The sequence below is a fragment of the Rhodococcus sp. NPDC078407 genome (assembly GCF_044542515.1).
Classification (GTDB): Bacteria; Actinomycetota; Actinomycetes; order Mycobacteriales; family Mycobacteriaceae; genus Rhodococcoides.
The window spans coordinates 173015-230685 of sequence record NZ_JBITUQ010000001.1 but is presented as its reverse complement, the minus strand read 5'-3'; the positions used below and the strand labels follow the sequence as shown (position 1 = coordinate 230685).

Here is a 57671-nt window from a genome sequence, read left to right as displayed (position 1 = left end):
GGCGAAGCGGCCGCGTGGACGGTGACCCGCGCGCTCGTTCGATCGACCGCCCGGCTCGACTACGCCGCCGTGCAAGCCGATGTGGACGCGGGAACACCGCATCCGTCCATCGCAGCGCTGGCCGAGTTCGGAGCCCAGCGCGCAGCTGCCGCCAGACGGCGCGGAGCCATCGACATCACCTTGCCCGAGCAGGAAGTGGTGCCCGACGGGCAGGGCTGGCGCGTCGTTCTACAACCTCGCACGGCCGCGGACGGGTGGAACGCCGAGGTGTCTCTGTTGACGGGGATGTGCGCGGCCCGGATCATGCTCGACGCCGGAATCGGCATCGTCCGTACTCTTCCGCCCGCTCCGAGCGACGCCGTCGAAGCGTTGCAGGAGACCGCCGCCGCGCTGGGAATCGATTGGCCCGCAGGCGCATCGGCCGGTGCGGTACTGGCCGAACTGCCTGCCGATGCACCGTCCACTCTAGCCATGATGAGTCGGGCCACCGGCTTGCTACGTGGTGCGGACTACTTCGCTTTCGATCGCGCCACCGACACTGCCGACAGTGACGCGGTGGTGGAACATTCGGGAATCGGTGCACCGTACGCACATGTGACAGCACCACTGCGGCGATTGTCGGATCGCTTCGCCACCGAGGTGTGCTTGGCGGTCGTGGCAGGATCGCCGGTGCCGGAGTGGGCGGCACAGGCCTTACCGGAACTCCCGGCCATCATGCGAGGCTCCGACTCCGCGGCGTCGAAAGTCGATCGCGCCTGCGTCGACCTCACCGAGGCACACGTCTTGAACGGTCGCGTGGGCGAGACGTTCGACGCCGTCGTTCTTCGTGGTGCCGACGGCAAGCGCGATGCCGAGGTGCTCGTGTCGGATCCCATCGTCATCGGCAAGTGCGACGGAGAACCTCCTGCGGGGGAGTCGGTGACGGTCCGGTTGGCCCAGGCCGACACCGACTCCCGCAAAGTTTCCTTCGACTATTCGCCCGTCACGTCCTGAAGCGGTCGGTTGCCTCGACGAGGTGATGCACGATCCCTGGCTCGGCCGCAGAATGGCCCGCGTCGTCGACTATCACCAGATCGGCGTCGGCCCATGCCTTGTGGAGCGCCCACGCGCTCGTGGCCGGGCACACCACGTCGTAACGACCCTGCACGATGACGCCGGGAATGCCATCGAGAAGGTGGGCGTCGCGCAGCAGCTGATTCTCTTCGAGAAAGCAGTTGTTGCGGAAGTAGTGGTTCTCGATGCCGGCGAAGGCCAGGGCAAACCGTGCATCCGAATTGCTCTGCACTGCATCAGCTTTCGGCAGCAGATAACTCGTTGCCGCCTCCCAGGTGGACCATGCCACCGCAGCGCGCGTCGCGGCTTCGTGGTCGTCGGACATCAATTGCCGGTGATACGCCTCGACGAGATCGCCGTCGCGCTCGCCCTCCGGGATGGGTTCGAGGAACTTCTCCCAGAGATCGGGGAAGATGTGGCCGGCACCGCCGCCGTAGTACCAGTCGATCTCCGACGGGCGTACGAGGAAGATTCCTCGCAGGATCAGCCCGCGTACGCGGTCGCGATGCCGCTGGGCGTAAGCAAGCGACAACGTGGAGCCCCATGAACCGCCGAACACCAACCAGGTGTCGACACCCAGGTGCCCGCGCAGCTTCTCCATGTCCGAGATCAATCGGTCGGTGGTGTTGACCGAAAGGTCGCCGCCGTCGGCGATGTGCGGAGTCGATTGTCCGCATCCTCGCTGATCGAACAGCACGATCCGGTACGCCTGCGGGTCGAAGTACCGCCGCTGCAACGGATTCGTGGCACCACCAGGGCCGCCGTGCACGAACACGATCGGCGCTCCGTCCGGGTTCCCGGAGACCTCCCAGTAGATGTGTTGCCCGTCGCCGACGTCGAGGTGCCCGGACTCGAACGGTTCGATCTCGGGGTACAGGGTCCGCATGTCAGAAGCCCACCAGGCCGGACGCGAGATCCGGGATGTCGAGTGCTTGAATTGCCTCGTCTCGCACGTTGGAGCACGTGTCCGTCGTGATCTCGTCGACGATCGCCCGGTTCTGCACCACCTGCAGGTTGATCACGCCGCTCTGTGCGGCCCAGGTCTGCACCAGAATGTTCAGCCCGCCGCGGCCGATGGTGGGCCCCTGTACACGCCAATTGGACAGCTGCGCCTCCAGATCGGTGCACAACTGCTGCTTCTGGGCATCGGTGATCACGGCCTCCGCGGGCGTCGCAGTGATCGTGGTGGTCGGTGCGATCGTCGTCGTGGCAGACGACGAGCCGGTGGTGGTCGTGTCAGTGCTGCATGCGCCCACCAGCGTCAGGAGCGCAGCCGCGCTCGCCACCGCGACTGCGCTTCTGCGTGCGTGCAAGATCGATCCACGTCTGATTGTCATGGCCCGAGTGTGCCATCAGACCCGAGAGATTCAGTAGCTGTGTTCGGGTCCGGGGAAGACGCCCGAGCGCACCTCGGACATGTACGTGGTGGCCGCAGTGCGTAGAGAATCGCCCACGTCGGCGAACTTCTTGACGAACTTGGCGGTCTTGCCGTTGGTGTATCCGGCCATGTCCTGCCACACCAGAACCTGCGCGTCGCATTCGTTGCCCGCGCCGATACCGACCGTCGGAATGGTCAACTTGCGCGTCACCTGGCCGGCGATGTCGGCGGGGACCATCTCCATGACGACGGCGAAGGCACCCGCCTCCTGGACCGCGATGGCGTCGGCGACCAGCTGTTCGGACGCGTCACCGCGCCCTTGGACGCGGAATCCGCCGAGAGTGTTGACGCTTTGCGGGGTGAAGCCCACGTGGGCCATCACGGGGATGCCCGCGGCAGTGATCGCGGCGATCTGACCGGCCACGCGCTCGCCGCCTTCGAGCTTGACCGCTCCCGCGAGCCCTTCTTTCATGAACCGAACGGCGGTTTCGAGGGCCTGCTGCGGCGAGGCCTCGTACGTGCCGAAGGGGAGGTCTGCAACCACGAGAGCGTGCGGTGCGCCGCGGACCACTCCGCGCACCAGCGGAAGGAGCTCGTCGACGGTGATCGGCACGGTGGTGTCGTAGCCGTAGACGACGTTTGCTGCCGAATCACCGACGAGGAGAACGGGTACGCCGGCTTCTTCGAAGATGCGTGCACTCGAGTAGTCGTAGGCGGTGAGCATTCCCCAGCGCTCACCGTCGGCCTTCATCTGCAGCAGGTGGTGGGTGCGGGTCTTGCGGGTCAGAGCGGTGGCAGGTGCTTCCTGGGAAGAACCGCCGTACACAGCAGTTTCGGACATCTTTGTCCCTTTCTGGTCCTCGAGGCCCGCTCGGCGGGTCCCCGGGATGGGGTGTGATGACGTGGTCGAGTATGCCACTGCGCGCGAGCAGCGGAAGCGCTACCGGCAGTGCAATTCGTCACACCTGTTCGCGTGTGGAGTGGTCCCGCCAGCCATTGGTGATCGGCATCCGTCGGTCGCGCCCGAACGCACGCGAGGTGACCTTGGTGCCGATCGGATACTGACGCCGCTTGTACTCCGACGCGTCGACCTTGCGCAGAATGTCCGCCACCACCGCCGCGTCGAACCCGGCCGCCACGATGTCCGCGAAGCCTTGATCGTGGTCGACGTAGCGAAACACGATGGCGTCGAGTTCGTCGTAGTCGGGCAAGGAGTCGGTATCGAGCTGACCCGGGCGGAGCTCGGCGGACGGCGGTTTGTCGATGCTCGACTCGGGGATCGGAGGGATGTCCCCACGGTCGGCAGCGGATTTGTTTCGCCACCGCGCCAGATCCCATACGAGCGACTTCGGCACGTCCTTGATCGGCGCGAAGCCGCCGACCGCGTCGCCGTAGATGGTCGAATAGCCCACGGCCAGTTCCGATTTGTTGCCGGTGGCCAGAACCAGATGGCCGAAGGTGTTCGACAGCGCCATCAACACCATGCCTCGGCAGCGCGCCTGAATGTTCTCCTCGGCCAGGCCGGTCAAGTGCAGCTGGTCGACATAGCAGGCGACCATCTCGGCGATGGACTCGACGCGGAAGTGAACACCGGTGCGCGACGCCAATTCCTCTGCGTCGGTGCGGGAGTGATCCGACGAGTACTCCGACGGCATCGCCACTGCATGCACCGCATCGCTACCGAGAGCGTCGACGGCGATGGCGGCGACCAGAGCCGAATCGATACCACCCGACAATCCCAGTGCTACCGAACGAAAACCGTTCTTGTGCACATAATCTCGCAATCCGGTCACCAGTGCACCCCAGACTTGCTCCTCTGCGCAGGCAACGTCGGCAAGAAAGGTCTCCGCTCGCTGCCAGCCGGAGACCGCGACGTCGGGCAGAGTCGTCCGATCGATGCTCCACCCGGGTACCGTCGCGGCGTCCGGCCGCGGATCAATGGGCGCATCGACATCGACGATCAGCAGATGCTCGACGAATTGCGGGGCGCGCCCCCACGTGGAACCGTCGGGGCCGATGACGAAGCTCGCCCCGTCGAACACCAGCTCATCCTGTCCGCCCACCACGTTGACGTATGCGAAAGGAACGCCGATCTCGGCGGCGCGGCGGGCGGCGATGGAGCGCCGTACCTCGTTCTTGCCCTGCTCGAAGGGGCTGGCATTGAGGCAGAGCAGCATGTCGACTCCCGCTTCTCCGTAGGCAGGCACTGGGCCGCCGGGCTGCCAAATGTCCTCGCAGACAACGATGCCGAGCCTCAGATCGTTGACCGCCACGATGCTCAGCCGCGATCCGGGAGCGAAATAACGGGCCTCGTCGAACACTCGGTAGGTGGGCAGGGAGTGCTTGTCGTAGCGAGCTGCCACCCGTCCGTCGACGATCACCGCGGCGCTGTTGCGCGAGCCTTCGGCGTCGCGATCGAGGTAGCCGACCACCACGATGCGGTCGCCGCACCCGGCGGCATCGAGCGCACTGGCCAACCCGGTGAGGGCCGCGGCGGAGGCGGCCGCAAAAGACGGCCGGAGAGCCAGATCCTCGACGGGGTATCCCGTCAGGGCCATCTCGGGGAACACCACCACGTTGGCACCGTCGTGGGCGGCGCGAACCGTCCACTCGACGATCGCCGCGGAGTTCCCCGCGAGGTCGCCGACGACGGAGTTGATCTGGGCCAGGGCGAGTCGAAGGGCCTGCACTGCGTACACGCTAGTGCCCCGATGCCGTCCCCGCCGGGCAGCGAGAACAGGGGTCGGCGCGCGAAACCTGGCACGATCGTGGCCATGAGAACGCGCACCAGGAGCACGGTCGTGGCACTGTCCGCAGTCGCCGTGTTGCTCGCAGGCTGTTCCGGCCCCGAGCCCACTGCCGTACCGGAGCCCACTGCCGTACCGGAGTCCTCCGCTGGACCGGAGGCATCGGCTTCGGTTGCCGGTCCAGTTCCCGCGGGCCTGGAAGCGTTCTACGAGCAGGCTCTGCAATGGGAGTCCTGCGACCGGTACAACACCGACGGCAGCGAGCTGGGAAGTGCCGTCGAATGCGCGATGGTGACCGTGCCGTTGGATTACGCCGATCCCACCGGCACCACGATCGAGATCGCCATCTCGCGGACGAAGGCGACGGGCGAGAAGATCGGATCGATCCTGATGAACCCGGGCGGCCCCGGCTCCTCGGGGCTGTATCTGGCCACCCAGGCCGACGGCACTGCCATTGCCGACCGCTTCGATCGCATCGGATTCGATCCGCGCGGAATCGGGGCCTCCGAACCGGAAGTGCGCTGTCTGACGTCCGAGGGAGTCGACGAGGAGCGCCGCGAACCGGATGTCGACGTCAGCCCCGAGGGCATCGCGGCCACCGAGGCCGAACATCGCGACTACGCCGCGCAGTGCGTCGACCGCACCGGGGCGGACGTGCTCGAGCACGTGGGCACGCGGGAGGTCGTCCGTGACATGGACGTCGTCCGGGCGGTGCTGGGCGACGAGAAACTCACCTACGTCGGGTATTCCTACGGCACCCGCATCGGCACCGCGTACGCCGAGCAGTTTCCGTCGAACGTGCGGGCGATGGTGCTCGACGGTGCGCTCGATCCCGACCAATCACCCGTCGACGAGGCCGTTGCGCAAGGCGCGGCGTTCCAGAACGCGTTCGATCAGTTCGCCGCCGACTGTGCCCAGACCGACACCTGCCCGCTCGGCACCGATCCGGCAGACGCCGTCGCGCAGTTCCGATCGCTGGTGGACCCGTTGATCGACCAGCCCGCCGAGACCACCGATCCACGCGGACTCAGCTACGACGACGCGATCACCGGGGCCCAGCAGGCTCTGTACTCACAACAGCTGTGGCGTCTGCTGCGGGCGGGGTTGAACGAACTGCGCGAAGGGCGGGGGGACACCCTGCTCCGCCTCGCCGACACCTACTCCGGGCGGCTGGAGGACGGGAGCTACACCAACATCGACGACGCGTTCAATGCCGTCCGATGTGTCGACGGACCGCCGACCACGGATCGAGCAGAGGCCGATGAGGCCGACGCCCGGTTCCGCGCGGCTGCGCCGTATCTGGACGACGGCCGTGCCACGGGCAACGCGCCGCTGGATCTGTGCGCATTCTGGCCGGTGCCGAACACGAGCGATCCGCATGTCGTCGACGTCGAGGGGCTGCCGACGCTCGTGGTGGTGTCGACCACCAACGATCCCGCGACTCCGTATCAGGCCGGAGTGGAACTGGCCGCGCAGTTGCGCGGTGACCTGGTGACCTACGACGGCACCCAGCACACCGTGGTTTTCTCGGGCGTGGACTGCATCGACGGTCCGGTGGTGGATTACCTCGTCGATCTGGTGCCGCCGGGTGACGGATTGCGGTGCTGACCTGCTACCTCACATGCTGCATCGTGGGCAGAGAGTTTCACGAAGTGAGACCGAATTCACGATGTAACACAGATTTAACTCCGTTTGCTTACTCTCGCGTTCATGGATCGTCAAAAGGAATTCGTGCTCCGGACCCTCGAAGAGCGCGACATTCGTTTCGTCCGCCTCTGGTTCACCGACGTTCTCGGGTACCTGAAATCGGTGGCCATCGCCCCCGCGGAGCTCGAAGGGGCCTTCGACGAGGGAATCGGCTTCGACGGTAGTGCCATCGAAGGGTTCGCTCGTGTCTCCGAGGCAGACACCGTCGCCAAGCCGGATCCCTCGACGTTCCAGATCCTGCCGTGGTCCACCAGCAAGGGCCACCAACATTCGGCGCGGATGTTCTGCGACATCGCGATGCCCGACGGCTCGCCGTCCTGGGCCGACTCCCGCCATGTTCTGCGTCGACAGTTGAGCAAGGCCGCAGACCTCGGGTTCAGCTGCTACGTGCACCCCGAGATCGAGTTCTTCCTGCTCAAAGATGCTCCGCAGGACGGCTCGCCGCCGACCCCTGCCGACAACGGCGGCTACTTCGACCAGGCCGTGCACGACTCGGCCCCGAACTTCCGCAGGCACGCCATCGACGCCCTCGAGTCGATGGGTATCTCAGTGGAGTTCAGCCACCACGAGGCCGCGCCCGGGCAGCAGGAGATCGACCTGCGCTACGCCGACGCGCTGTCGATGGCCGACAACATCATGACTTTCCGCTACGTGGTCAAGGAGGTCGCCATCGAAGAGGGCGTCCGAGCGACCTTCATGCCCAAACCGTTCAGCGATCAGGCCGGCTCGGCGATGCACACGCACATGAGCCTGTTCGAGGGCGACGCCAACGCCTTCCACAACCCCGACGACCCGATGCAGCTCTCGGAGACCGGCAAGTCGTTCATCGCAGGCATCCTCGAGCACGCCAACGAGATCAGTGCCGTGACCAACCAGTGGGTCAATTCCTACAAGCGCCTCGTCCGCGGCGGCGAAGCACCGACCGCCGCATCGTGGGGACCGGCCAATCGGTCGGCACTGATCCGCGTGCCGATGTACACCCCGAACAAGGCCTCCTCGCGGCGCGTCGAGATTCGCAGTCCTGATTCTGCCTGCAACCCGTACCTGGCATTCGCGGTGCTGTTGGCGGCCGGTCTTCGCGGAATCGAGAAGGGCTACACCCTGCCGCCCGAGGCCGAGGAAGACGTATGGGCACTGACCTCGGCGGAGCGTCGCGCCATGGGTTACAAGGAATTGCCGGGCAACCTCGATCAGGCGTTGAACGCGATGGAGGGTTCCGAACTGGTCGCAGAAGCGCTGGGCGAGCACGTCTTCGACTTCTTCCTGCGTAACAAGCGTCGCGAGTGGGAGGAATACCGCAGCCACGTCACGCCGTACGAGCTGAGGGCCTACCTGGGTCTTTGACAGCGCGGCCGTGTCATGGACTACGTTCTAGTCGATCCCGAATGTAGGTTCGATGCCGGCGTGGGCACCCTCGCGTCGCATTACTGACGACGAGGTATATCTGTGGCACCCCGAGGTGGATTTTAGATGGTGCGTCCTCCCACTTCCCGGTCCGTCGTTCCCGGACCCGGCCGTCTCGGTCTCGTCGAGGAAACCGCGCCGTCCGATCTGCGCACCCTGGGCTGGACGGGCGAAGAGAGTCTCGAGCTGCTCTGGTCGCTGTCCCGCGCGCCCAACGCCGATCTCGCGCTGCGCACTCTGGTGCGTCTGTACGAGATGCTCGGCAGTGGCTGGGCCGAGTTCGACACCGCACTTCGTAACGACAAGGGATTTCGCGGGCGTCTTCTCGGGCTCGTCGGCGCGTCGAGTGCGCTCGCCGACCACCTCGTTGCCGACGACAGCACCTGGCGTCTGTTGTTGACCAAGGATGGTCGGGCCAGCGGCATCTCGGCGAAAATCGAGCTCCCGAGCAAAGCGACCCTGGTCGCCGAACTGCTCGAGGTCGTCGGGGCCGAACCCGAGACCGGACCCAATGCCGCACCCGACCTCTATCGGGCGTCGATCACCGGTCCGCCCGCGGTGATCGCACTGCGCAAGAAGTATCGAGACCAGATCATGGTGTTGGCGGCCGACGACCTCGCCGCCACCGTCGAGAACGAACCCGTCCTGCCGTACACGGCGGTCGGATCGCACCTGTCGGACATGGCCGACGCTGCGCTCACAGCCGCACTGGCCGTCGCCGTGGCCACCGTGTGTCCCGACACGCCGTGCCCAACGCGTCTGGCCGTCGTCGCAATGGGCAAATGCGGTGCCCGCGAACTCAATTACGTTTCGGACGTCGACGTCGTGTTCGTTGCCGAGCCCGCCGATGCGCAGGCCAGCCGGATCGCCGGTGAGATGATGCGCATCGGATCGTCGGCGTTCTTCGAGGTGGATGCCGCCCTGCGCCCCGAGGGCAAGCGCGGCGAGTTGGTGCGCACGCTGGAATCCCATGTGGCGTACTACAAGCGGTGGGCCAAGACCTGGGAGTTCCAGGCGCTGCTCAAAGCGCGCCCCATGACCGGTGACATCGCACTCGGCAACGATTACGTGGATGCGGTCAACCCGATGGTGTGGTTGGCCAGTCAACGCGAGGACTTCGTGCCCGAGGTGCGCGCAATGCGGCGTCGGGTCGAAGAGATGGTGCCGTCCGAGCTTCGCGAACGCGAGATCAAGCTCGGCCGCGGCAGTCTGCGAGACGTCGAATTCGCCGTCCAGCTCCTGCAGTTGGTGCACGGTCGTACCGACGAGTCGCTGCGCGTGCTCGGCACCACCGACGCACTGACCGCGCTCACCTACGGCGGGTACGTCGGACGCGACGACGCCGCGAATCTGACTGCGTCCTACGAGTTTCTCCGGCTGATCGAGCACCGCCTGCAGATGCAGAGGATGCGTCGAACACACACCCTGCCCCCGCCGGACGACGAGGAGGCGCTGCGGTGGCTGGCGCGCTCCGCGCACATGCGCCCCGACGGCAACCGCGACGCACTCGGCGTCCTCAACGCCGAGATCAAGCGCAATGCCCAACGCATCAGGCGATTGCACGCGAAGCTCTTCTACCGGCCGTTGCTCGATTCGGTGGTCAAATTCGATTCGGAGACAGTGCGTTTGACGCCCGACGCGGCGACGCGTCAGCTCGCGGCGCTCGGCTACGCAACCCCGCAGAACGCACTGGGGCATCTGCGGGCACTGGTGGGGTCGGGCACCCGGCGCGGGCAGATTCAGGCCGTGCTGCTGCCGACCCTGCTCGAATGGCTGGCCGACACTCCCGACCCGGATGCGGGACTGCTCAATTACCGACGGCTTTCGGAGTCGGCGGGGGAGCAGACGTGGTTCCTGCGTGTACTGCGTGACGAAGGCGCGGTGGCGCAGCGGCTCATGATCGTGCTCGGCTCCTCGGCCTATGTGCCGGATCTGCTGATCAAGGCCCCCGAGGTCATTCGATTGTTCGCCGACGGACCCACCGGCCCTCGACTTCTCGACGCCGAACCGGAGGAGACGTATCGCGCCATCCTGTCGTCGTCGGCTCGCTACGAGGACCCGGTTCGGGCGATCAACGCCGCCAGGGCGTTGCGACGACACGAATTGGCACGGGTTGCTTCGGCGGACATTCTCGGCATGCTGGACGTGCCTCAGGTGTGCCGAGCGCTGTCGTCGGTCTGGGCCGCGGTCATCAACGCTGCTCTCGCGGCCGCTGTGCGTGCCAGCGAGAAGGAGCGCGGCGAACCGGCCCCGGCAACGCTGGCCGTCATCGGCATGGGACGTCTGGGCGGCGGCGAGCTCGGCTACGGCAGCGACGCGGACGTGTTGTTCGTGTGCGAGCCGGTGGACGGCGTCGACGAGACCGTTGCGGTCAAGTGGGCCAACACCATTGCCGACCGCATTCGCACACTGCTCGGCGCGCCCAGCACCGACCCGCCCCTCGAGGTCGACACCGGACTGCGTCCCGAAGGCCGCAGCGGCCCGGTGGTGCGCACTCTGTCGTCCTACGCCGCGTACTACGCGCAGTGGGCGCAGGCGTGGGAGGTGCAGGCCCTGCTGCGGGCGCACCAGGTTGCCGGGGACCAGGACCTCGGCATCCGATTCCTGTTGATGGCCGACAAGGTGCGGTACCCCGAGGGTGGAGTGTCCGCCGACGCCGTCCGTGAGATCAGGCGCATCAAGGCGCGCATCGATTCCGAACGGTTGCCCAAGGGAGCCGATCCTGCGACACACACGAAACTCGGGCGCGGGGGACTGGCGGACATCGAGTGGACCGTCCAGCTCATTCAGCTGCGGTACGCGCACAAGGTTCTTTCGCTGCACAACACCTCGACCCTGCAATCGTTGGATGCGATCGGCGCGGCCGAACTCATGAGCGAGACCGACATCGAGTTGCTCCGTGAGGCGTGGATCCTCGCCACCAAGGCCCGCAACGCATTGGTCCTGGTGCGCGGCAAACCTACCGACCAGCTCCCTGCACCGGGGGCAGTCCTGTCCGCCGTGGCTCAGGTAGCGGGCTGGGAGGACGGCGATGCCGGTGCGTTCCTGGACAACTACCTGCGTGTGACGCGTCGGGCAAAGGCAGTGGTGGAGCGCACGTTCGGCGGAAACTAGCTACCGTCGCTCGCTAGTCATCGGCCACGGTGACGAAGCCCTGCTCGACCATCCAGTCGCGAGCGACTTCTGCAGGCTCGCGGCCGTCGATATCCACCTGCCGATTGAGCTCGGTGATCTCGTCGTTGGTCAACGCCGCGGAGATCGGGGCAGTGACTTCGGCAATCTCCGGGTACTGCTCGGCAATCGGCGTGCGCATCACGACCGTTGCGTTGTAGCGGGGAAAGAAGCTCTTGTCATCGTCGATCACAACCAGATCGAGACCTTTGATTCGGCCGTCGGTGGTGAACACCTCACCGAATGTGCACTGCGAACCATCGGCGGTCGCTTGATAGATGATGCCGCCCTGCAACACTTGTCGCGGAACGGCATTGGGGTCGAAGCCGTAGGCGGCGGCCATACCCGGAAACCCGTCCTGTCGTGAATTGAACTCTGTCTCCACGCAGGTCTGCGCCGCGGCCGGATCGGTCTCGGCGAGCGCGGCATAGTCCGACAGCGTCTCGATGCCGGTCGCGGCTGCTGTTGCCCGATTCATGGCGAGCGCGTACGTGTTGTCCATAGGTGCAGGGTTGACCCAGGTGAGTCCGTTGGCCGCGTCCTGGTCGCGCAGGGCCTCGAACTGCCCGGTGGCATCCGTAATGGCGGTTTCGTTTCCCAAGAAGTTGATCCACGCTGTACCCGTGTATTCGTAGGTGACGTCCACCTGCCCGGAGACCATGGCTTGGCGGGTGCTGTTGGACCCCGAAATGTTGGTGAGGTCTCGGACATCGGCTCCGGCCGCCACCAGCCCGAATTCGAGTATGTAACCCAGGATCACCTGCTCGGTGAATTCCTTCGATCCGACAATCAGTTGTGCGCCGTCGAGCCCCGGCACGGGCTGGATACTGCCGGGCTCGACGGACAGCGGCACCGCACTGCCCGACTGCAGACCGCAACTCGTCAGTACCGTCATCACGACGCTGCACAGGGCTATCGACCCGCGTGTCGATCGCCGCGTATGAGGGTTTCTCACGGGTTGGTGCACGTTACGGCTAGTCCGCGCCGGCGGTGACGAAGCCTTTGTCGACCATCCAGTCTCGCGCGACATCGGCCGGTTCACGGCCGTCGACGTCGACCTGCTTGTTCAGCTCGGTTATCTCGGCGTTGGTCAGAGCGGCGGAGATAGGTGCGGTGATCTCGGCGATCTGCGGGTACTGCTCGGCGACCGACGAGCGGATGACGACGGTGGCGTTGTACCGCGGAAAGAAGCTCTTGTCGTCCTCGAGCACAACAAGATTCAAGCCCTTGATGCGGCCGTCGGTGGTGAATACCTCACCGAACTTGCACTGCGAACCGTCGGCAGTTGCCTGATAGATGATTCCGGTCTGCAGAATCTGGCGGGGTACGGCGTTCGGATCGAAACCGTAGGTTGCCGCCAGGCCGGGAAATCCGTCCTGTCGGGAGTTGAATTCGGTCTCGACGCACAACGCCGACGCGGCCGGATCGCGCGCCACGAGTGCTGCGTAATCCGAGAGTGTCTTCACCCCGGTCTGTTCGGCAGTCGTCTGGTTCATCGCGAGGGCATACGTGTTGTCCATCGGCGCAGGATTGACCCACGTCAATCCGTTGGCGACGTCCGCGTCGCGGACCGCGTCGAACTGCTCCGCTGCGTCCGTGATGGGACTTTCGTTACCGAGATAGTTGATCCAGCCGGTTCCGGTGTATTCGTAGGTGACGTCAACTTGACCCGCGACCATAGCTTGGCGGGTGCTGTTCGAGCCCGAGATGTTCGTAAGGTCGCGAACGTCGGCACCGGCAGCGGAGAGCGCGAACTCGAGGATGTAGCCCAACACGATCTGCTCGGTGAAGTCCTTGGATCCTACGGTCAGTTCGGCTCCCTCGAGACCTGGCATCACCTCGATGCTTCCGGGTTCTACGGACAGCGGCACGGCACCACCGGACTGCAGACCGCAGCCCGTCACTGCGATCGTGGTGATCGCGCAGAGTGCCACCAATTGTCTTGTCGAGCGCCGCATCAGCGGAGTCCTTTCGGTCCGAGATAGGCCTCGGCTAGTGCTCCGAGCCAGTCGACGAACAACGCGAGAGCGACGGCGAGAACGCCTCCCACGACGAGGATCAGTGGCTGATAGAGCTTGTACCCGGTGTCGATCAGAACCCCGAGTCCGCCCGCTCCCACGAGGAAGCTCAGAGTGGCCGTACCGACGGCGAGCACCAGCGATGTGCGCAGACCGGCCAACATGTACGGCACCGCCAGCGGAAACTCGATGCGCCACAGGATGCCGCTGCTGGACATGCCCTGTCCGCGTGCAGCGTCGATGTAACTGGGATCGACCTGTTGGAAGCCGAGCATCGTGTTTCGGAGCACGGGAAGCAGTGAGTAGAACGCGATGGGCAACACGCCGATCCAAAAACCGGTTTTGCCCGTTGCCAGGAAGAGCAACACCAACAGGCCGACCGCCGGCGCAGCTTGCCCGATGTTGGCGATACCGATGAATACCGGTGCGAGCTTTCGGTAGCCGTTGCGTGTCAACAGAATTCCCAGTGGCACAGCTATGACGAGCACCAGCGCGGTGACGACGATCGTGATGACGACGTGCTCGGACAGCCGTTGGAACAACGTGCTCGCGTTCAGCGTCTCCTTCTGCGTGGCACTCAAGTCGCGGGTGAACGTGTAGGCCAGCAGAACGACGACGACCAACAAGATGATCGCGGGTTGCACCAGCAAGCGAATACGCTCGGCGCGCTTGGCCGCCTGTTGAGCCGTTCGCGCGGTACCGTCGTCGGCCGACGCGTCGACGGCCGGGGTCTCCGCGGATGCACTCACGACGCAGTTCCTGTGGGTACGTCGTCGCGAGCCCCGTCCTGGTCCTGATCTTGCGCACTGTCGTCGTCATGGTCGTGTGCATGCTGCGAACGAATGGTCTTGATGGTGTCGATCAACGCTTCGATGGTGATGGTTCCGGCGTACTCGCCACGCTTACCGGTGACCGTCGCGGTGGCGTTGCCCTCTGCGAGTAGAGCTTCCAACGCATCCTGCAGCGTGGACTGCGTCGACACCATTTCGCCCATCGGCACGCCGACGTCGCGCAAGCTCTTCGCGCCGGTGAGGTGGCGACGATCGGTCCACCGAATCGGTCGCCTACGCGCGTCGAGGATGATTCCCCATGCTTCCGGGTCTCGTCCGAGAGCCGTGTTCATCGACTCGACCGACTCGTCCTCGCCCATGACCGGCACATCGGACAGTTCGATGTCTCGTACCCGCATCAGAGTCAACTGCTTCAGCGCTGCACCGGAGCCGACGAATCCGGCGACGGTCTCGTCGGCTGGATTCGCCAGAACCGCCTCGGGGGTATCGAATTGAAGAATTCGGGATTGGTTGCCCAGCACGGCGATTCGGTCACCTAGCTTGACGGCTTCGTCGAAGTCGTGTGTGACGAACACGATCGTCTTGCCCAACTCGGCTTGCAGACGCATCAATTCGTCCTGCAGCAGACCGCGGGTGATCGGGTCGACGGCACCGAAGGGTTCGTCCATGAGCAGTACCGGGGGATCGGCAGCGAGCGCGCGTGCAACACCGACCCGTTGCTGCTGGCCGCCGGACAGCTGACGCGGATATCGCTCGCGGTACAACGATGGATCGAGCCCGACGAGGTCCAACATTTCGTCGGTGCGGTCCGATATCCTCGACTTCTTCCAGCCGATCAGACCTGGAACCATGCCGACGTTCTCGGCAATCGTCATGTGTGGGAACAGACCTGCTTGCTGAATCGAGTAGCCGATGGTGCGGCGCAGCTCGTTCGGGTTGATCGACAGTGCGTCTGCACCGCCGATGGTGATGCGGCCCGACGTCGGCTCTATCAGCCGGTTGATCATGCGCATGGTCGTGGTTTTGCCGCAACCCGAAGGCCCGACCAGCACGACGACCTCGCCTGCGGGGATCGTCATGGACACGTTGTCCACGGCGGCGTCCTTTTGGCCCGGGTAGCTCTTGGTCACGTTCTCCAAGACGATTTCTACGCCGGATACGGTTGTTTTCTCACTCACGGATACCCCTCGAGGTGGTCAGTTTGCCGATCACGACGTAGATCCCATCGAGGATCAACGCCAGCAGGACGATGAGGATCGTGCCGGTCAGTGCCTGTGGGACGGCAGTCGGGCTGCCCACTCGGGCCAGCCCGGAGAACAAAAGGTTTCCCAGTCCAGGGCCTTTGGCATACGCAGCAATGGCCAGGATGCCCATGGCCAACTGCGTGCTGACGCGCATTCCGGTCAGGATCGAGGGCCAGGCGAGAGGAATTTCGATACGCCGCAACACAAGAATGCGGCTCATTCCGATTCCGCGGGCGGCATCGGTGACCGCCGGATTGACGGAATCGAGGCCGACCACCGTGTTTCGGATGATCGGGAGCAGCGAGTAGAGGACCAGAGCGGTCACTGTCGGTCGAACGCCGAGTCCCAGGATAGGAATGAGTAGACCCAACAGAGCGAAGGACGGAATTGTCAGGACGGTGCTCGCCAAGGCTGTCGCGACGGCTGATCCGGCGGGACTGCGATACACCAGAATTCCGATGGCGACGCCTATGACGGTCGCGATTATCACGCATTGCACGACGGCCGACACATGCAGATAGGAGTCGATCGCCAACTGCCTCCGCCGCCCGACGATGAATTCCCACAGTGCATCCATGCAGTTATCGTCCTCTGTTCGCCCTCAGCAGATACAAGTCTTTACCCCGCGTATCAACTATCAAACGCCGATCGGATCGAATTCTGTTGCGATTTGCCGTAATCGGCACGGAATGGAAACAATCCAAGACGCGAAAACGCCCGGCCGAGAATTCGGCCGGGCGTTTTCAGTGTGGAATCCGACGACTCACACGTCGTAGTACAGCGAGAACTCGTACGGGTGCGGACGCAGGTTGACCGGAGCGATCTCCTGCTCACGCTTGAGCGAGATCCACGTCTCGATCAGGTCGGTGGTGAACACGCCACCCTCGGTGAGGTAATCGTGATCGGCCTCGAGACGGTCGATGACCGCGTTGAGCGAGGTGGGTGCCTGAGGAATGTTCTTGGCTTCCTCGGGCGGCAACTCGTAGAGGTCCTTGTCGACCGGAGCCATCGGCTCGATCTTGTTCTTGATTCCGTCCAGGCCCGCCATCATCTGAGCGGCGAAGTTGAGGTACGGGTTACCCGAGGAGTCCGGTGCGCGGAACTCGAGGCGCTTGGCCTTCGGGTTGTTGCCGGTGATCGGGATGCGGACTGCAGCGGAGCGGTTGCGCTGGCTGTACACCAAGTTGATGGGAGCTTCGTAGCCCGGCACCAGACGGTGGTACGAGTTGATCGTCGGGTTGGTGAACGCCAACAGCGACGGGGCGTGATGCAGGATGCCGCCGATGTAGTGACGCGCCAGATCGGACAGTCCCGCGTATCCGGCCTCGTCGTGGAAGAGGGGCTTACCGTCTTTCCACAGCGACTGGTGCACGTGCATGCCCGAGCCGTTGTCGCCGAAGAGCGGCTTGGGCATGAAGGTAGCCGACTTGCCGTTCTTCCAGGCGGTGTTCTTGACGATGTACTTGAACAGCTGCAGATCGTCGGCCGCGCGGAGCAGCGTGTTGAACTTGTAGTTGATCTCCTGCTGGCCGCCCGTGCCCACCTCGTGGTGTGCACGCTCGAGCTCGAAGCCGGCGTTCTGCAGGTTGGTGGAAATTTCGTCGCGAAGGTCGACGTAGTGGTCGTACGGCGCGACGGGGAAGTAGCCACCCTTGTAGCGGACCTTGTAGCCGAGGTTGGGGCCGCCGTCGGCCTCGGTCTCGGCTCCGGTGTTCCACCACCCGGAGGACGAGTCGAGCTCGTAGAACGCGCCGTTGGCCTGCGAATCGAAACGAACCGAATCGAAGATGTAGAACTCCGCCTCGGCACCGAAGAACGCGGTATCGGCGATGCCGGTGCTGGCCAGGTACTCCTCGGCCTTGCGGGCGACGTTGCGCGGATCGCGGCTGTAGGCCTCACGGGTGAACGGATCGTGGACGAAGAAGTCCATGTTCAGCGTCTTGGCGTTGCGGAACGGGTCGATCTGAGCGGTGGCGTAGTCCGGCAGCAGGATCATGTCGGACTCGTGGATCGACTGGAAGCCGCGGACGGAGGAACCGTCGAATGCGAGGCCGTCTTCCAGGGTATCGGCCGTGAACGCCTTGGCAGCGATGGAGAAGTGCTGCTGTGCACCCGGCAGATCGGTGAACCGGATGTCGACGTATTCGATTCCTTCATCTGCGATGAACTTGATGACCTCTTGGGCCGTGGAAAACGCCACGCTTTTGCTCCTTAGTTGAGTCCGTCGAACTGACGGTATGGACTCGGTGTTGCCCGCCCGTCAAGCTCGTGTTTCGCCCGTGTTACGCGTCGTGGTGCACGGTTGGCACGAACAACAGTACGTCCACCCGTTTTTCCGTGTGCCCGGCCGCGCCTATCCTGGGAATCATGGCACGAATGACAGGGTCCTGGTTGTCCGGACCGGCGGCCGCGAATCCCCGGCCGCCTCAGAACTTTCGCGGCGAACAACTGGGCCTGCCTCAGCAGGGCGTCGGAGCGCTGGCAGGTACAGGGCGCAGAGTCGTGGCGCTCATTCTGGATTGGGCCATGGCCACCGGAGTCGCGTCGCTGATACTCGGCGGATACACCACGAGCGGACTGATCTCGACGATTGTGCTCGCGGTGTGGTTCGTAGTGGGACTGGTGAGTGTCTCGCTGTTCTCGTTCACCCCGGGTCAGTTCATCGCCGGAGTCCAGGTAGCGCGGATCGATGCCAACGCCCGAGTCGGGTTCGTTCGGGCACTGGTTCGTCAACTGATACTGCTCTTCGTCGTACCTGCGGTGATCACGGACATGGACGGACGAGGGATGCACGACCGCGCAACAGGAACAGCCCTGCTGCGGTCCCGTTGACGGGGCACCGCACCAGGGCTGCCGGGTGGAGAGTGGGTCGGCTCTAGCGACGCTTCATGGTTCGCTGAACGCCCTTCATCTTCGCTCCGCCGGGAATAGGTCCCTTCGGCATGGCCGGACCGCCCTTCGTCCCCAGTGCGGACAGGCGTGACTCGATGGTGTCCATGCGCTTGCCGTCGATGTTCTTGGGCAACTTCGACAGGTACTTCTGCAGTCCCGACAGTGGGATCTGATTCTCGCCGTTTCCGACGATGATGTCGTAGATGGGGGTGTCGCCGACGAGGCGGGCAGTCTTTTTCTTCTCCTGCGCAAGCAACGTCTTCACGCGCTGCGGCGCGCCCTCGGCGACCAGGATGACTCCGGGCTTGCCGATCACCCGATGTACTGCGTCGAGGTGCGTGGTGCCGGCAATCGCATTGGTCACCCGCCACGAACCCTGCAGGTTGTCCAGGGCCCAAGCCGCTGCACCGGCCTGGCCGTCGGCCTTCTTGTACACCGATTTCTGAACCCGGCGGCCGAAGATGATGAAGGCGACCAACACGCCGAGCAACAAGCCGATGGGAAGCAAGAACCACTGAAAGCCGAAGGCCAGGCCGATGAGGAAGCCGACGAGCCCGAGCCCGACCACCGCCCCGATCATCAGCGGAAGGAGAGCTTTGTCGTCCTTGCGCTGCATCTGGAACGCCTGCCACAGCTGACTGCGCCGTTCCTTCGATGCCTTCTTGCGGGCTGCCTTCGCGGCTGCTTTTGCTTCCTTGCTGGGCTTTGCTGCTTTGCCAGCTTTACTGCCGTTCGCCATACCTCACAGGATACGTCCTGTGCCGACGCTCACTCGCACCGCTCCGCGTTGGTGGCGACGATCAGCGGGCAGCCAGACGCGCCATCAGGGAGCTGGCTTCCTGCGAGGCCTCGCCGCCCTCGGTGAGGTGGCTCATGCTCTCGGGCAGTTCGCGTCCGTGGTGCGCCATCGCTTGCGCGTAGAGACGTCCTGCGCGGTAGGACGAGCGGACCAACGGACCGGCCAACACTCCCGCGAACCCGACCTCGGTGGCGTAGTCGGAGTGATCGACGAACTCCTCCGGCTTGACCCACCGCTCGACCGGGTGGTGCCGCGGCGACGGCCGCAAGTACTGGGTGATGGTGAGGATGTCGCAGCCGGCCTCGTGCAGGTCGCGGATCGCTTCCTGAACTTCCTCGGGGGTCTCGCCCATTCCCAGAATGAGATTGGACTTGGTGACCAGGCCGTCGTCGCGGGCCGCAGTGATGACGTCCATCGACCGCTGGTACCGGAAGGCCGGACGGATGCGCTTGAAGATGCGCGGCACGGTCTCGACGTTGTGGGCAAGCACCTCAGGGCGGGAGGAGAAGACCTCGGCCAACTGGTCGGGCTTGGCGTTGAAGTCGGGGATCAGCAACTCGACGCCGGTGTTGGGGTTCAGCTTCTTGATGTACCGAACCGTTTCGGCGTACAGCCACGCGCCGCCGTCTTCGAGATCGTCGCGGGCGACTCCGGTGATGGTGGAGTAGCGCAGGCCCATGGCCTGCACGCTCTCCGCCACGCGGCGCGGCTCGTCTCGATCGAGATCCTCCGGCTTGCCGGTGTCGATCTGGCAGAAATCGCATCGACGGGTGCATTGCTCTCCGCCGATCAGGAAGGTCGCTTCGCGATCTTCCCAGCATTCGTAGATATTGGGGCAGCCGGCTTCCTCGCACACCGTGTGCAGACCTTCGCGTTTCACAAGACCTTTGAGCTCGGTGTATTCCGGGCCCATCTTGGCTTTGGTCTTGATCCAGTTGGGTTTGCGTTCGATGGGGGTCTCCGCGTTTCGGATCTCGAGGCGGAGCAGCTTGCGTCCTTCTGGGGCCACAGTCACAGATTCGATGCTACGCGCCGAACCGAACGGTGGTGAACTGCGGGTTGATCGGCGGATCGCCGGCTGCCGGATGTTGTAAGTCGTGGTCCCGAACCGGCATCGACCCGTCGAGCGCAGCGAGTATCGAGGAGGTGACGGCGGCAGTGACGTCACCGGTCGTCACGTCCCGGCCCAGTTCCAGCGACAGCGACGTCACACCGGCATCGGCGATGCCGCACGGCACGATCGCGTCGAAACCGGTCATGGCCGCATTGCAGTTCAGCGAGAAGCCGTGCAAGGTGACCCCGCGCTGTACACGGACCCCGATCGCGGCGATCTTGCGTTCGGGCAGCCATGCTCCGTCACGCGTCTGCGCCGCCAGCCAGACCCCGGAGCGACCGTCCACGCGTCCGCACGCGATGCCGTAGGAGGATACGACCGAAATCAGCGCCTCTTCGATTCGGCGAACGTATTTCACGACGTCGATGGGCTGCGCCAGCGCGATGATGGGATAGCCGACCAATTGACCGGGACCGTGCCAGGTGATCTTGCCGCCGCGGTCCACCTCGACGACGGGTGTACCGTCGCGCGGCATGTCTTCCTCCGACGTGCGGCGACCCGCGGTGTAGACCGACGGATGTTCGAGCAGCAGCAGCGTATCGGAGCCGACACCATCCGCCCGGGCACCGGCCAACTCGCGCTGCAGTGCCCACGCATCGGTGTACTCGACGGTGCCCAACTCCCGAACAACGACCGGTCCGGTGCTCGCGCGCGCCGAGACTCGGACCGACGAAGAGTTCGCGTCACTCATGATTCGGAACGGTACGCCGCGTCAGCTGCCCACAGCCACTCGCAGTGCCTCGCCCACAGTGTTGTGTTCGAAGGTGTAGCCCGCGTCCTCCAGCGCCTTGGGAATGGCGCGTGGGCCGGTGAGTATCGCTTCCTCCGCGAATTCGCCGATGACTGCCTTCAGGGCGAAGCCGGGGACCACCCACGGTGCCGGGCGGTGCACCGCACGCGACATCGCACTGTTGAACTGGGCGTTCGTCACCGGGGTCGGCCCCACCATGTTGACCGGTCCACGCAGGGAGTCGTTCTCGATTCCGTGGACGATGGCTCCGATTTCGTCCTCCAACGAAATCCAGGGAAAGTACTGACGCCCACTGCCGAGGCGCCCGCCGAGTGCGAACAGATACAGCGGGCGAAGCTTGCCCAGCATCCCGCCGCGCTGGGACAGCACCACACCGCTGCGCAGCATGATCGTGCGGACACCGGCATCCGACGCGGCGGACGTGGCGTTCTCCCAATCACGGCAGACCTCGGCCAGAAATCCTTCGCCGACCGGTCCGGTCTCGTCCACCACTCGATCACCGGTGTCACCGTAGAAGTTGACGCCACTGGCGTTGATCAACGTCGGAACACCCGCGTCGGCCGCGGCTCGCGCCAGTACCTCCGTGGGAGCGATACGGCTGTCGCGGACCAACTGCTTGTAGGCACCGGACCACCTCTTGTCGCCGATGCCGACACCGCAGAGGTTGACCACCGCGTCGGCACCGTCGAGCGTCGCCGCATCGATGCTCCCGCGCGACGGGTCCCACTGCGACTCGTCCGGTCCTGCCGGTGAGCGCCTGACCAGGCGCGTGACATCGTGATTTCGACCCCGCAATGCCGCGACGAGGGCTGTCCCGATCAATCCCGACGATCCTGCAATGACTACGCGCATGTGAACGAAAGCCTCCTTGACGCAGACCGGGGCACCATTCGCGAACGAATGATGCCCCGGATGCTCGGTTCGTGCCCCACTTGTCGAGACTCCGATGCGAATGTGTCGCGCTCATACGAGAATACGTGAGGCGCGCGACTCGCCGGTCGCCTACAGGCCGAGATCGGCCTCGAACGACGCCACTTCGAGACGCTGCTTGATCGTCGTCAGGAAGCGACCCGCGTCGGCCCCGTCCACCAGTCGGTGATCGTAGGTGAGCGGCAGGTAGCACATCGAGCGAACACCGATCGACTCGTTGCCCGAGTCGTCCTTGACGACGACCGGACGCTTGACGATCGCGCCCGTGCCCAGCATCGCCGCCTGCGGCGGAACCAGGATCGGGGTGTCGAACAACGCACCCTGGCTGCCGATGTTGGTGATGGTGAACGTGCCACCGGACAACTCGTCCGGCTTCAGTCCACCCGAACGGGCGCGAGTTGCGATGTCGTTGATCGCCCGAGCCAAACCTGCCAGCGACAGATCGCCTGCGTTGTGGATGACGGGAGAAAGCAGACCCTGCTCGGTGTCCACAGCGATACCGAGGTGGACATCGGCGTGGTACGTGATCTCCTTCGCGTCCTCGTTGATACTTGCGTTGACGTTGGGATGCGCCTTGAGCGCCTCCACGACAGCCTTCGCGAAGAACGGCAAGTACGTGAGGTTGACGCCTTCGTTCTCGGAGAACGTCGCCTTCGCCTTGGCACGCAGACCGGCGATCTTCGTGACATCGACCTCGAAGGTCTGCGTCAGCTGTGCAGAAGTCTGCAGCGACTCACGCGTCTTCTTCGCGGTGATCTGACGAATTCGGTTGATCTTCTGCGTGGTGCCGCGAAGATGCGCGAGTTCCGGGCGAACACCGGCCGTGGCGGGCTTTGCCGCAGCGGCGGGCGCAGCGGCGGACTCGGCCGCAGCGGGAGCGGCAGGGGCCTTCTTGGCCTCTGCTGCGGCGAGCACGTCCTGCTTACGGATACGTCCACCGACACCCGTGCCCTTGACCGACGACAGGTCGACGTCGTTGTCCGACGCCAACTTTCGGACCAGGGGAGTGACGTACGGGCTCGAATCGCCCGACGACGCCGGCTCCTTGGCGGGAGCAGCCTTGGGGGCCTCCTGCTTCGGTGCTTCTTGCTTCGGCTCGGCCTTCGGTGCTTCTTGCTTCGGCTCGGCCTTCGGAGCTTCCTGCTTGGGCTCTTCCTTCTTCGGGGCCTCGGGCTCCGGGGTGGCCTCGGGCTCGGGGGCCTTCTCGGCCGGCGAACCGGATCCGATGACGGCCAGCTGACCACCGACGGCCACGGTGTCGTCTTCCTCGGCCGAAATCTCCAGCAAGGTTCCGGCGACCGGAGACGGGATCTCGGTGTCGACCTTGTCGGTGGACACCTCGAGCAGCGGCTCGTCCACGGCAACTTCGTCGCCGACAGCCTTGAGCCAACGGGTCACGGTTCCCTCGGTGACGGACTCACCCAGTTCGGGCATCGTGACCGGCGTGCCGGATCCCGAGGAGTCGGACGATCCCGACGTGTCGGACGATGCACTTGCCGCGGGTGCCTCTTCCTCGGCCTGCGGCTCCGGCTCGGCTGCGGGAGTGGGCTCCTCGGCAGGCTCCTCGGGCGCAGCTTCCTCGGCGGGTGCCGACTCTTCGGCGGGCGCAGAATCCTCGGCCGGCGCGTCGGACGAGGAGTCCTCGTCAGCGTCACCGATCTGGGCAAGCTCGCCGCCGATCTCGACGGTGTCGTCTTCCTGGGCGACGATCTTGGTCAGAACACCGGCAGCAGGCGACGGGATCTCGGTATCGACCTTGTCCGTGGAGACTTCGAGCAATGGCTCGTCGACTTCGACGGTGTCGCCTTCTTGTTTGAGCCACCTCGTGACAGTTCCCTCGGTGACACTCTCACCGAGAGCTGGCATCTGGACGGAGAAGGCCATGTCTGTTGACTCCTCGACAGTTGTATGCGGGTGATGTGGTTCTTACGACTTGTGGTCGCAGACCATTGTGCTGGCGGAACAGGGTTCATGGACGAGAGTTGCGTGATTCGGTTCGACGGAGACGCCGGTGCACCGGATACCGATCGAGCGTGTTCGGCTCGATGCAGCGCCCACGTCGACACTCCCTCTCGGCAATTCACTCACTCACTTCACGAGCCTTGGTTCTCTATCAAGAGAGATGAACCCTCTACAGCCATCCTTCCATTGATAGCGCCTCGCCGTTCCCCTAGGGCACACAACACGCCTGGCAAACTGACGGGTAACAACATTTCCGGTTGCAACGCCGGTAATCCACAGCCGTACGAAAGGGATGTTCTCGTGGGATTGTTCGATCGACTCAAACGACGCGGCGGGACCGCCAAAGGGGGTCCGGAGGGGTCGGTCGCCCAGTACCTGGCCGATTGGACGGCCGCCCGCATCGGCGTGGAGGCCTACGTGGAGCCGAAAACGACCGTGACCCCGCTGACCGTGGTGCTCGTCGCGAACGACGGCGAATGGACCCGGCGACCACTCGATGAAAAATATGCACGAAAGATCGCACCCGACCTGAAGATTCCGGTGTACGACGTGCGCAAGACCGGTTATCCCCAACGAATGCGCGATCACGACGCGCGCAAGAAGATCCTCGACAAGCGCGAACAGCAGCAGCGCGACGAGTGATCGAAGTCCGTGCACACGAAAGTCGCGTGTGCACGGACTTCCGCGATCAGCCGTTCTCGACGATGTCCTCGAGGACTGCGAACATCGTCCGCACGGGAACTCCGGTGCCGCCCTTACCGGTGTAACCGAAAGGACCTCCCGTGTTGTACGCCGGGCCCGCGACATCGATGTGAGCCCATTCGACGCCGTCGGCGACGAATTCCTTCAGGAACAGGGCAGCGGCCAACATTCCGCCGGCCCGGCCGTTGGTGACGTTGGCGAGATCGGCCACCTTCGAGTCGAGCTCGCGTCGAATCTCCTTCGGTAGCGGCATGGCCCAGCCATTTTCACCGATCGCGCGCGAGATCGCAGCGACTCGGTCGCGAAAATCGTCGGTACCCATCACGCCGGGGGTCCTGTTTCCGAGCGCCACCACCTGAGCACCGGTGAGTGTGGCGGTGTCGATGAGGTAGTCCGGCTCGTCCTCGCAGGCACGCACGATCGCGTCGGCCAGTACGAGCCGGCCCTCTGCGTCGGTATTGATGACTTCGACGGTGATGCCGCCGTACTGGGTCAACACATCACCGGGACGCTGTGCGGTGCCCGACGGCATGTTCTCCGCCATGGGCACCGTTGCGATCACGTCGAGTGGCAACCCGACCTTCGCGGCGAGGATCACCGTCGCGATCACGGCAGCCGCACCGCCCATGTCCGAGGTCATGTTCTCCATGCCTGCAGCGGGTTTGATCGAGATACCGCCGGTGTCGAAGGTGATTCCCTTGCCCACCAAGGCAACCTTCTTGGCACCGCGCTTGCCGCCCGCGTGGGTCAGGCGAACCAGGCGCGGGAGCCGCGAAGATCCCTTGCCGACGCCGTGAATGCCGCCGTAGCCACCCTTTTCCAACGCCTTGTCGTCGAGAATCTCGACCTTCAGCCCTACCGCAGTGCCGAGCACCTTCGCGCGGTCCGCGAACTCCTCCGGATACAGGTGGCTCGGTGGGGTGTTGACGAAATCGCGTGCGACAGCGACAGATTCGGCAATCGCGACGGATCGTGCCAGCTCGTTCTTGGCATCTTTGGAGCGAGCGTCGCCGACGAGCAACTCGACGCGGGCGAGTGGAAGAGCATCGGATTTCGGTGCGGAGAGCGCGGACTTGAACTCGGTGAACTGGTACGCGCCGAGGAAGAACCCTTCGGCGGCCGCTCCCAGATCGAGTGCGGACAGCGTCGTCGCGACCGTGTCGCATCCCTTCAGCGAGCGTGCCGCGGTGCCGGCCGACTGCCGAATTCGTTCGCTGTCGATGTCGGCCGCGTTCCCCAAGCCCACTGCCAGGACGCTCGACACGTCGAGGCCGGACGGAGCGGGGACGCGAACCAGCTCGTCGGCTTTGCCGGTGGCACCGACGGATTCGAAAGCGTCGAGGAGTTCGGCGGCAATGGCGTCGTCGGAGATGTCGTCGGCGATGGCGAGCTCGAGGCCGTCGTCACTCGTACTCAGTGCGACGACGAGAACGTCGACTTTCTTGTCGAGCTTGCCCGCGAGGACCAGGTCGGGTCCGAGAGTGCGGGAAGGCGTCGAGGATGAAGGCACGTGGCTGCTCCTGTAGGGGTTGACGTGTAGGTAGCTCGATCCTAGTGACGACCCGTGGTGCAGCGGACCGTGGGACGAACTCGGTCCGCAGGGCCCGAACGAGCCCTGAAGTGAGCTAGCGTGACCGCCATGACCGACACCGACCTGATCGAAGGACCGCTGCACGCCGTACATACCGAATTGGGTGCGACCTTTGCACCTTTCGGCGGTTGGACCATGCCGGTGTCGTATGCCGGTGTGGTTGTCGAGCACACCGCCGTGCGGGAAACCGTGGGCCTGTTCGACGTCGGTCACCTGGGCAAAGCGTCGGTCACCGGGCCCGGCGCGGCTGCGTTCGTGAACTCCGTTCTGACCAACGACCTGGGCCGGATCGAGCCGGGTAAAGCGCAGTACACACTGTGTTGCACCGAATCCGGCGGGGTCGTCGACGACCTCATCGCGTACTACGTCTCCGAAGAAGACGTCTTCCTGATACCGAACGCAGCCAACACCGCAGCCGTCGTCGCAGCGATGGCCGAGCAGGCACCCGAGGGTGTGTCGGTGGTGAACCGACACCGGGAGTTCGGAGTGTTGGCCGTGCAGGGGCCCAAAGCGGCCGAGGTGCTACAGGAACTGGGCCTGCCGACCGATATGGATTACATGGCGTTCGAGGACGCTACTTGGGACTCGGTAGCTGTGCGGGTGTGCCGAACCGGGTACACCGGCGAACACGGATACGAACTGGTTCCAGCGGCGGCAGATGTGGACGCTCTCTTTCGTGCCCTGCTGGCCGCGGTGCGGTCTCGTGGGGGACAGGTGTGCGGACTGGGAGCGCGCGACACTCTGCGCACCGAAATGGGATACCCGCTGCACGGACACGAACTCTCACTGGACATCTCGCCGCTACAAGCTCGGTGCGGCTGGGCGATCGGGTGGAAGAAGGACACATTCTGGGGCAAGGAGGCGCTGACTGCAGAAAAGGCCGGCGGCCCGGCACGAACGCTGCGTGGTCTGAAGGCTCTCGACCGCGGTGTACTCCGCCCCGGCCTCACCGTTCGACTGTCCGGTGAAGACATCGGCACGACGACCTCCGGAACTTTCTCGCCGTCACTGAAGGTGGGTATCGCGCTGGCAATGCTCGACGCCGAGGCACCCCTGGCGGTGGGCGCCGAGGTCGAGGTCGACGTTCGTGGGCGAGCGCTGCGATGCGAAGTGGTCGCACCGCCGTTCGTTGCGGCGAAGACCAGATGACCGCGCGAGAGCTCGGTAGCGGTGACGATAGGATCTCCGGCATGACAGGTGTTTCCGAGTTCAGGTACGTGCAGCATCCCTCTCCCGCCACCCCCGCGGCGCGTGACGCGGTGCTCGCTGCACCCGGATTCGGAAAGCACTTCACCGATCACATGGTGTACATCGATTACACCGGTGAGGATGGATGGCACGACGCGACCATCGCGCCGTACGGTCCGATCGAACTCGACCCGGCGGCGATGGTGCTGCACTACGGCCAGGCCATCTTCGAGGGACTGAAAATCTACCGTCAGCCGAACGGCGATCTGTCGACCTTCCGGGTGCACTCCAATGCCGAGCGCTTCCGGTCCTCGGCCCGCCGTCTGGCGATGCCCGAGTTGCCGGACGAGCTGTTCATCGGATCTATCGAAAAGCTCCTCGAGCTCGACCACGATTGGGTTCCCGCGGCAGGCGGCGAAGACGCGCTGTATGTGCGGCCCTACATGTTCTCCACCGAAGCCGGATTGGGTGTGCGGCCCGCCGACACCTACCGCTACATGTTGATCGCCTCGCCTGCTGGCGCGTACTTCCCTAGAGGTGTGAAGCCGGTGAGCGTCTGGCTGTCCACCGAGTACGTTCGAGCGGCACCGGGTGGGACCGGTGCCGCGAAGTTCGCCGGCAACTACGCCGCGTCACTCCTGGCGCAGGCGCAAGCCAGCGACGAGGGGTGCGACCAGGTTGTCTGGCTCGACGCCACCGAGCGCCGCTTCGTCGAGGAGATGGGCGGGATGAACCTGTTCTTCGTCTTCGGCTCGGGCTCCGACGCGCGCCTGGTGACTCCCTCGCTGTCCGGATCGCTCCTTCCCGGCATCACCCGCGACTCACTGCTGGCCCTGGCGACCGACGCGGGGATACCCGTCGAAGAGCGGCGCATTTCCACCGAGGAGTGGCGCAAGGGTGCCGACTCCGGCGAAATCACCGAGGTGTTCGCCTGCGGCACAGCAGCTGTCATCACACCGGTGGGCAGCGTCAAGTCCACCGAAGGGGCGTTCGAGATCGCCGGCGGCGAGCCCGGTGAGATCACACTCGCACTCCGCGACACACTCACCGGCATTCAGCGTGGAACGTTTGCCGACACGCACGGCTGGATGACGACGCTCCGCTAACTCCCCAGCAGCAGACCGACCGCGGCCAACGCTGTGGTGGTCTCGATTCCGGCTCCGAGGACGTCGCCGGACAGGCCACCGAACCGTCGCACGCAGTGGCGAGTGGCGACCGTCGTGAGCGTCAGGACGGCAGCGACCACCAGCGGTCCCTGCCAGGGGTGGTCGGGTCGTGCGAGCAACGACATCGCCACTGCTGCAACCACCCAAAGAGCCGGTACCACGGTCGACTGGGTGCCTGCGACGAGTGCACCGAAACCGTTCGGCGACGACGCCTCGGTGCCGCGGCGGCAGGCAATCACCACCGACACTCGGCCGATCACCGGCACGAGCGCTACGGCCCACCACAGTTGCTGTTCTGCGAGCTGGCCCACGCCCGCGGCCTGAACTGTCAGGACGAGGGCGATGGCCGCAACCCCGAACGGGCCGGCACTGCCGGACTTCATCACTTCCCTCGCCCGCTCCGGAGGTCCGTAGCACCCCAGTCCGTCTGCGGTGTCGGCCAATCCGTCGACATGCATCCCCCGAGTCAGCAACGCGGCGGCAGCGACTGCGAGCAGGCCACCGAGCAGGGGCGACAGGCCCGACGCAATCGACGCCCACGTGAGGGCGGCCCAGACTCCGCCGAGGGCGAGGCCGACGACCGGAGCGAACGCGATGGCTCGGCCGGCGCTGAGCTTGTCGACATCATCGGGGCCGCGCACCGGAAGCACCGTCAGCCAGGAGAAGGCGAGCAGCAGTCCGTCGGCTTGCTTGCGCACAGTCAGTCGACTTCGGTGCTGCTGTGCTCATCGGTGGTGCTCGGCTCGTCTGCGGTGCTGGGCTCGTCGGTGGTGCTGTGCTCACCGGTGGAGACACCGGAGTCGGCAAAGGTGGCCATCGAATTCAACGCGGCGACGCCCGCACGAACCAGCGGCAGTGCCGCGAGCGCACCCGAGCCTTCGCCCAGCCGCATCTCCAATTCGACGATTGGGTCGAAACGTAAGTGGCGCAACGCAAGTGAATGAGCAGGCTCCGCCGAGCGATGACCGGCAACCCACCACTCCCGGGCCCCGGCCGCGCCGTCCTCCGCCACCAACGCAGCTGCGGTGACGACGAGACCGTCGAGAATGACCGGCGTGCGCCGATGCGCAGCCTGTGCGAGGAATCCGGCGAGTGCTGCGATATCGGCACCGCCCGCAACCCGCAGCAGGTCGAGGGGGTTCTTGGCGACCGGACGCGCTCGGCGCATGGCGTCTCGGACTGCCGCGGTCTTCCTGATCCACCCCGCATCGTCGATTCCGGTCCCGCGACCGACGGCGGCGACCGGTTCGGTATCGGTGAGGGTGGCGATCAATACTGTTGCCGGAGTTGTGTTTCCGATTCCCATGTCGCCCGCGATGAGGAGATCGGCACCGCCGTCGACCTCTTGGTCGGCAATGGCGGCTCCTGCTGCGACGGCGGCTCGCACCTCGTCCTCGCTCGAGGCGTCCTCACGATCGATCGATCCGCTGGACCGTCGAATCTTGAACTCCGACACAGAAGGATCGGTATCGGCGTCGACCGCGATATCCACCACGCGCACCGTGGCACCGGCGATGGCCGCAAGCACGTTGACCGCCGCCCCGCCTGCGCCGATATTTTCGACCATCTGGGCCGTCACCTCGGGAGGGTAGGCAGACACCCCGTGTGCTGCCACGCCGTGATCGCCTGCGAACACGACCACGCGGACCCGCTCGAGCGCCCGCGGCGGGCAGGCATCCTGACAGGACGAAATCCATTCGCCCAGAGTCTCGAGTCGCCCGAGGCTACCGGCGGGCTTGGTGAGTTCCTGCTGGCGGGCCTCGGCGGCCAACCGGGCCGAATCGGACGGAGGAGTCACCGGACGAAACGGCGACACCGCCGATCCATCTTCCGGAAGTTTTGTCACTCTGTGCCTTTCGCGGTGATGAGGTCCGCCGGTGGTTCCTTGAGGGTCAACGCCAGCCCTGCGACGACCAGCAGAACCTTGTCACACACACCCGCGAGCCGGGAATTGAGCAGCCCCAGCTCGTCTCGGAACAGCCGTCCGGAACGGGACTCTGGTACCACGGACAGGCCGACCTCAGGGCTGACGAGCACGAGATCGGACGTACATCTGGCAACTGCCCCCACGAGTTCGTCGACTCGCGGTCCGATCGTGCCGCGCGGACGCTCCCACGCCCCAGCGTCGTCGATCATGCCCGTCAACCACGTCCCGAGATCGTCGACGACGGTAGTGCCGCGCCACGGCTGTGCGACGACCTGGGCGAGCGTCGTGACGGATTCGACTGTGCTCCAGTGAGCAGGCCTCGACGCGCGATGCACGTCTATTCGGCTTTGCCAGTCCTGATCGTCGGCGTTGCGCCGTCCGGTTGCGACATAGCGAACCGGCTCCACGACGGCAAGAGATTCCGCGTGCCCGGATTTGCCGGATCTGGCACCACCGAGCACGAGAGTTCGAGTCGGTTCACCCACCGACGTCAGACGGCGTCGCCGGCACTGACCCGAGGCTTGGGCGCGCGCATCTTACGGATCTGAGACGCACGGACGAAGGCGTACCAACCGATCTTGAAACCACCGTCGGTGGTCTCGGGGAACCGCACCCGGATCCTGTTGTTGATCATCTTGCCGAGATAGATGCCCTCGCCGACCATGAACAGCATCATCACGAACATGCCGAGGGTGACGTACTGCTGCACCTGAGGCTGCAGGAACAGCGCGAAGATCAAGATCAGGGCCAGCGGCATGAAAAGCCCGACGAGATTGCGCCTCGCATCGACGATGTCGCGGACGTACGCACGTACCGGACCCTTGTCGCGAGGAAGGAGGTACTTGTCGTCGCCGGCCAGCATGCGTGCGCGGCGTTCGGCTGCGGCTGCACGGCGCTCGTTGGACGCAGCCTTGCGATCTTCCTTGCTGCCCTTGTTCGCCTTGCGACGTTCGCGTGCCTCTTTGCTGGTCAGCGGCGCGGGAGCTACCGGTCCGCGTCGCCGAGCCTCGGCGTCGCGGCGCTTGGGGGTCGGTCGGCCCTTGCCGAGAGACACCGGAGACGAGGCCTCGTTCACGGACGCAGTCGACTCGGGAGAGTTCGAGTTCTGTTCGTCCGAATTATCGGAGTTTCCACGGCGTAGCAGCTTCACACATCCAGAGTATGGGATGGAGTCTCGATATCGAACACCGGCCAGGTCAGCTCGTGCAGCAGCAGATGCCGGCCGCACGGTGCGGTCCTAGACTCTCGGGATGCGAGTGATGATTGCACCGGATTCGTTCGGAGACACCCTGACCGCCCCCGCCGCGGCCGAGGCCATCGCCAAGGGGTGGGCATCGGTTCGGCAGCAGGACGACGTCGAACTCGCTCCTCAATCCGACGGCGGGCCGGGGTTCGTCGAGGTGTTGGCCTCGCGCATCGGCACGGTGCAGGTTGCCGACGTCGAAGGACCGCTCGGCACCCGTGTTCGAGCCCGCTGGTTGCTCGACGGCACGGCGGCGTACATCGAATCTGCGCAGGCCTGCGGACTGCATCTGATCGACGGTCCGCCGACCCCGTTGTCGGCGGCGAAAGCGAGTACCTACGGCGTCGGGCAACTTCTCGACAAGGCGATCGACAGCGGGGCCCGAACGATCTACGTGGGGCTCGGGGGCAGCAGCTGCACCGACGGCGGTCGTGGACTGATGCGCGCGCTCGGCGGACTGGAATCGGCGGTGGCCCGATTGTCGGGAATCGACCTGGTGGCCGCGTCCGATGTGGAGAATCCGCTGCTGGGCGAGTGGGGCGCAGCCAGGGTGTTCGGACCGCAGAAGGGGGCCGACGCCGAAACGGTCGACCGACTGGAGGAGCTGAACACCGACTGGGCAGGGGTCCTGTCCGCGGCCGGCCACGACGTGGCGAACCGACCGGGTGCAGGGGCGGCCGGTGGTCTCGGCAGTGCATTGTTCGCGCTCGGGGCCACGCAGCAGCCCGGTGCCGTCGTGGTGGCCGAGCGCACGGGACAGCAGGATCTTCTCGACACCGTCGACCTGGTGCTGACCGGCGAGGGGAAGTTCGATTCACAATCGCTGCGCGGAAAGCTGGTGACCAGAATCGCCGCGGCCGGTGGCGCGACCGGTGTCGAGACGATCGTCCTTGCGGGCCAGGTGTCGTTGACGAGGGACGAACTGGCGTCGGCGGGCATCGAGGCCGCACACTCGATCAGCGATTTCGCGGGATCGGTGGAGTTGGCAATGTCCGACGCGGCCAATCAGCTCGAGCTCCTCGCCGCCCATGTCGCCACCAGCGTCGTGGACAGGGACGCGACTGCAAGGCGGCGGGCGTGAGGAATAGAGGCACCGGGAGTACGGTTGAGTAGTTCACGGGTCTTGTACGACTGATAGGGAGAGCCCATGACCGTTTCAAGTGAGACCACATCGACCGAGACCACGGCGCACAAGGTCACCATGACCGAGACCGCATCGGCCAAAGCGAAGGCGTTGCTGGATCAAGAAGGCCGTGACGACCTCGCACTGCGCATTGCTGTGCAGCCGGGCGGCTGCGCCGGGTTGCGTTACCAGCTCTTCTTCGACGACCGAAGCCTCGACGGCGACCTCGCGGTCGACTTCAGCGGGGTAACTCTGGCCGTGGACCGGATGAGCGCTCCCTACGTGGAGGGTGCGTCCATCGACTTCGTGGACACGATCGAGAAGCAGGGCTTCACGATCGACAACCCGAACGCCACGGGTTCGTGCGCGTGCGGCGACTCGTTCAACTGAGCTGACTCGTCCTCGACTGTGACCGATACACGCATGCGTGTATCGGTCACAGTTGTGTCTGCCCGTCGACCAACCAGCATTTCCGATTCGAAAGGCTCTTCTTCGTGACTCTCGCGGTATCCGGCTCGATAGCGACCGACCATCTGATGCGATTCCCTGGAAGGTTCGCCGAGCAGATCGTCGCCGACCAGATATCGAACATCTCGTTGAGCTTTCTGGTGGACGACCTGGTGGTCCGCAAGGGGGGAGTGGGCGGCAACATCGCGTACGCGCTCGGAGTCCTCGGTGGTACACCTTTGCTGGTGGGGGCCGTCGGACCCGACTTCGCCGAATACCGTGGCTGGCTCGAGGAGCACGGTGTCGACTGCAGTGGCGTGAGTGTTTCCGCCACCGCACACACCGCGCGTTTCGTCTGCACCACGGACCAGGACATGGCGCAGATCGCGTCGTTCTATCCCGGTGCCATGAGTGAGGCACGGGATATCTCCATCTCGGCTCTGGCCGCGCAGCGCGAGCTGGATCTGGTTCTGATCGGTGCCAACGACCCCGATGCGATGACAGCGCACACCGCTCAGTGCCGGGCAGCGGGCATCCCCTTCGCGGCCGACCCGTCTCAGCAGCTCGCGCGGCTCGACGCTGCGCAGGCAACGGAGCTGATCGAGGGTGCCGCCTATCTCTTCACCAACGAGTACGAGTGGGCGCTGCTCAAACAGAAGACCGGCATGTCCGAGGCAGACATCGCCGACAAGGTGGACCTACGCGTCACCACGTTGGGCAAGCGCGGTGTCGATATCGTCGCCAAGGGCGGACAGCACACCCATATCGGAGTCGTACCCGAGACGAGCAAGGTGGATCCGACGGGAGTGGGCGACGGATTCCGAGCAGGTTTCCTCACCGCGCACATGGCCGGAGCCAGCATCGAACGCGCCGCGCAACTCGGTTCTCTCGTGGCCGTGCTGATTCTCGAGACCACCGGGACTCAGGAATGGAACCTGAACCGCGACGACGCGATCAAGCGTCTGACCGCGGCCTACGGTGCAGAGGCGAGCGACGAGATCGGTGCCCTGCTACCTGCGTGAGATCGCGTCTCCCTGACCGGGATCAATGTGGCCTTGTTGCAATCTGGGCGACTGGAATCCACATTGATCCCGGGGGAGAAGGGCGTTGCCGATCAGATGTTGACGGGGTAGTCCGGCTCCGCGATCTGCGGCACGATGCGCTTCTCGACGAAAATGCCGTGCCACACCATGAAAATGAGCAGCGTCCACAGCCGACGGCTGTGATCGGACTTGCCGGCGCGGTGATCGTCGAGCATGGCGAGGACTGCAGCCTTGTTCAGCAGATGATCGGTCTGCGAATCGGTGATCTGTTGGCGAGCCCAGTCGAAGAGCTCCGTCCCGCGCAACCAATGGCGGAGCGGCACAGGGAAGCCCAGCTTGGCACGATGCAGTACATGGCCGGGAATGATTCCCTCCAGGGCCTGCCGCAGTGCGTACTTGGTGGTGTGCTTGGTGATCTTCTGCTCCAACGGGAGCTTCTCGGCGACCTTGTAGACCTCCGAGTCCAGGAACGGAACCCGTAGCTCGAGTGAGTTCGCCATGGTGATCTTGTCGGCCTTGACCAGAATGTCACCACGCAACCACGTGAACAGATCCAGATGCTGCATGCGAGCCACCGGATCCCAATTCTGTGATTGTGCATAGATCGGCGCGGTGACGTCCTGATGGGTCCACTCGGGTCGGAACTCACGTAGTACCGACCGCAATTGCGCATCGTTGAAGCTGCGCGCATTGCCGTAGTAGCGCTCCTCGAGGGTCATCGATCCTCGGTGCAGCAAGCTCTTGCCGCGCGTCCCCTCGGGAATGCGATCGCTCAACGACCCGGCCGCGCGTCGAAGGAAGGCGGGAAGCGACTCGAACGGCTTCAACGACAGCGGTTCGCGGTAGATGGTGTACCCGCCGAACAGCTCGTCTGCGCCTTCTCCGGAAAGCACCACCTTGACGTGCTTGCGCGCTTCCTTGGCCACGAAGTACAGCGGGACGAGAGCTGGATCGGCGACCGGATCGTCCAGATACCAGACGATCTCGGGTATGGATGCGGCGAATTCCTCCGGCCCGACGACCTTCACGACGTGGCGGGCACCGATGGCTGCCGCGGACTCCGCTGCCACGTCGACCTCGGAGTAGCCCTCGCGCTCGAATCCGGTGGTGAAGGTGATCAGATCCGGATTGTGCCGGATTGCCAGAGCCGCGATGGCCGTCGAATCGATACCGCCGGAGAGGAACGAGCCGACGGTGACGTCGGCTCGCATGTGCTTGGCCACCGAATCCTCGAGCGCTTCGGCAATTTCCTGGTAGCGGGCCTTCTCGCTGCCGGGAGCGAAGGGCTTCACCGGGAACGTCGGTGTGAAGTACCGGGTGACCTTCGGTGACGTACCGGGGGAGAGGGTGGCGTAGCAACCCGACTCGAGCCGTCTGACGCCTGCGTGCAGCGTCTCCGGTTCCGGGACATACTGCAGCACGGTGTAGTGCTCGATGGCCCGCGGGTCGAGGTCGAGATCGACGCCCAGTAGCTCCATCAACTCGAGAACGCTCTTCTTCTCACTGCCGAATGCGGTTCCGCCCGGGCCCGTGGCGTAGAACAACGGCTTGATGCCGAACGGATCCCGCGCGATAAACATCTCGCGAGTCTCTGTGTCCCAGATCGCGAACGCGAACATTCCGCGCAGACGCTGCACAGCGTCGGCTCCCCAGTAGTGGAATGCCGCGACTATCGACTCACTGTCACCCTCGGTGGCGAACTCGGCACCGTGATCGCGCGCCAGCTCCGCGCGCAGCTCGAGGTAGTTGTAGATCTCGCCGTTGAACACCAGCGCATACCGATCGGGTGAACCCGGAGGCCCCCACCGCATCGGCTGATGCGAATGTTCGATGTCGATGAACGACAATCTGTTGAAGCCGTACACCACGTCGTCGTCGTGCCAGGTACCGCCGGGCTCATCCGGGCCTCGGTGGCGCATGCAGTGGGTCGCCGAACTAACCAGCTCGACGCCGGCGGCTGTGGTTCCGTGAGATGTCAGTACTCCGAGCAGTCCACACACAGCGTCTGCTACCTCTTCTCGCAGTTGGGGACAAAGCAGTTCGGGACAATGCAGTTCGGGACATTGCAGTTCGAAAACAATGCAGGGGCCGCATCTCCGCGTGTCGTCAGCGGGACGGTGGATCAGCAACCGAGTATGCCGCAGACACGCTCGAACGCGGGTAACGACCCGAGGGTGGCTCCGCGTCGGCTTTGGTCTACGCTGCGTAGTACTCGGGCATCTGCATGTGGAAGCCCTTATTCTTCAGTGGTGGGCAATCAGGAAGGCGTGAACGTGGCGCATAGTCGGATCCTTCGGCGAGCGGGGCTGACAGCATTTCTCGGTGTAGCCGCGTTGATGCTGTCGGGCTGTTCCATCAGCAGTGACAACGTACTCAACTTCGGTTTCGCCTCGGGCGTCACTCCGCAGGGACGACGCATCGGCGACCTGTGGACCTGGTCGGTCATCGCCGCCCTGGTCATGGGCATCATCGTGTGGGTCCTGATCTTCTGGGTGGTGCTCTTCCACCGTAAGAAGAAGAGCTCACCGGAGTTCCCGCGCCAGACTGCGTACAACGTGCCGCTCGAGCTGTTCTACACGGCCGTGCCGTTCGTCATCATCGCCGTCCTCTTCTACTTCACGGTCGTCGTGCAGAACTACGTCGACGAAAAGCAGGCCGACCCCGACGTGCAGGTCGACGTCACTGCCTATCAGTGGAACTGGAAGTTCGGATACCGGACCATCGACCTCAAGGACGGTGCCGCCAAGTACGAGGGCACCGACGAAGAGGAGCAGGCAGCCGCGGAGGCAGCCGGCACCCCGACGGAAGGCACCGAAGGTAGCGAGGACGGCGAGTTCGTTCCCGGGCCGATCAACGGGGTGGCCACGCAGGATCTGTCGTACCTGCACTACAACAAGATCGAAACGGTCGGATCCAGCAGCGAGATTCCGGTGCTCGTCCTGCCGACCGGCAAGCGCATCGAATTCGTGCTCGCGTCCTCGGACGTCATTCACGGCTTCTGGGTTCCGGAGTTCTTGTTCAAGCGTGACGTTCTCCCCAACCCCGAGGAGAACCACTCGGACAACGTGTTCCAGATCAGTGAGATCGAACGCGAAGGGTCCTTCGTCGGACGATGCACCGAAATGTGCGGCACCTTCCACTCGATGATGAACTTCGAGGTTCGCGCCGTCTCACCGGAGCGCTTCGAGGAGTACATCGAACTGCGTAAGCCGCTGGCCGAGGGCGGCGAAGCTCTGACCAATGCGCAGGCGCTCGAAGCCATCGGCGAGAGCCCGATCGCGACGAGTACCTCGCCGTTCGAGACCGATCGCACTGTCCGTACCGCCGCTGTCGCCGAAGGCAACTGACCAAGGAAGCATGCTGATATGAAAATCGAAGCCAAGATCTTCGAGATCCTCACTGTGTTCTTCCTGCTGGTGGGCATCGTCTATGCGCTGTTCACAGGACTCAGTCGAACCGGCGTGGAGTGGGCCGGAGTCACCGCGATCTTCCTGTCGGTGGGTCTGACGCTGATTGTGGGCACGTACTTCCGGTTCGTCGCCCGTCGCCTCGACACCCGCCCCGAGGACTTCGACGATGCAGAGGTCAGCGACGGTGCCGGCGATCTGGGGTTCTTCAGCCCCGGTAGCTTCTGGCCGATCGTGCTCGCCGGTGCCGCGTCGATCACCGCTCTCGGGTTCGCGTTCTTCCAGCCTTGGCTGATCGCGCTGGGAGTCGTGTGCGTCATCGCGGCAGCAGCAGGACTGGTCTTCGAGTACCACCTCGGAGCCGAGCGGCACTGATTAACCCGTAGCCGGAAGGGCCCCGGTCGTTCGCGAGAACGACCGGGGCCCTTTTGCTGTGCCCGAGTGAGGGCGCGGGCGTCGGAGGCCGCAGAGGACGTCACGACAGCGCGCGGTAGTCGGAAACGCCGAGCCGAATGCCCCCGGTTGCCCTCAGGCTTGTCAGTGCGCCTAGCCCTGCAAGAGTTGCCTAGCCCTGCAGTGCACACAGCCCTGCAGGGCACCTAGCCCGTCAGGACGCACAGCCCTTGGATGACATCAGCCTCAGGAAGCGTCGGCCTCGGAGTTGATGGAAGTCGAGTCGGCCACGGTATCCAGCGAGATGTTCAGCGCCTCGCACAAGGCAGCAACGGTGAAGAACGCGGGTGTCGGTATTCGCCCGGTTTCGATCTTTCTCAGTGTCTCGACGGAGATGCCGGCCGCGTCAGCAACGTCGGCCATCGTGCGGCTGCCTCGGTAGCGGCGCAGTGCTGCGCCGAGTCTGGCTCCGCGGGCGAGTTCACCGGGCGTGAGGGGAATGCGGACCATTCGCCGATAGTAATACCGGTGCACCGACTCGGTACGCCGCGAGTCCTGAGGGACGACGCGGGCCGGTAGGGAAATCAAGGGAGGCACCCGAGTCCGGGGGAGGGGAGGGGTGCAGAGCCCTGGGAGACCGGTGGGTATCTATTCGACTCGGACGTCAGGGGACACGAAGAAGGGCGGCACCGTTGCCGGTGCCGCCCTTCTGTCGATCTTGTATCAGACCTCAGCGGTCACGATCGTTGTCCTGACGACCCGATGAGATGGCGGCGTCCTCGTGACCATTGCCGTTCGAGTGGCCGTTGCCGTTGGCATGGCCGTTGCCGTTGCCATGACCGTTGCCGTTCGAGTGGCCGTTCCCGTTGGTGTGACCATTGCCGTTGGCATGACCGTTCGATCCGGTGCCGATAACGCCCGCCTGGTAGTTGCGGAGCATTGCGAGCTGATCGTGCTCGCCCTTGTGCAAGGCATCTTCGAGAGCCTTGCTCTGCGCAACCGGGTCCGGAGTGAACAGCGATCCGGATCCGGGCTTGCCGGCGGAACCGAGCTTGTTCATCTTCTTCGGTACAGCAGCACCCTGGTAGGCGAGGGGGATCGGATGACCGTGATCGTCCACCGGGCCGAGCGGCTGGTGGATCTCGACATACTGACCGTGCGGCAGACGCTTGATGATTCCGGTTTCGATTCCGTGATCGAGCACCGCCCTGTCACTGCGCTGCAAGCCGACACAGAACCGGTACGCGATGAAGTACGCGAGCGGAGGCATCGTGAGGATTCCGATACGTCCGATCCAGGTCATGGCGTTGAGGGAGATGTCGAACTTGTACGCGATGAGGTCGTTGACGCACGAGAGCGTGAGAATGACGTAGAACGTCAGTGCCATCGCGCCGATCGCAGTGCGGACAGGAACGTCGCGGGGACGCTGAAGCAGGTTGTGATGTGCGGTGTCCCCGGTCAAACGCTTTTCGATCCACGGGTAGGCGATCATCACGGTGAAGACGAGACCCATGATCACAGCGACCCAGAACACGGCTGGGATGGTGTAGCGCCCGGCGATGTATATCTCCCACGCCGGCCACAGTCGTGCCATTCCGTCGGTCCACATCAGATAGAAGTCGGGCTGGACGCCTGCCGACACCTGCGAGGGGTTGTACGGACCGAGGTTCCAGATCGGATTGACCTGGACCAGACCGCCCATTGCTGCCAGCACACCGAACGTGATGGCGAAGAACGCGCCGGACTTGACCGCGAAGACGGGGAGGATACGAACGCCGACGACGTTCTGCTCCGTGCGGCCGGGTCCGGGGAACTGCGTGTGCTTCTGGTACCAGACCAGAGCCAGGTGAGCTGCGATCAGAGCCAAGATGATGGCCGGAAGCAGCAGCACGTGTGCGACGTACAGGCGGGGAATGATGATCGTTCCGGGGAAGTCACCGTCGAAGATCAACCAGTGCATCCAGGTACCGATGATCGGGATGCTCATCGTGATGCCACCGAGAGCGGCGCGCAGACCCGTGCCGGACAGCAGGTCGTCGGGAAGCGAGTATCCGAAGAAGCCCTCGAACATGGCCAGGATCAGCAGCAAGCAACCGATGACCCAGTTGGCCTCACGCGGACGACGGAAGGCACCGGTGAAGAAGATGCGCATCATGTGCACGATGATCGATGCGGCGAACATCAGCGCTGCCCAGTGGTGGATCTGGCGCATGAACAATCCGCCACGGACCTCGAAGCTGATGTCGAGGGCCGTTGCGTAAGCCTTCGACATCGTCACGCCGTTGAGTGGGGTGTACGCGCCCTGGTAGACGACCTCACTGAGTGACGGATCGAAGAACAGCGTGAGGAACACCCCGGAGATCAGCAGGATCACGAAGCTGTACAGCGCGATCTCACCGAGCAGGAAGGACCAGTGGGTGGGGAATACCTTGTTGATCTGACGCCGCAATCCCGGTGCCAGATGGTAACGACTGTCGACGCCGTCGGCCTGCTTGGCGGCGAGATTTTGCAATGTACTCATGAGTCACGCTCCGGACGACGTTCCCAGAAGGCGGGCCCGAGTGCTTCGGTGAAATCTCCCGAAGCAACGAGGTAACCCTCTTCATTGACAGTGATGGGAAGCTGGGGAAGCGCGCGAGCCGCCGGTCCGAAGATCGGCTTGCCGTACTCGAGCGCGTTGAACTGCGACTGGTGGCAAGGGCACAGGATTCGATTGGTCTGCTGCTCGTACAACGATGTCGGGCAACCCAGGTGCGTGCAGATCTTGGAGTAAGCGAAGTAATCGCCGTAGTTGAAGCTTTCTTGGCCCTTGCGCTTGACGACCGTATTGGCATCGTCGGAGCGCAAGCGGATGAGCATGACTGCGTTACGAACTCCTCGCAGTGAAACGAGTAGCTCGTGCTCGCTTTCTCGGTCCGCTTCGCGGAACGGGAAGACAGTTTCCATGGCACCTGCGTCCAAGTCTTCTGGCCGAACGAGAACGACGTCTTCCGGGCGCCCGGTGTCTCGTCGGAGATAGATGGTCTCCCCATCGTACCGAGGAGTCCAGCCGGATACCCACAACGGAGAATCTTCGCCCTTGGCCCACGGGTTCTTGATGAGCCCGCCGATGGGAAGAAGAGCCATGACGCCGAGCGCGCCACCACCGAAGTAGAGCGAACGCTTGATCACCTTGCGACGACCGATGGTCGACGTGGAGAGGGAATCGCCCAGTTCTGCCACGAGCGTCTTGCGATCGGTCTCCGACGAACCGCCGTCGTGGCGGTCCTGAATGGAGACCTCTTCGGGGATGAACTTCTTGGTGAACTGCACCGCGCCGACACCGACCGCAAGGATTGCCAGGCCCATCGTTCCGCCGATGAGCGGGGTATACAGCGAGTAGGCCAGGTAGTTCTCTTCACCGATACCCGCGTACTGCCAGGGCCAGAACAGGTAGATGCCGATGAATGCGACGGCGGCGATACCGGCGATGGCGAACCAGATTGCGACACTGCGCTCGGCACGCTTCTCGGCGCGGGTGCCCTCGACAGCCCAACGATTGCGACGGAAGGCGACGTCGACGCCGTCGAGGTTCGTACCGAGTGTGACCAGTTCGTCACGGCTCATCGAAGCAAGTTCTTCGTCGGTGTACTTCTTGTCCGCGTTCACGTTCTCGGCACCGAGCGCATCCTTGCGCCCGGATTCGTCGTCCTTGTTCGCGTCCTTACGGCCGAAATCGCCGTCGGTCATGATCTAGCTCCGATCCACAAAGTTGCTCCGACGACAGCGATGATGCCGATCGTCCAGATTGCGATCATCTCGGTACCGGGACCGAAGCCGCCGATGCTCCAACCGCCTGCGGGCAGTGTCTCGGTGGACGACTTGATGTAGGCGATGATGTCCGACTTCTCTTCCAGCGTGAGCTGTCGATCGGAGAACTTGGGCATGTTCTGAGGGCCCGTGACCATCGCGGTGTAGATCTCCTGCTCGTTCGCAGGTGCGAGCGGGGGAGCGAACTTGCCGGAAGAGAGGGCTCCGCCGAGGCCGGTGAAGTTGTGGCAGGAAGCGCAGTTGAGGCGGAACAGCTCGCTGCCGCGTCCGATGTCCTCACCGCGCAGGGACTCCTGTGCGATCTCACCGTTCTCGTCGAGCAGCACAGTGGGGCCGCCGCCGTTGGCCTGAATGTAGGCACCGAGTGCGTCGGTCTGCTTGTCGTTGAACTTCGGCGGCTTGCGCAGTGCCTGCGCCTCGTTGCGCACTGCCGGCATCCGTCCACTGTGAACCTGGAAGTACACGGCAGCTTCGCCGACGCCGATGAGGCTCGGTCCGCGATCCTGGACGCCCTGCAGGTTTGCACCGTGGCATGTGACGCATGACGTGTCGTAGAGCTGCTTGCCCTCGCGGATCAGCGCTGCCGACGCGGTATCGGCGGTCGCGACCTGCGGTGTCGGCGTCAGAGCCGAGGCGAGGAATCCCGCGCTCAAGAGGCCCATCATCAGAACGAGGGCACCGGTGATGCGTCGGCGCGTCTTACGCTGCCGTCTCGTCTTGGCGGCGGCCTTGTCGACGGATGCTGCTGGGGGAGATGTACTCATCTTCTATCCCTTGTCGTGTCGGGACGGGCCGAACGTCGGGGGCTGATTCCGTTCGTTCGTTATCTTTGGCGTGCTGACGGTCACTAGCGGATGAAGTAGATCGTTGCGAAGAGGGCAATCCAGACGATGTCGACGAAGTGCCAGTAATACGAGACGACGATGGCCGCAGTGGCCTGAGCGGGCGTGAACTTGCTGACCAGAGTTCTGGTGATCAGGAAGACGAATGCGATGAGCCCGCCGATCACGTGCAGTCCGTGGAAGCCGGTCGTGATGTAGAAGACCGAGCCGTACACGCTGCTCGACAACGTCGTGCCCTCGTGTACGAGGTGGTAGTACTCGTACGCCTGGCCGGCCACGAAGAATGCGCCCATGGCCAGCGTGATGATGTACCAGCGGCGAAGACCGAACACGTCGCCACGTTCGGCGGCGAACACACCCAACTGGCACGTGAACGACGACGCGATCAGCACGGCGGTCACCGGTACGGCCAGGGTGAGGTTCAGCTCGGTCGGCTCCGGCGGCCAGATTCCGTTCGCCTGAGCTCGTGCGACGAAGTACATCGCAAACAGCCCGGCGAAGAACATGAGTTCACTCGACAGCCACACGATCGTGCCGACGCTGACCATATTGGGACGGTTCAGCGAGTGCACGCGTTGGGTGATTGCCGATCCTTGAGTCCCTACTGCGCTCGTCACAGAAAGAAGTATGACCCTTCGTAGTACGGGAGGCATATCCGGGTCCGCTCTTGGCGCGTCGCGGACGAACGATTCCGAGCGCGCCGTTGTTCCCGCCCTGGTAGAGGGGGCCGTACGGGCCGGTAGGGTCCAGTCGTGCAAGGCTGGCCTCATGGCAAAGAGCAGCGAAGGCGGATGGTTTCGGAGGCTGTTCTCGCGGTCGACCGCGGAACGTCTGGACCCCACGCGCGACGATCTGGTGATAGTGGCGAGTTGCTACGACGATGCACAGGCGTGTTCTGCCGTGCTGGACGAGGCAGCACGAACCCCGCCGGTGTGGACGGAGGCGTCGGAGGTGTTGCTTCGCCACCATCTGCTGCTTCCGGCGCACGAGGTGGAGGACGCGGTAGCGGTCGCGGCCCAGGACCACTACGAAGTGGGGCCGACGGTCCAACCGGTGGACAGTGAGGGATACCGCCCGCATGTCGACGACGGCGTTCCGCTGGTTCTCCAGCGCGTGCAGGTGCTCGATGCCCTGCACTGCTCGCAGGAACGATCACGGATGGCCGGCCTCGCCCAACGCCGCGGCGGTGCTGTGCTCGGGTGGGACGCGCTGCAGCCGGCGCAGTCCGACTCGGCCTCTGACTAAGCTTCCACCGCAGCATGTCCGCCAGCCACGGACCGACGAACGGATCCAGCCTTGAACGCACCGACCACAGACGAGCAGCCGCGAACGTGGCGTCGAATCCTCGGCGCGCTGACCACGGGTGCAGACCTGTCCAGTGCCGACACCGGCTGGGCGATGGACGAGATCATGGCCGACAACGCGACAGCTGCGCAGATTGCGGCATTCGGCGTCGCCCTCCGGATGAAGGGTCCGACACCGGCGGAAGTGAGCGGCCTGGCCGAGTCCATGTTGGCGCACGCAGTGTTGGTGGAGACCGATCGCGATGCCGTCGACGTCGTGGGGACCGGCGGTGACGGTGCCGACACCGTCAACATCTCCACCATGGCCGCGATCGTTGTCGCCGCCAGCGGTGTACGGGTGGTCAAACACGGAAACCGTGCCGCGTCGTCCAAGAGCGGTACAACCGATGTGCTCGAAGCGCTGGGTGTCCGGGTGACTCTGGGAGCCGAGGCGGTGGCGTCGACCGTCGAGCAAGTGGGTATCGGGTTCTGCTTCGCGCCGATCCATCATCCCGCTCTTCGCTTCGCCGCGGCACCGCGAAAAGAGATCGGAATCCCTACCGTGTTCAACGTGCTGGGACCGTTGACCAACCCCGGCCGCCCGCGCGCGGGCCTGATCGGTTGCGCTTTCGAGCACTTGGCTCCCGTAATGGCCGACGTGTTCGCGGAGCGGGGCAGCTCGGTGCTGGTCGTCCGGGGAGACGACGGACTGGACGAGATCACTCTCTCCACCACGACAACCGTGCACGTGGTGTCCGGTGGATCGGTGACCGTCGAGTCGATCGATCCACTCGACTACGGAATCGACCGGGCACCCATCGAAGCCCTTCGAGGCGGCGACGCAGAATTCAACGCGGCCGTGGCGCACCGAGTATTCGCCGGCGAACGGGGACCGGCACGCGATGCCGTGCTGCTGAACGCAGCCGCGGCGATATCGGCATATCACGGGGTCTCGGGTGATCTGGCCACCCAGATGAGATCCGGATTGACGACTGCGGCAACAACTTTGGACTCAGGCGGAGCCGCGCGTCTTCTTGCCGACTGGGCTCGCTGCACCACTTCGTTCGCCGACTGACGAACCGCGCCCTACTCGCCGATCGAGAACCCCGCCTCGACGTCTGCGCTCGAATACGACTGGAACGCAATGTGGGTGGTGGTGTTCCGCACTCCACGCACGCGATTGATGTGCTTGGTGATGACCTCGGCGATCGAGGCGTGATCGCGCACTTTCACGATGGCGATCAGATCGACGTCACCGGCGCAGGAATAGACCTCCGACACACCCTCCACATCGGCAACCGCCTGAGCTGCCTCCGGGATCAAGTCGGCCTCGGCGTCGATCAAGACGATGGCGTTGATCATCTGTGCTCCTCACGCATCTCGAGCCCGATACGACGAGCCTCACCCAACCCTAGTTCCGCGGGCTCCACTGGTGTCGCAAGGGTCGTTCCGCGGGCTCCACTCCTGCTTCAAAAGTCGTTCCGCGGGCTCCACTCCTGCTTCAAAAGTCGTTCCGCGGGCTCCACTCCTGCCGCGCGGCTTCTCTCGCCGTTCGACACCAGTCCTCCCACGAACCCGCAGATCGCGCCGGACTGCAGTAACCGCTGCTCGTTCGTACGATGCGAACCCCATCAGTTCGTAACCAGGACGCGATCAGACCGACCTCCTCCGGCGGCGCACCTCGAAGCGGCGTTCGATCGGGAATCACCGTCTCGGCAGATGCGGTGATCGCATCGACAACAGGCATCGGGTGCACCCCACGCGGCGCGACCGCAGCGCCGGCCAGGCGACCGAATCGCACGACGATCAGCTCCCAGCCGCCGTCCGCGGTTCGCCGGGCGGCAACGAGTTCGGCGATAGCGGCGACCGCCGCAGATCGATGCATTCTGCGGAGCGCGTCGACGGTAATTGCGATTCGGTCGCGTAGGCGCGCGGCAGTCTCGTACAGCTCTCTGTCCGCGAGTTCGGACACCCGACTGCGCATGGAGTACAGGATCGCGTCGTCCTGTCCGCACACGAGCGCGAGAAACCGTGTCGGTGCTCCCGCATACTCCTCGGCCGTCAGCGGCCCGGACAGCGACGCTGGACACCCGCCGACGTCGGTCGACGGGCAATCGTCGCCGTGGCGAACCGACCGTGCCAGGCGGCGCGTGCAGGTGCGCAGACGACAGAATTCCGCCACCAGCGCCGACGCCTCCGCGGCGTCACCGCGCACCGAGAACGGTCCGAGGCTGTCGGGTGTGGGCGTGCGAACGATCGACAGGCGTGGAAACGCCTCGTCGGTGAGGGTGATCCACCAGCCCTTCTTGGGGAACTTCGAGCGGCGGTTGTACGGCGGAACGTGCGCGGAGAGCAAGCGCAGTTCTCTGACGCCGGCTTCGAGTGCGTGCGCGCACTCGACGTGGTCGACGCGCGTGGCCAGGGAGACCATTTCCTTCATCCGGCCCCTGGTCTCCGAGCCGGTGAAGTAGTTGCGCACCCGACGCTTGAGGTTGTTGGAGGTGCCGACGTAGAGAACCTCGTCGGACGGGCCGCGGAACAAGTACACGCCGGGCGTACCGGGCAGGTGCGCGGCCAGACCGCGCTTGGCGCGCTGACCGGCCGATATCGCCGGAAGATAGTCGACCAACTCGGCGTAACTGTGTACGCCCTGGTTACCCACCCGTTCGATCAGACCGTGCAGTACGTCCACGGTCGCACGGGCGTCGTCGAGTGCACGGTGCGTGGGTCGGGTGCTCGATCTGAACAGCATGGACAGTGCGGAGAGTTTGACCGACGGTGCCTCGTCGCGCGTGAGAACCCGTCTGGCCAGCTTGACGGTGCACAGCACCTGGAACCGGGGCCACGCGATGTCGAGGCGACTGGCGGCGGCTTTGAGAAATCCTGTGTCGAAGCCGGCATTGTGAGCCACCAGCACCGAGCCTCTGGCGAACTCGAGGAAACCGGGTAGGACACGTTCTATTCGAGGCGCGCCGATCAGCATTGCGGAGGTGATGCCGGTGAGCTCCACGATGTAGGGCGGAATGGATCTGCCCGGATCTACCAGGGTGGCGAATTCCCCGAGAATCTCGCCACCTCGGACCTTGACCGCCCCGATTTCGGTGATGGCTTCGGTGTCCGCGCTGCCGCCGGTGGTTTCCAAATCCACGACGACGAACGTCGTGTCGTGCAGGGGGGTGTCCAGTTCGTCGAACGACAGCTGGATGGGCAGGCTCACTCGGACGACGGTAGGTCCGAGGTCCGACAGAAACGATCATCGCGGCGTTGCGCCCGCATCGTGTCGCCGTTCCTGCGCCCTGCATGTCACGAAACCTGTCGGTGGCGGACGCTACCTTTCGCTCGATGGCCGATTCGGCCGCCTGAAACAGCAAAGAGACAAGGATCACAATGATCATCGATTGCAGTGACTGCCTGGTCCGTGACATCGCCTGCGCGGACTGCGTCGTGACGGTGCTTCTGGGGCCGCCCGGAATGCCGTCGAGATCGGACGGGCGGTGGGTTGGACCACCCTCGCCGATCACGCTCGAGCAGGAGGAACTCGGTGCAATGGGAGTTCTGGCGGACGTCGGTCTCGTGCCGGCGTTGAAGCTCGTCACCGACGCGAACGCGCCGGCCGAAGGCCCGTTGTTATCGACTCGTGACACACCGGGGGATCAGCGCGCCGGCTAGCGGGAATTGGGCCGAATTCGCCCGCTTCGGCGAGTTGGGGTCGACACGGGGGTATGCCATTTCGTAACCTTCCTGAGACCTTGCGGAGTCTCGCCAATCCAAACCGGAGTGGCGTCGCAAGTCACCGCCTAATCGTTCACTCGCGAGAGTGTTCGTACCGGGAACCCGATATTTACTGGGGTGAATCCCGCTGAGCCACCAGACAGTGGCCGGTGGGTAGGGCTGCTCTTCCCAGCCCGAACCCGTCAGCTAACTCGGTCGGCGGACGATAGGAAGAAACGGAGCACCATCTTTCGTGGCGTCACAACTTTTCAACCGATCATTGCGGCGAGTCCTCGTAGCCGGAGCGCTCACGGCAGGCGTGGTCATTCTTCCCGCTGCACCCGCAATGGCGGCCCCCCTCACCATTCCCGGCGTCGGAACTTTCGAGATTCCTGACATCCCGGGTCTCCCTCCCCTCAACCTTCCGGGTGTGCCCGCACCGGGCGCACCGTTGGCACCCCAGGTCACGCCGGCAGCGAAGGCCGTTCAGGCCGCGGAATCCAAGATCGGAGCACCGTACGTGTACGGCGCTTCGGGTCCGGATTCCTTCGACTGCTCGGGCCTGATCCAGTGGGCGTACAAGCAGGCCGGCGTCAGCTTGCCCCGGACCAGCTACGACCAGGCAGCCGCAGGCACTCCGGTCTCACGAAACAACCTGATCCCCGGTGACGTCGTCTCGTTCTACGGCGGATCGCACTCGGGTATGTACATCGGCGACGGCAACGTCGTGCACGCATCCACCTCCGGCGTGCCGGTCAAGGTCGCTCCGGTCGACTCGATGCCGTTCGATGGTGCTCGTCGCTACTGATCCGGACAGCAGACGTTCGCTGTGACAGACCGACAGGGTCGAGCCGTTCACCGGCTCGGCCCTGTTGTCGTCGGCGGACCTCGCGACACGCCGGTCCGGTGGACAGGGAAGCATCCAGTTCGTAATCTGATCGAGACCTGGTCGATGTTTACTTTGTGACCTGTCATCCAGAACGCCCTTCTATTTCGGACCGCGTTCACGTCCGCGCCCGCAAAAGCATGGGTATGGTTCGTTTCGATCTACTTTTCCAACCGCTGCCTCGCTCGAGGCGGCATGTGTGAGGACGGAGAGTCGCTTTCCGTGGCGATATCGAGATCTACCCGAGTGTGGCGACTGACCGGAAACTCGGTGGTGGCTGCTGCATTGGCAGCGTGCATCGCCTTGGCCCCGACGACGCCCGCAACGGCGCAGCCGGGATTCGATTCGGCGTCCGACGCCCAGGCCACGCTCGCCGACCTCTCGCGCCAGTCCGAGCAGACCAACGAGGCCTTGAACAACGCTCAGGTCGATCTGGACGCCAAGAAGCAGCAGGAGCTCGACGCGCAGGCGCTCGTGGATCAGAGCCGGGTTGCGTTGGACGCAGCACAGACGCAGCTGGCGGCACTGAAGCCGGCCATGGACAAGGTTGCCAACGTCAACTACCAGGGCGCTCGAACCAACCAGTTGTTCGCTGTGATGGTCAGCGATTCGCCGCAGCAGTTGCTCGATCAGATGTCTGCACTCGACGTCATCTCGGCCGATACTGCCGAGCAGGTCGCCCAGTTCAAGCAGGCGAGTTCGGACGCCGCCAATGCCGAGCAGGCCGCAGCGACGGCCGCCGATCAGGCCCGGGTTGCGGCCGAGCAGGCAAAGGCGGTCAGCGACGATCTCCAGGCCAAGCAGAGCGAACTGCAAGGGCAGATCGCCGAGGTGATGGCCGCCTACAGCGCGCTGTCGTCCTCCGAGCAACTTGCTCTCGCCGGATCGTCCATGCCCGAGGGTTTCGATCCGAACACGCTTCTACAGAATTTGACGCCCGGATCCGGGGCCAGCGCATTGCAGGCCGGTCTGACACAGATCGGTAAGCCGTACGTCTGGGGCGCGACCGGGCCGGACGGGTTCGACTGCTCGGGGCTGGTCCAGTGGGCGTACAAGCAGGTGGGCAAGACGCTGCCTCGGACGAGCCAGGCCCAGGCTGCGGGCGGAACTCCGGTGGACCAGAAGGACCTGCAGCCCGGTGATGTGGTGCTGTTCTATCCGGATATCTCGCACGTAGGCATCTACGCCGGCGGCGGCAACGTGCTGCATGCCTCCACCTTCGGAGTTCCCGTGAAGGTGCAGTCGATGGCGTCGTTCCCGTACTACGGAGCTCGTCGATACTGAGGGAGTGTCTCGACGATCGACGGACGGCGACATGAGCGCCTCCCACCGGTATTTTCTCTTTCGCTCTTCGCCGCTGCGGTGGCTCGTCGTTGTGCTGATTGCCGTCGTGACTGTCTCGGTGGTCGTGATTCACCGATTCGACGGCACGTCCAACGCAGGAACCGACCACGGGACCGTCGCTCAGGCTCCGCCGACCTACGATCAGCAGCGTCGAACCGATGTGACCGTCCTGCTCGATCAGTGGGCCCGCGCGGTCCGGTCCGGTGACGTCGATGCTCTGCAGGGTCTGATCGACCCCCTCGCCGACCCGGATTTCGCGGAGGCGCAGGTCCGCCGGGCACAGGTTGTTCCGGACGTACCCTTCGCCGAATTCGGCTACGAACTCGGCGACGAGTCGGAAACTCCAGTTCCGTCATCTATCGCGGAGCCGTTGGACGCCACCGACGTCTGGGCACCATCGGTGTATCTGCGATACGCGGTGGCGGGACCGGACGCGTTGCCGACACGTCGACCCGTCTCGCTCGTCGTCGCCGAGCGGGATGGCCGATGGCGGCTCGTCGACGATGCCGACCTGACCTCGTATCGACGCCAAACCTGGCGGGGGCCATGGGACTTCGGACCGCTGACGGTGCGTTCGGTGCCCACCGCTGCGGGGACCTCGGTGGTCATGGGGCATCCGGACCGGGAGCAGTTCGTCGAGAACCTTGCTGCCGAGTTGCCGTCGGCAATCGATGCAGTCACCGACTTCTGGGGAGACGACTGGGCGCGAGACGGTCTCGTCTTCGTCGCATCCTCCGCGGAGGAGTTCGCGGAGCTGACCGGATCCGATCCGTCGACCGACGTGGCGGCGGTGACGGTGTCCGACGCGGTGGCGCCGGACGGCTCTCGTCCGACGGGCCAGCGGGTGGTGTTCGGTCCCGACGCCGCGGCGCGGTTGACGCCGTTCACCGTTCGCTCGGTCCTGCGTCACGAGTTGACGCATGTGGCGGCGAGGGCGCGAACGGACGCTGGCACGCAGTTGTGGGTCTCGGAAGGGTTTGCCGACTATTCCGGGTACCGAAACTCCGGTGCCGTGTTTGCGCAGCTGGCCCCCACTCTCGTGTCGATCGTGGCGTCGGGCGGGCCGCCGACGGTGCTGCCGCGGGACGAGGATTTCGGTGCCGGTGGCGCTCGGTCCAGTGTGGCCTACGAGTCGGCGTGGTCGGTGTTCGCCTTCGTAGCCGATCGGTTCGACGAACGGACGGTGCGGAGGCTGTACGAGGCGCTGGCGTCCGATCCTGCGTCGGACGGCTCCACCGATGTGGCCCTTGCATCGGTGCTGGGGATGGACCGTGCCCAGTTCGTCGCGTCGTGGGGCGACTGGGTAGCTTCTCGGTCGCGGTGACGGCGAGCGCTACGGTTGACGCCATGCGTCGTACATTGCTCGTGACGAACGATTTTCCGCCTCGCCCGGGTGGAATCCAGTCCTACCTGCACAGTTTCGCCTCGCAACTGCCGGCAGACGAGCTCGTCGTCTATGCACCGCGTTGGCGCGGCGACTCGCACGAGAAGTTCGATGCCCAGCAGCCGTTCGAGGTGATCCGACATCCGACGACACTGATGCTGCCGACTCCGCTCGTCGCGCGCCGCGCAGCGGGAATCGTGAAGTCACATCGATGCGACTCGGTGTGGTTCGGTGCATCGGCACCGCTGGCCGTGATGTCGACGCACATGCGTAAGGCCGGGGCCGAACGCATCGTGGCGAGCACTCATGGTCACGAGGTCGGCTGGTCGATGGTGCCGGGCGGACGTGCGACGCTACGCACCATCGGCGAGAGCACAGACGTGGTGACCTACGTCAGCAAGTACACGCGGGGTCGATTCAGCTCGGCTTTCGGTCGGAACGCTGCCCTCGAGCATCTGCCACCCGGGGTCGACACGGATCGATTCGTTCCCGACGACGCTGCGCGAGCCGAGCTTCGCGCGCGCTACGGCCTCGGTGACCGCCCCGCGATTCTTTGCTTGTCCCGGCTCGTACCCCGTAAGGGTCAGGACTTCCTGATCCGAGCGCTCCCGGGTATTCGGCAAGCCGTCGATGGTGCCGTTCTGGTGATCGTCGGCGGCGGGCCGTACGAGAACACTCTGCGTGAACTCGTTCGATCCACCGGGATAGAGCAACACGTGGTGTTCACCGGCACGGTGCCGTCCGCTGAGCTCGCCGCGCACCACACCATCGCCGACGTCTTCGCGATGCCGAGTCGCACTCGCGGCGCAGGTCTGGACGTGGAGGGCCTCGGGATCGTGTATCTGGAAGCGTCCTCGTGCGGAGTGCCCGTCGTCGCCGGAATGTCCGGAGGCGCACCGGAAGCCGTGCAGCACAACAAGACCGGCCTGGTCGTCGACGGTACCTCCGTCTCGGGTATCACCGACGCGATCGTGAGAATCCTGTCCGACCGCACGCTGGCCACCCAGATGGGCAACGCCGGCCGCGCATGGGTGGACGCCGAGTGGCGCTGGGACGTGTTGACGGAGAAGTTGCGATCGCTCATCTAGCGTCCACCGTTGCCGGTGCTGCGCCTCACCGGGCGTAGATGGATTCGATCTCGTCGGCGTAGGACGCGGTGATGACGTTGCGCTTGAGCTTCATCGTAGGGGTCATCTCGCCGCTTTCCTCCGAGAAGTCATGGGGGAGCAGTCGATACTTCTTGATGGATTCCGCGTGTGAGACGGACGTGTTCGCATCGGCCACGGCAGCGTCGATCTCTGCGACGAGATCGGGATCGGTCTGCAGGTCCGCGGCGGTGGCGTCGGAGTCCTTGCCGTGGGCGGACTTCCAACGACCGAACGCCTCGGGATCGAGGGTGATGAGTGCGCCGATGAAGGGTTTCTGATCGCCCACGACAACTGCTTGACTGATCAGCGCACTCGCCCGCAGCCGGTCTTCCAGTCCGGCCGGTGAGACGTTCTTACCGCCTGCGGTGACGATCAGTTCCTTCTTGCGCCCCGAGATGGTGATGTATCCGTCGTCGTCGACGGAACCGAGATCGCCTGTGCGGAACCATCCGTCGTCCAGCGACTCCGCGGTCGCGGACTCGTTGCGCCAGTAGCCGTCGAACACGACCGGACCGCGGAGTTGGATCTCACCGTCCTCGGCGATGCGCACGGTGTTGCCGGGTAGTGGACGTCCGACGCTGCCCACTCGTTGGAATCCGATGGTGTTGACAGCGAAAGCCGCGGTGGTTTCGGTCAGACCGTAGCCCTCGTAGATTGTGACGCCGATGCCGCGGTAGAAGTGGCCGAGACGGGCACCGAGCGGCGCTCCTCCGGAGATGGCGAGTTCGCACTTGCCGCCGAGTGCCGCTCTGAGCTTGCCGTAGACCAACTTGTCGAACACGGTGTGCTTGGCGCGCAACAGGATTCCCGGTCCGCCGGCATCCTGCGCTTCGCTCCACGCCACCGCGCATTCGGTGGCGAGGTCGAAGATTCTGCCCTTACCGTCGGCATGCGCCTTTTGCTTCGCCGTATTGAAGACCTTCTCGAACACGCGCGGCACCGAGAGAATGAAATCGGGCGAGAACGTGCCGAACGTGGCGACGAGATTCGGGATGTCGTTGGTATGGCCCAGCGTGACTCCGGCGTCGCACGACGCGATGCTCACCGCGCGGGCAAGGACGTGTGCAAGAGGAAGGAACATCAAGGTGCTGCGGCCCTGCGTCATCAAGGATTTCAGCGATGTCTCGCGAATGCCCAGTGACTCAGCCAGCAGATTGGCGTGTGTCAGTTGCACGCCCTTGGGACGTCCGGTGGTGCCCGAGGTGTAGATCAACGTTGCCGGATCGGATGAGCTCAACGCCGAGACTCGCTGGTGCACAAAATCTTCCGTGACATCTGTGCCGGCCTCGGTCAATGCTTGCACCGCGCCGGTGTCGGCGGAATCGATCACGAACGTCCGACGCACCGACGGGGCCGCGGAGACGACGGACTTCGTCTCCTGCACGTGTGCGTCGTTCTCGAGTACGAGTAGTACCGGTTCGGCATCCTCGAGAATCCACTCGACCTGTCCGGCCGAGGATGTCTCGTAGATCGGTACGGTCACACCGCCAGCGGCCCAGATCGCGTAGTCCACGACGGACCACTCGAATCGAGTCGACGACATCAGCGCAACTCGATCGCCTTGTTCGATGCCTGCAGCGATCAGTCCTCTCGCCACCCCTGTGACCAGTCGCTCGAACTCGGCAGCGGTCACGTCGGTCCACCGCCCGTCCACGAGGCGGCGAAACACCACGGCATCCGGTGCACTGCGAGCACGGAGAAAGACGGTGTCGACAGCCGAGTCGGTGTCCTCGATGGCGAACTTTGCGGCGGCGGTGAACTCGCGCACGGGATTACCTCCGAATAGAACTGAGAGAGAAAGTTGATAGCTCGGCTTCACAGATACTCTAGACCCTGTGTGCGGACGTCCGAATGCGCCTCGACGCCGCGGCGTGCGACCGGATGTGTGAAGCTCTGTCGATGAGCAGTATTCAAGTTGCGGATCAAACATTCGTGGCCGCTCCCGGTGATCGAGTGGCGCAGGCACTCGCCTCGCCCGAGCGATGGCGACGGTGGTGGCCTGATCTGAACCTGACCGTCACCGAGGACCGCGGGGACAAAGGAATCCGGTGGGCCGTACGCGGTGGGGTGATCGGAACGATGGAGCTGTGGCTCGAGCCCGCGCTCGACGGGGTCGTCGTGCACTACTTCCTGCATGCCGAGCCCGCTGGTTCCGGCGGGATTGCGACGCAGCAGCATGCTCGTCGGGTGGCGGGCCGAGCCATGACGTTCGAGCTCAAGACCGAGCTCGAGGCCGGTCGGCCTGCGGGTGAGGCACCGAGCCACGTAGCGTCGAGCTCAGCTCACGATTGAACCGCGCGGTACGGTCGGCCGGTTCGCATTGTGCGTCCGCGGATCGATCGTGTGAGATAGGACTGCCACCTGTTCCACGGCACGACAGCGAACGAATCGATCGAAGAACCGAGAGGAAGCGGACGAGAAGTCATGGCGGAGAAAACCCAGAGGTCGATCGTCGTCGAAGCCCCGCCGAGTCAGGTCATGGACGTCATCGCTGATTTCGACGCGTACCCCACGTGGGTGTCGGCCGCGAAGTCCGTCGACGTCCTCGAAGTCGGTCCGGACGGGCGCGGCAAACGCGTGAAGTTCGTGCTGGACGCGGGCATGGTGAAAGACACCTACGAACTCGAGTACGACTGGGCGGCCGACGGTAGCGCGGTGTCGTGGAATCTCGTGTCGGGAGAAATGCAGAAGTCGCAGAAGGGCTCGTACACGCTGCGCGAGACCGGCAACGGCACCGATGTGACGTACGAACTCACCGTCGACCTGAACATTCCGATGATCGGCCTGTTCAAGCGCAAGGCAGAGAAGGTCATCACCGACACTGCACTCAAGGAATTGAAGAAGCGGGTCGAAGGCTGAGCGAAGCTCGCACCGAACCCCGCACCACGGTGATGCTGTTTCTCGGCAAAGGTGGCGCGGGTAAGACCACGTTGGCGGCTGCGTCGGGGCTGCGGCTCGCGCAGGACGGTAAACGAGCGTTGATCGCCTCGATCGATCAGGCGCCGTCTCTCGTCGATGCGGTGTCGGGTGACGGTGTCATCGACGACGCGGATTCGTCCGGAATCCGATCCGTCTCGACGGGACTGGACATCGTCGAGATCGACACGCTGCGGCTGCTCGAGGAGCGATACCGAGGCCTCGGCCCGTTGATGGCCACGGCGTCCACCGGTCACGAGCACGGGGTGAGCTTCGGGGCCCTCGAACCGGAGGAACTGCTGGGCTTCCCGGGAATCGAAGAGTTGCTGGGCATGCATCGAGTCCAGGGTCTGGTCGATGAAGGTCGTTGGGACACCGTGATAGTGGACCTGCCCGCTTCGGCCGACGCGATGAGGACTTTGCAGTTGCCCGACACCGTGTCGGCGTACGTGGAGCGGATCTGGCCGCGCCACGATCGGATGGTGGCGGGCACCGGTTCCGACGTGCGGCTCACTCTGGTGGTGGCGATGATCGAGCGAGTTCTCGCCCAGATCGAATCGGTTCGGTCACTGATCACCGACCCAGCGCGCACCGCAGCAACCGTGGTCGTCACCGCCGAACACCTGTCGGTCGTCGACGCCGAACGAACTCTGTCCGCTGCGGCACTGCTCGGAATCGGCATCGACCGAGTTCTCGTCAACAAGATTCTGCCGAACCTCAACTCCTCCTCGGTCGGGCTGGTCGGTGCGCATCCGGCCGTGTTCTGGTTCGAGACCTGGCGGGCCGCTCAGCTCGATGCCGTCGCCGAGCTGCGCCGACGCATCGGCGGCATCCCGATAGTGGAGGTGGAGCGAGCCGCCGGGGAACCGGTAGGGTTGGGCCCCTTGCAGGAAGTAGCCGATCGCCTGGAGCAGGCCGGGCTCGAACGGCGAACATCGGACCGGGGTGAACGCACCTCCGTGGTTCTCGAATCGGGGGGCGGACTCGAATCCGTCTACGCGATGAGAATGCTGCTGCCGGTGGTGGATTCGACGACCTTGGGTGTGGGGCGAGTGGAGGACGACTTGATAGTCAGTGCCGACGGCAGGCGACGGCGCATCAGGTTGGCGTCGGTGCTTCGTCGGTGCGTCGCGGACTCCGCCGAGCTCGACGGTCCGTGCCTGGTGGTGCGTTTCCGTCCGAACCCCGACATGTGGCCACTGTGACAGAACGTGTGGACGCTGTGACAGAACGTGTGGCCACTGTGACAGAACGTGTGGCCACTGTGACGGGACCGGGCACGACGTTCCCGGGCACGACGTTCGGGGCGCTGCGGTGACCTCCGAGCATTCCGAGCTGGGGGCCGATCTGTTGGCTCTTGCCGACACCGTGCTGACTCGGCTCGACCCCATTCTTCGCCGGGTAGCCGAGACGCAGCAGGAACGTGATCAGCAGAGCTGCAGCTGGTGCCCGGTGTGTGCGCTCGCTGCATTGGTGCGCGGCGAGCGTCACGACCTCGTCGAACTCGTGGCGTCCGAGGGTGCGGTGATCATCGCGCTGTTACGTCAGCTGCTCGCCGACCATACGAAGACGGACCATACGAAGACGGACCATACGAACACAGACCACACCGGTACCGGGTCCGGTCACCCTGCAGATTCGCCTGCAGGCCCGTCGCCGACCGAGAACGCGTCGGACTCGGCTCCGAACGAGTCGGTCGACCTCTCGAACGTGTCGGTCGACACGAATGCGCCGGGTGGCCGCGGGGCCGCCTTCGTTCCGATTACCGTTCGAGTGAAGAATCCGCGATCGGACACACCGGATCGTCCGTGACGGGCGGCTCCGCGGGGCGATCGGTGACAGCCGTGTGGGGGACGGCAAAGAAAGGCTCGAGGAATGAAGCGACACCACCACCAGCGGCTGACGGTCGGCATCGACGTGGGCGGGACGAGCCTGCGTGCTTCCGTCGTCGATGCCGAGGGCCAGGTGCTCGACTCGACGGCAGCTCCGACTCCGCACACCGCGCGTGCCCTCGAGCGTGGGCTCGATCGTGCAGTGCAGGAGCTGGCCGGGCGACACGACATCGCCGCCGTCGGTCTGGCCGTCGCCGGCTTCATCGATTCCGAGCGCACGACTGTTCGGTTCGCTCCGCATCTGCCGTGGGTGGATACCGCTGT

Annotated in this window: 54 protein-coding genes and 1 riboswitch (2 of these 55 running past the window's edge); of the genes, 25 read left to right on the top strand and 29 right to left on the bottom strand. The window is 64.5% G+C overall.

Annotated features, from left to right (window positions below; all coding sequences use genetic code 11):
* Positions 1–993, top strand: partial view of an RNB domain-containing ribonuclease gene (locus ACIGGF_RS01050; RefSeq protein WP_397519595.1) — the 3' portion only. The gene continues 438 nt to the left of window position 1, outside the view; only the last 993 of its 1431 coding nucleotides appear in the window; its start codon lies beyond the left edge, outside the window; it ends in the stop codon at positions 991–993.
* On the opposite strand, the gene pip is transcribed toward ACIGGF_RS01050, so the two are convergent.
* From pip to ACIGGF_RS01030, 4 genes are all read right to left on the bottom strand, one after another.
* Positions 983–1939, bottom strand: a complete 957-nt coding sequence (gene pip, locus ACIGGF_RS01045) for a prolyl aminopeptidase (RefSeq protein ID WP_397519594.1) — start codon at positions 1937–1939, stop codon at positions 983–985. The two genes, ACIGGF_RS01050 and pip, sit on opposite strands and share 11 nt — an antisense overlap.
* A gap of 1 nt (position 1940) precedes the next feature.
* Positions 1941–2390 carry a hypothetical protein gene (locus tag ACIGGF_RS01040; protein ID WP_397519593.1) on the bottom strand — a complete coding sequence of 150 codons (450 nt, stop codon included), beginning with the start codon at positions 2388–2390 and terminating at the stop codon, positions 1941–1943.
* Positions 2391–2420: 30 nt separating this feature from the next.
* Positions 2421–3272: a 3-methyl-2-oxobutanoate hydroxymethyltransferase gene (panB, locus tag ACIGGF_RS01035; RefSeq protein ID WP_397519592.1), complete on the bottom strand. Its 852-nt coding sequence runs from the start codon at positions 3270–3272 to the stop codon at positions 2421–2423.
* A gap of 118 nt (positions 3273–3390) precedes the next feature.
* Positions 3391–5121: an NAD+ synthase gene (locus ACIGGF_RS01030; protein ID WP_397519591.1), complete on the bottom strand. Its 1731-nt coding sequence runs from the start codon at positions 5119–5121 to the stop codon at positions 3391–3393.
* An 84-nt stretch (positions 5122–5205) separates the two neighbouring features.
* Here ACIGGF_RS01030 and ACIGGF_RS01025 point away from each other — a divergent pair, with 84 nt between their 5' ends.
* From ACIGGF_RS01025 to ACIGGF_RS01015, 3 genes are all read left to right on the top strand, one after another.
* The gene (locus tag ACIGGF_RS01025; protein WP_397519590.1) at positions 5206–6786 is read left to right on the top strand and encodes an alpha/beta fold hydrolase; all 1581 of its coding nucleotides are present in this window, start codon (positions 5206–5208) and stop codon (positions 6784–6786) included.
* 102 nt (positions 6787–6888) lie between these two features.
* On the top strand, positions 6889–8229 hold the full coding sequence (glnA, locus tag ACIGGF_RS01020; RefSeq protein WP_027497412.1) for a type I glutamate--ammonia ligase: 1341 nt from the start codon (positions 6889–6891) through the stop codon (positions 8227–8229).
* 126 nt (positions 8230–8355) lie between these two features.
* Positions 8356–11403, top strand: coding sequence for a bifunctional [glutamine synthetase] adenylyltransferase/[glutamine synthetase]-adenylyl-L-tyrosine phosphorylase (locus tag ACIGGF_RS01015; RefSeq protein WP_397519589.1), 3048 nt, complete (start codon positions 8356–8358; stop codon positions 11401–11403).
* A 13-nt stretch (positions 11404–11416) separates the two neighbouring features.
* Here the strand turns inward: ACIGGF_RS01015 and ACIGGF_RS01010 are convergent, their stop codons facing one another.
* The 6 genes from ACIGGF_RS01010 to glnA (ACIGGF_RS00985) all read right to left on the bottom strand — a co-directional run bounded on the left by ACIGGF_RS01010 (position 11417) and on the right by glnA (ACIGGF_RS00985) (position 17713).
* Positions 11417–12355, bottom strand: coding sequence for a glycine betaine ABC transporter substrate-binding protein (locus tag ACIGGF_RS01010; RefSeq protein WP_397519588.1), 939 nt, complete (start codon positions 12353–12355; stop codon positions 11417–11419).
* Positions 12356–12434: 79 nt separating this feature from the next.
* Entirely contained in the window at positions 12435–13418 is a 984-nt protein-coding gene (locus ACIGGF_RS01005) for a glycine betaine ABC transporter substrate-binding protein (protein WP_397519587.1), read from the bottom strand.
* Positions 13418–14227: an ABC transporter permease gene (locus ACIGGF_RS01000; RefSeq protein WP_397519586.1), complete on the bottom strand. Its 810-nt coding sequence runs from the start codon at positions 14225–14227 to the stop codon at positions 13418–13420. The genes ACIGGF_RS01005 and ACIGGF_RS01000 overlap by 1 nt, the downstream gene beginning before the upstream one ends.
* The gene (locus tag ACIGGF_RS00995; RefSeq protein WP_397519585.1) at positions 14224–15447 is read right to left on the bottom strand and encodes an ABC transporter ATP-binding protein; all 1224 of its coding nucleotides are present in this window, start codon (positions 15445–15447) and stop codon (positions 14224–14226) included. Before ACIGGF_RS00995 ends, ACIGGF_RS01000 begins: the two co-directional genes overlap by 4 nt.
* Positions 15440–16090 carry an ABC transporter permease gene (locus ACIGGF_RS00990; RefSeq protein WP_243609935.1) on the bottom strand — a complete coding sequence of 217 codons (651 nt, stop codon included), beginning with the start codon at positions 16088–16090 and terminating at the stop codon, positions 15440–15442. Before ACIGGF_RS00990 ends, ACIGGF_RS00995 begins: the two co-directional genes overlap by 8 nt.
* A 186-nt stretch (positions 16091–16276) precedes the next feature.
* Positions 16277–17713, bottom strand: coding sequence for a type I glutamate--ammonia ligase (glnA, locus tag ACIGGF_RS00985; protein WP_027497406.1), 1437 nt, complete (start codon positions 17711–17713; stop codon positions 16277–16279).
* Between the two features lie 167 nt (positions 17714–17880).
* Here glnA (ACIGGF_RS00985) and ACIGGF_RS00980 point away from each other — a divergent pair, with 167 nt between their 5' ends.
* Positions 17881–18345, top strand: coding sequence for an RDD family protein (locus ACIGGF_RS00980; protein WP_397519584.1), 465 nt, complete (start codon positions 17881–17883; stop codon positions 18343–18345).
* Between the two features lie 43 nt (positions 18346–18388).
* On the opposite strand, the gene ACIGGF_RS00975 is transcribed toward ACIGGF_RS00980, so the two are convergent.
* The 5 genes from ACIGGF_RS00975 to sucB form a co-directional block, all read right to left on the bottom strand.
* Positions 18389–19144 carry a DUF4191 domain-containing protein gene (locus ACIGGF_RS00975; protein WP_397519583.1) on the bottom strand — a complete coding sequence of 252 codons (756 nt, stop codon included), beginning with the start codon at positions 19142–19144 and terminating at the stop codon, positions 18389–18391.
* Between the two features lie 61 nt (positions 19145–19205).
* Positions 19206–20219 (bottom strand): lipoyl synthase, encoded by a 1014-nt coding sequence (gene lipA, locus ACIGGF_RS00970; RefSeq protein ID WP_397519582.1) that lies wholly within the window; start codon positions 20217–20219, stop codon positions 19206–19208.
* A gap of 10 nt (positions 20220–20229) precedes the next feature.
* Complete coding sequence (lipB, locus tag ACIGGF_RS00965; RefSeq protein WP_397519581.1) at positions 20230–21009, bottom strand: lipoyl(octanoyl) transferase LipB; 780 nt, start codon at positions 21007–21009, stop codon at positions 20230–20232.
* A 21-nt stretch (positions 21010–21030) separates the two neighbouring features.
* The gene (locus tag ACIGGF_RS00960) at positions 21031–21921 is read right to left on the bottom strand and encodes a TIGR01777 family oxidoreductase (protein ID WP_397519580.1); all 891 of its coding nucleotides are present in this window, start codon (positions 21919–21921) and stop codon (positions 21031–21033) included.
* Between the two features lie 150 nt (positions 21922–22071).
* Positions 22072–23883 (bottom strand): 2-oxoglutarate dehydrogenase, E2 component, dihydrolipoamide succinyltransferase, encoded by a 1812-nt coding sequence (gene sucB, locus ACIGGF_RS00955; RefSeq protein WP_397519579.1) that lies wholly within the window; start codon positions 23881–23883, stop codon positions 22072–22074.
* Positions 23884–24261: 378 nt separating this feature from the next.
* Here sucB and ACIGGF_RS00950 point away from each other — a divergent pair, with 378 nt between their 5' ends.
* Positions 24262–24603, top strand: coding sequence for an oxidoreductase (locus ACIGGF_RS00950; protein ID WP_397519578.1), 342 nt, complete (start codon positions 24262–24264; stop codon positions 24601–24603).
* A 46-nt stretch (positions 24604–24649) separates the two neighbouring features.
* Here the strand turns inward: ACIGGF_RS00950 and ACIGGF_RS00945 are convergent, their stop codons facing one another.
* Complete coding sequence (locus tag ACIGGF_RS00945) at positions 24650–26173, bottom strand: leucyl aminopeptidase (RefSeq protein ID WP_397519577.1); 1524 nt, start codon at positions 26171–26173, stop codon at positions 24650–24652.
* A gap of 129 nt (positions 26174–26302) precedes the next feature.
* Between ACIGGF_RS00945 and gcvT the strand changes: the two genes are divergently transcribed.
* The gene (gene gcvT, locus ACIGGF_RS00940; RefSeq protein ID WP_397519576.1) at positions 26303–27403 is read left to right on the top strand and encodes a glycine cleavage system aminomethyltransferase GcvT; all 1101 of its coding nucleotides are present in this window, start codon (positions 26303–26305) and stop codon (positions 27401–27403) included.
* 41 nt (positions 27404–27444) lie between these two features.
* Positions 27445–28548, top strand: coding sequence for a branched-chain amino acid aminotransferase (locus ACIGGF_RS00935; protein WP_397519575.1), 1104 nt, complete (start codon positions 27445–27447; stop codon positions 28546–28548).
* Here ACIGGF_RS00935 and ACIGGF_RS00930 read toward each other — a convergent pair.
* Genes ACIGGF_RS00930 through ACIGGF_RS00915 form a run of 4 tightly spaced genes read right to left on the bottom strand, consistent with a single transcriptional unit; the run spans position 28545 to position 31685 of the window.
* A complete protein-coding gene (locus ACIGGF_RS00930) occupies positions 28545–29306 on the bottom strand; it encodes an adenosylcobinamide-GDP ribazoletransferase (RefSeq protein ID WP_397519574.1) in 762 nt (253 codons plus the stop codon). The genes ACIGGF_RS00935 and ACIGGF_RS00930 overlap by 4 nt on opposite strands.
* Before the next feature lie 2 nt (positions 29307–29308).
* Positions 29309–30454, bottom strand: a complete 1146-nt coding sequence (cobT, locus tag ACIGGF_RS00925) for a nicotinate-nucleotide--dimethylbenzimidazole phosphoribosyltransferase (RefSeq protein ID WP_397519573.1) — start codon at positions 30452–30454, stop codon at positions 29309–29311.
* On the bottom strand, positions 30451–31020 hold the full coding sequence (cobU, locus tag ACIGGF_RS00920) for a bifunctional adenosylcobinamide kinase/adenosylcobinamide-phosphate guanylyltransferase (protein ID WP_397519572.1): 570 nt from the start codon (positions 31018–31020) through the stop codon (positions 30451–30453). The genes cobT and cobU overlap by 4 nt, the downstream gene beginning before the upstream one ends.
* 5 nt (positions 31021–31025) lie before the next feature.
* Complete coding sequence (locus ACIGGF_RS00915) at positions 31026–31685, bottom strand: DUF3043 domain-containing protein (RefSeq protein WP_397519571.1); 660 nt, start codon at positions 31683–31685, stop codon at positions 31026–31028.
* Between the two features lie 100 nt (positions 31686–31785).
* Here ACIGGF_RS00915 and ACIGGF_RS00910 point away from each other — a divergent pair, with 100 nt between their 5' ends.
* The 3 genes from ACIGGF_RS00910 (at position 31786) to ACIGGF_RS00900 (ending at position 34370) form a co-directional block, all read left to right on the top strand.
* Positions 31786–32859, top strand: a complete 1074-nt coding sequence (locus ACIGGF_RS00910) for a glycerate kinase (protein WP_397519570.1) — start codon at positions 31786–31788, stop codon at positions 32857–32859.
* 66 nt (positions 32860–32925) lie between these two features.
* Positions 32926–33291 (top strand): HesB/IscA family protein, encoded by a 366-nt coding sequence (locus ACIGGF_RS00905; protein WP_397519569.1) that lies wholly within the window; start codon positions 32926–32928, stop codon positions 33289–33291.
* 104 nt (positions 33292–33395) lie between these two features.
* Positions 33396–34370, top strand: a complete 975-nt coding sequence (locus ACIGGF_RS00900) for a carbohydrate kinase family protein (RefSeq protein WP_397519568.1) — start codon at positions 33396–33398, stop codon at positions 34368–34370.
* Between the two features lie 92 nt (positions 34371–34462).
* Here ACIGGF_RS00900 and asnB read toward each other — a convergent pair whose 3' ends face one another.
* Complete coding sequence (gene asnB / locus ACIGGF_RS00895) at positions 34463–36391, bottom strand: asparagine synthase (glutamine-hydrolyzing) (protein WP_397519567.1); 1929 nt, start codon at positions 36389–36391, stop codon at positions 34463–34465.
* Positions 36392–36658: 267 nt separating this feature from the next.
* Here asnB and ACIGGF_RS00890 point away from each other — a divergent pair, with 267 nt between their 5' ends.
* Positions 36659–37738: a cytochrome c oxidase subunit II gene (locus tag ACIGGF_RS00890; RefSeq protein ID WP_397519838.1), complete on the top strand. Its 1080-nt coding sequence runs from the start codon at positions 36659–36661 to the stop codon at positions 37736–37738.
* 18 nt (positions 37739–37756) lie between these two features.
* Positions 37757–38173, top strand: coding sequence for a cytochrome c oxidase subunit 4 (locus ACIGGF_RS00885; protein WP_397519566.1), 417 nt, complete (start codon positions 37757–37759; stop codon positions 38171–38173).
* A 264-nt stretch (positions 38174–38437) separates the two neighbouring features.
* On the opposite strand, the gene ACIGGF_RS00880 is transcribed toward ACIGGF_RS00885, so the two are convergent.
* From ACIGGF_RS00880 to ACIGGF_RS00860, 5 genes are all read right to left on the bottom strand, one after another.
* Complete coding sequence (locus ACIGGF_RS00880; protein WP_397519565.1) at positions 38438–38701, bottom strand: helix-turn-helix domain-containing protein; 264 nt, start codon at positions 38699–38701, stop codon at positions 38438–38440.
* A gap of 220 nt (positions 38702–38921) precedes the next feature.
* Complete coding sequence (locus ACIGGF_RS00875) at positions 38922–40712, bottom strand: cytochrome bc complex cytochrome b subunit (protein ID WP_397519564.1); 1791 nt, start codon at positions 40710–40712, stop codon at positions 38922–38924.
* Positions 40709–41920, bottom strand: coding sequence for a ubiquinol-cytochrome c reductase iron-sulfur subunit (locus ACIGGF_RS00870; RefSeq protein ID WP_397519563.1), 1212 nt, complete (start codon positions 41918–41920; stop codon positions 40709–40711). The genes ACIGGF_RS00875 and ACIGGF_RS00870 overlap by 4 nt, the downstream gene beginning before the upstream one ends.
* Complete coding sequence (locus ACIGGF_RS00865) at positions 41917–42765, bottom strand: c-type cytochrome (protein ID WP_397519562.1); 849 nt, start codon at positions 42763–42765, stop codon at positions 41917–41919. The genes ACIGGF_RS00870 and ACIGGF_RS00865 overlap by 4 nt, the downstream gene beginning before the upstream one ends.
* Before the next feature lie 83 nt (positions 42766–42848).
* Complete coding sequence (locus ACIGGF_RS00860) at positions 42849–43460, bottom strand: heme-copper oxidase subunit III (RefSeq protein WP_397519561.1); 612 nt, start codon at positions 43458–43460, stop codon at positions 42849–42851.
* A gap of 151 nt (positions 43461–43611) precedes the next feature.
* Between ACIGGF_RS00860 and ACIGGF_RS00855 the strand changes: the two genes are divergently transcribed.
* Positions 43612–44088, top strand: coding sequence for a hypothetical protein (locus tag ACIGGF_RS00855; RefSeq protein WP_397519560.1), 477 nt, complete (start codon positions 43612–43614; stop codon positions 44086–44088).
* Between the two features lie 51 nt (positions 44089–44139).
* Positions 44140–45201, top strand: a complete 1062-nt coding sequence (trpD, locus tag ACIGGF_RS00850; protein ID WP_397519559.1) for an anthranilate phosphoribosyltransferase — start codon at positions 44140–44142, stop codon at positions 45199–45201.
* An 11-nt stretch (positions 45202–45212) separates the two neighbouring features.
* Here the strand turns inward: trpD and ACIGGF_RS00845 are convergent, their stop codons facing one another.
* Both ACIGGF_RS00845 and ACIGGF_RS00840 read right to left on the bottom strand, forming a co-directional pair.
* Positions 45213–45488, bottom strand: a complete 276-nt coding sequence (locus ACIGGF_RS00845; RefSeq protein ID WP_397519558.1) for an Lrp/AsnC family transcriptional regulator — start codon at positions 45486–45488, stop codon at positions 45213–45215.
* A gap of 139 nt (positions 45489–45627) precedes the next feature.
* Positions 45628–47343 carry a DEDD exonuclease domain-containing protein gene (locus ACIGGF_RS00840; protein ID WP_397519557.1) on the bottom strand — a complete coding sequence of 572 codons (1716 nt, stop codon included), beginning with the start codon at positions 47341–47343 and terminating at the stop codon, positions 45628–45630.
* Positions 47344–47513: 170 nt separating this feature from the next.
* Here ACIGGF_RS00840 and ACIGGF_RS00835 point away from each other — a divergent pair, with 170 nt between their 5' ends.
* From ACIGGF_RS00835 to ACIGGF_RS00815, 5 genes are all read left to right on the top strand, one after another.
* Positions 47514–47795: a hypothetical protein gene (locus tag ACIGGF_RS00835; RefSeq protein WP_397519556.1), complete on the top strand. Its 282-nt coding sequence runs from the start codon at positions 47514–47516 to the stop codon at positions 47793–47795.
* A 115-nt stretch (positions 47796–47910) separates the two neighbouring features.
* Positions 47911–48072, top strand: a riboswitch (cyclic di-AMP (ydaO/yuaA leader).
* Between the two features lie 18 nt (positions 48073–48090).
* Entirely contained in the window at positions 48091–48645 is a 555-nt protein-coding gene (locus tag ACIGGF_RS00830) for a C40 family peptidase (protein WP_397519555.1), read from the top strand.
* 300 nt (positions 48646–48945) lie between these two features.
* Positions 48946–50007, top strand: coding sequence for an NlpC/P60 family protein (locus ACIGGF_RS00825; RefSeq protein WP_397519554.1), 1062 nt, complete (start codon positions 48946–48948; stop codon positions 50005–50007).
* A gap of 31 nt (positions 50008–50038) precedes the next feature.
* Positions 50039–51391, top strand: a complete 1353-nt coding sequence (locus tag ACIGGF_RS00820) for a hypothetical protein (RefSeq protein WP_397519553.1) — start codon at positions 50039–50041, stop codon at positions 51389–51391.
* 23 nt (positions 51392–51414) lie between these two features.
* On the top strand, positions 51415–52539 hold the full coding sequence (locus ACIGGF_RS00815) for a glycosyltransferase family 4 protein (protein WP_397519552.1): 1125 nt from the start codon (positions 51415–51417) through the stop codon (positions 52537–52539).
* A gap of 25 nt (positions 52540–52564) precedes the next feature.
* On the opposite strand, the gene ACIGGF_RS00810 is transcribed toward ACIGGF_RS00815, so the two are convergent.
* On the bottom strand, positions 52565–54367 hold the full coding sequence (locus tag ACIGGF_RS00810; protein WP_397519551.1) for an AMP-dependent synthetase/ligase: 1803 nt from the start codon (positions 54365–54367) through the stop codon (positions 52565–52567).
* A 131-nt stretch (positions 54368–54498) separates the two neighbouring features.
* Between ACIGGF_RS00810 and ACIGGF_RS00805 the strand changes: the two genes are divergently transcribed.
* From ACIGGF_RS00805 to ACIGGF_RS00785, 5 genes are all read left to right on the top strand, one after another.
* Entirely contained in the window at positions 54499–54891 is a 393-nt protein-coding gene (locus tag ACIGGF_RS00805) for a polyketide cyclase / dehydrase and lipid transport (RefSeq protein WP_397519550.1), read from the top strand.
* Positions 54892–55023: 132 nt separating this feature from the next.
* Complete coding sequence (locus ACIGGF_RS00800) at positions 55024–55458, top strand: SRPBCC family protein (RefSeq protein ID WP_397519549.1); 435 nt, start codon at positions 55024–55026, stop codon at positions 55456–55458.
* A 32-nt stretch (positions 55459–55490) separates the two neighbouring features.
* On the top strand, positions 55491–56720 hold the full coding sequence (locus tag ACIGGF_RS00795; protein WP_397519837.1) for an ArsA family ATPase: 1230 nt from the start codon (positions 55491–55493) through the stop codon (positions 56718–56720).
* A 109-nt stretch (positions 56721–56829) separates the two neighbouring features.
* Positions 56830–57327: a hypothetical protein gene (locus tag ACIGGF_RS00790; RefSeq protein ID WP_397519548.1), complete on the top strand. Its 498-nt coding sequence runs from the start codon at positions 56830–56832 to the stop codon at positions 57325–57327.
* Positions 57328–57390: 63 nt separating this feature from the next.
* Positions 57391–57671, top strand: the 5' portion of a protein-coding gene (locus tag ACIGGF_RS00785; protein ID WP_397519547.1) for an ROK family protein. The gene runs 697 nt beyond the window's last position; the window shows 281 of its 978 coding nt (coding positions 1–281); the start codon lies at positions 57391–57393; the stop codon falls past the right edge of the window.

Coding starts and splice junctions, on each gene's coding strand:
- pip (WP_397519594.1), bottom strand. CDS start 1,939: ATGCGGACCCTGTACCCCGAGATCGAACCGTTCGAGTCCGGGCACCTC.
- ACIGGF_RS00870 (WP_397519563.1), bottom strand. CDS start 41,920: ATGACCGACGGCGATTTCGGCCGTAAGGACGCGAACAAGGACGACGAA.
- ACIGGF_RS00875 (WP_397519564.1), bottom strand. CDS start 40,712: ATGAGTACATTGCAAAATCTCGCCGCCAAGCAGGCCGACGGCGTCGAC.
- ACIGGF_RS00865 (WP_397519562.1), bottom strand. CDS start 42,765: ATGAGTACATCTCCCCCAGCAGCATCCGTCGACAAGGCCGCCGCCAAG.
- panB (WP_397519592.1), bottom strand. CDS start 3,272: ATGTCCGAAACTGCTGTGTACGGCGGTTCTTCCCAGGAAGCACCTGCC.
- gcvT (WP_397519576.1), top strand. CDS start 26,303: ATGACCGACACCGACCTGATCGAAGGACCGCTGCACGCCGTACATACC.
- ACIGGF_RS00905 (WP_397519569.1), top strand. CDS start 32,926: ATGACCGTTTCAAGTGAGACCACATCGACCGAGACCACGGCGCACAAG.
- ACIGGF_RS00835 (WP_397519556.1), top strand. CDS start 47,514: ATGATCATCGATTGCAGTGACTGCCTGGTCCGTGACATCGCCTGCGCG.
- ACIGGF_RS00990 (WP_243609935.1), bottom strand. CDS start 16,090: ATGGATGCACTGTGGGAATTCATCGTCGGGCGGCGGAGGCAGTTGGCG.
- ACIGGF_RS00960 (WP_397519580.1), bottom strand. CDS start 21,921: ATGCGCGTAGTCATTGCAGGATCGTCGGGATTGATCGGGACAGCCCTC.
- ACIGGF_RS00820 (WP_397519553.1), top strand. CDS start 50,039: ATGAGCGCCTCCCACCGGTATTTTCTCTTTCGCTCTTCGCCGCTGCGG.
- ACIGGF_RS01040 (WP_397519593.1), bottom strand. CDS start 2,390: ATGACAATCAGACGTGGATCGATCTTGCACGCACGCAGAAGCGCAGTC.
- glnA (WP_027497412.1), top strand. CDS start 6,889: ATGGATCGTCAAAAGGAATTCGTGCTCCGGACCCTCGAAGAGCGCGAC.
- ACIGGF_RS00805 (WP_397519550.1), top strand. CDS start 54,499: ATGAGCAGTATTCAAGTTGCGGATCAAACATTCGTGGCCGCTCCCGGT.
- ACIGGF_RS00800 (WP_397519549.1), top strand. CDS start 55,024: ATGGCGGAGAAAACCCAGAGGTCGATCGTCGTCGAAGCCCCGCCGAGT.
- ACIGGF_RS01015 (WP_397519589.1), top strand. CDS start 8,356: ATGGTGCGTCCTCCCACTTCCCGGTCCGTCGTTCCCGGACCCGGCCGT.
- ACIGGF_RS00910 (WP_397519570.1), top strand. CDS start 31,786: ATGCGAGTGATGATTGCACCGGATTCGTTCGGAGACACCCTGACCGCC.
- ACIGGF_RS00795 (WP_397519837.1), top strand. CDS start 55,491: ATGCTGTTTCTCGGCAAAGGTGGCGCGGGTAAGACCACGTTGGCGGCT.
- ACIGGF_RS00885 (WP_397519566.1), top strand. CDS start 37,757: ATGAAAATCGAAGCCAAGATCTTCGAGATCCTCACTGTGTTCTTCCTG.
- ACIGGF_RS00975 (WP_397519583.1), bottom strand. CDS start 19,144: ATGGCGAACGGCAGTAAAGCTGGCAAAGCAGCAAAGCCCAGCAAGGAA.
- ACIGGF_RS00935 (WP_397519575.1), top strand. CDS start 27,445: ATGACAGGTGTTTCCGAGTTCAGGTACGTGCAGCATCCCTCTCCCGCC.
- sucB (WP_397519579.1), bottom strand. CDS start 23,883: ATGGCCTTCTCCGTCCAGATGCCAGCTCTCGGTGAGAGTGTCACCGAG.
- ACIGGF_RS01025 (WP_397519590.1), top strand. CDS start 5,206: ATGAGAACGCGCACCAGGAGCACGGTCGTGGCACTGTCCGCAGTCGCC.
- ACIGGF_RS00845 (WP_397519558.1), bottom strand. CDS start 45,488: ATGATCAACGCCATCGTCTTGATCGACGCCGAGGCCGACTTGATCCCG.
- ACIGGF_RS00980 (WP_397519584.1), top strand. CDS start 17,881: ATGGCACGAATGACAGGGTCCTGGTTGTCCGGACCGGCGGCCGCGAAT.
- ACIGGF_RS01005 (WP_397519587.1), bottom strand. CDS start 13,418: ATGCGGCGCTCGACAAGACAATTGGTGGCACTCTGCGCGATCACCACG.
- ACIGGF_RS00880 (WP_397519565.1), bottom strand. CDS start 38,701: ATGGTCCGCATTCCCCTCACGCCCGGTGAACTCGCCCGCGGAGCCAGA.
- ACIGGF_RS00815 (WP_397519552.1), top strand. CDS start 51,415: ATGCGTCGTACATTGCTCGTGACGAACGATTTTCCGCCTCGCCCGGGT.
- ACIGGF_RS01010 (WP_397519588.1), bottom strand. CDS start 12,355: ATGACGGTACTGACGAGTTGCGGTCTGCAGTCGGGCAGTGCGGTGCCG.
- lipB (WP_397519581.1), bottom strand. CDS start 21,009: ATGAGTGACGCGAACTCTTCGTCGGTCCGAGTCTCGGCGCGCGCGAGC.
- ACIGGF_RS00855 (WP_397519560.1), top strand. CDS start 43,612: ATGGCAAAGAGCAGCGAAGGCGGATGGTTTCGGAGGCTGTTCTCGCGG.